A 55,695-nucleotide genomic window follows, 5' to 3' on the forward strand; every position below is an offset into this window, starting at 1 on the left:
CCGATGTCGACCGGCCTCAAGGCCATCGACGCGCTGATCCCGGTCGGCCGCGGTCAGCGCGAGCTGGTCATCGGCGACCGCCAGACCGGCAAGACCGCCATCATCCTCGACACGATGCTGAACCAGAAGTCGGTGCACGACAACGGCCCCGAAAAGGAAAAGCTCTACTGCGTCTACGTCGCCGTCGGCCAGAAGCGCTCGACCGTCGCGCAGTTCGTCAAGGTGCTGGAAGAGCGCGGCGCGCTCGAATATTCGATCATCGTCGCCGCCACCGCGTCCGATCCGGCGCCGATGCAGTTCCTGGCGCCGTTCACCGCCTGCACCATGGGCGAATATTTCCGCGACAACGGCATGCATGCGCTGATCAGCTATGACGATCTGTCGAAGCAGGCCGTCGCCTACCGCCAGATGTCGCTCCTGCTGCGCCGCCCGCCGGGCCGCGAAGCCTATCCGGGCGACGTCTTCTACCTGCATTCGCGCCTGCTCGAGCGCGCCGCCAAGCTCAATGACGACAACGGCAACGGTTCGCTGACGGCGCTGCCGATCATCGAGACGCAGGCCAACGACGTGTCGGCCTATATCCCGACCAACGTGATCTCGATCACCGACGGCCAGATCTTCCTCGAGACCAACCTGTTCTTCCAGGGCATCCGCCCGGCGGTGAACGTCGGCCTGTCGGTGTCGCGCGTCGGCTCCTCGGCGCAGATCAAGGCGATGAAGCAGGTCGCCGGCTCCATCAAGGGCGAGCTCGCGCAGTATCGCGAAATGGCAGCCTTCGCGCAGTTCGGCTCCGACCTCGACGCGGCAACGCAGCGTCTGCTGAACCGCGGTTCGCGCTTGACCGAGCTGCTCAAGCAGCCGCAATTCTCGCCGCTCAAGGTCGAGGAACAGGTCGCGGTGATCTTCGCCGGCGTCAACGGCTATCTCGACAAGCTGCCGCTGAATCAGGTCGGCAAGTTCGAACACGGCCTGCTCAGCCACATGCGCTCGGCCGGCAAGGATGTGCTCGACGCTATCCGCAAGGAGAAGGCGCTGTCGGACGATTTGCGCGCCAAGCTCAAGGCCGAGATCGACGCCTTCGCCAAGACCTTCGCCTAACAACAAGCCGGACGCACGGGATCAGGTTTGAAGCATGCCTTCATTAAAAGACCTTCGTAACCGTATCGCCTCGGTCAAGGCGACGCAGAAGATCACCAAGGCGATGCAGATGGTCGCCGCGGCGAAGCTGCGTCGCGCGCAGGAAGCGGCGGAAGCGGCGCGCCCCTATTCCGAGCGCATGGGCGCGGTTCTGGCCAACATCACCCAGGCAATCGGCGGCGGCGGCGATGCCCCGGCGTTGATGACGGGCACCGGCAGGGACGATGTGCATCTGCTCATCGTCTGCACGGCCGAGCGCGGCCTGTGCGGCGGCTTCAACTCGCAGATCGCGCGCCTCGCCCGCGACCACATCCGCCGGCTTCTCGCCGACGGCAAGCAGGTGAAGATCATCTGCGTCGGCAAGAAGGGTTTCGACATCCTGCGCCGCGACTACGCTTCGATGATCCTCGAACGCGTCGACCTGCGCGAGGTCAAGACGCTCGGCTTCGTCAATGCCGATGCGATCGCGCGCAAGATCATCCACCTCTTCAACGAGGGCGGCTTCGACATCTGCACGCTGTTCTATTCGCAGTTCAAATCGGTGATCAGCCAGATCCCGACGGCGCAGCAGATCATCCCGGCGGCACAGGCTTCGGCCGTCGCCGAAACGGGCAACGGCGCCACCGCTGTCTACGAATACGAGCCGGAGCCGGGCGAGATCCTCTCCGACCTCATCCCGCGCAACATCGCCGTGCAGATATTCCGCGCGCTTCTGGAAAACGCGGCCGGCGAGATGGGCGCCAAGATGAGCGCGATGGACAATGCGACGCGCAACGCCGGCGACATGATCAACAGACTGTCGATCACCTACAACCGCCAGCGGCAGGCGCAGATCACCAAGGAACTGATCGAGATCATTTCGGGCGCCGAGGCGCTCTAATCGCGCGCCGCGCGGGACACCCGGCGGACGGCGTGAACAACGGATAGACGAAAAGGGCAAAGACGATGGCGAAAGCAGCTACCCCGAAGACCGCCGCCAAGGCGGCAGAGGCCCCCAAAGCGGCGACGAAGGCCGCTCCGGCCAAGAAGGCGGCCGCTCCGGCCAAGGCAGCAGCCCCCGCCAAGGCGGCAGCGACCGCCAACGCGCCGGCCTTTGCGGCCAAGCGCGTCGGCGCCGCCGGCAAGGTCCGCCAGGTCATCGGCGCCGTCGTCGACGTGCAGTTCGAAGATCACCTGCCGGCCATTCTGAACGCGCTTGAAACCGACAATGTCGGCAACCGCCTGGTGCTTGAGGTCGCCCAGCATCTCGGCGAGAACACAGTGCGCTGCATCGCCATGGACTCGACCGAAGGCCTCGTCCGCGGCCAGGACGTCTTCGACACCGGCGCGCCGATCTCGGTCCCGGTCGGCCCGGGCATGCTCGGCCGCATCATCAACGTCATCGGCGAGCCGGTCGACGAGGAAGGCCCGGTCGACGGCGTCGAATTGCGCTCCATCCATCAGCCGGCTCCGGCCTATGTCGACCAGTCGACGGAGGCGCAGATCCTGGTCACCGGCATCAAGGTTCTCGACCTCTTGGCGCCTTACGCCCGCGGCGGCAAGATCGGCCTGTTCGGCGGCGCCGGCGTCGGCAAGACCGTGCTGATCCAGGAGCTGATCAACAACGTCGCCAAGGCGCATGGCGGCTTCTCGGTGTTCGCCGGCGTCGGAGAGCGCACCCGCGAAGGCAACGATCTCTATCACGAGTTCATCGAATCGGGCGTCAACAAGAAGGGCGGCGGCCAGGGCTCGAAGGCAGCACTCGTCTACGGCCAGATGAACGAGCCGCCGGGCGCGCGCGCCCGCGTCGGCCTGACCGGCCTCACCGTCGCCGAATATTTCCGCGACCAGGGCCAGGACGTGCTGTTCTTCGTCGACAACATCTTCCGCTTCACCCAGGCTGGCTCGGAAGTGTCGGCGCTGCTCGGCCGTATTCCTTCCGCCGTGGGTTACCAGCCGACGCTGGCCACCGACATGGGCGCGCTGCAGGAACGCATCACGACGACGACCAAGGGCTCGATCACCTCGGTGCAGGCCATCTACGTTCCGGCTGACGACTTGACCGACCCGGCGCCGGCCACCTCCTTCGCCCACTTGGACGCCACCACCGTGCTGAACCGCGCGATCTCGGAAAAGGGCATCTATCCGGCCGTCGATCCGCTGGATTCCACCTCGCGCATGCTCGACCCGATGGTCGTCGGCGAGGAGCACTACCAGGTCGCCCGCCAGGTGCAGTCGATCCTGCAGCGCTACAAGTCGCTGCAGGACATCATCGCCATCCTCGGCATGGACGAGCTGTCGGAAGAGGACAAGCAGACCGTGGCCCGCGCCCGCAAGATCGAGCGCTTCCTGTCGCAGCCCTTCTTCGTCGCCGAAGTGTTCACCGGTTCGCCGGGCAAGCTGGTCGACCTCGCCGACACCATCAAGGGCTTCAAGGGCCTCTGCGCCGGCGACTACGATCACCTGCCGGAAGCCGCCTTCTACATGGTCGGCGGCATCGATGAGGCGGTCGAGAAGGCACAGCGCCTCGCGGCTGAAGCGGCATAAAAAAGCGAATAGGGAGTAGTGAGTAGCGAGTAGAGAATAGCGGTGTGATCCGGGCGGTTGCGTCCCTTCACTACTGACTACTCACTATTCCCTACCTGCTAAGTTTTACATGGCTGAAGCTTTCAAGTTCGAACTGGTCTCGCCGGAGCGGCTGCTCGTTTCCGAGCAGGTGGAGTCCGTGGTCATTCCGGGCGCCGAAGGCGAGATGACCGTGATGGCGCAGCACGCGCCGGTCATGACCACGATCAAGCCTGGCGTCGTCACGATAAAGACCGCGGGCGGCAAGGAAGAGCGCTTCGTCGTGTTCGGCGGTTTCGCCGACATCCTGCCTTCCGGCTGCACGCTTCTTGCCGAATCGGCGACGCATGTGAACGACATCGATCGCGCCGATCTGGCTCGCCGCATCCAGGAGGCCAAGGAAGACGCGGCCGACGCCAAGGACGACGAGAGCCGCAGCAAGGCGGAGCAGTTCCTCAGCCAGCTCACCACGCTGGAAGGCGCTCTGCTGCCGGCCTGATTTCGGCTGCCGATAAGCGATTGGGAAAGCGGGGCCTGCCCCGCTTTTTTGTTGCCCGTTTTTCGTTTGCGAAACAGTCCCGAATGCGAACGGGGTCGACTATGCCCGCGCTGCAGGTAATGGGTAGGCCGGCAAACAAGTGTGAAGCCGTCCCGGCTCACCGTCCAGCCAATACCGGGCACAAACGCTATCCGGCCGTTCCACTCTCGTTGCCGATGCCGAGCGCGGCGAGAGCCAGCTTCGGGTTGCCGTGCTTGAAATGGACGAGATGCGTGGCGACAAATTCGATCAATTTCCGCCGTTCCAGATGACCCTTGGCAAAGCCGGCGAGATCGAACACCGCCGCCGTCATCTCCGCCGTCGGCGGATTGCGGCCGAACAGGTCGCCGAGGGCGGCATCGAGCGGATCGGTGAAATGGCTTTCCGGCAACGTCTTGCCGCGCGCGGCGCATGCGGCGATCCAGGCGGCGACAACCAGCGATAGATGTTCCGGCAGCAAGCCAGCCTCCAGCCGGGCGAGGGCGGAGGCGACGATGCGCTGCGGCAGCTTCTGGCTGCCGTCATTGGCGATCTGCGCGGTGCGGTGGGCGAGTGCCGTGTTGGAAAAGCGCGCGGCGAGCTCGGCCGTGTAGGCGCTTGTGTCGAGCCCGGCATCCTGCGGCAGCGTTGGGATGGCCTCCTGCCATAGCGCATCGACGAATTGCCGGATCGACGGATCGGCAAAGGCGCGATCGACGGTGGCGTGGCCGCTGAGCAGGCCGAGATAGGCGATGCCCGAATGCGCGCCGTTGAGCAGCCTCAGCTTCATGTCCTCGAAGGGGCCGACGTCCTCGACCATGGCGACGCCGAATTTCTCCCAGGCCGGCCGTCCGGCGGGAAAGCGGTCCTCGATCACCCATTGGCGGAACGGCTCGGTCATCACCGGCCACGCATCATCGATGCCGAGTTCGCCGGCGATACGGGCGCGATCGGTATCCGTCGTCGCCGGCACGATGCGGTCGACCATGGAAGACGGGAAGGCCACTTCGTCGGCGACATGGCCCGCTAACAGCTGGTCGCCAGAGCCTGTTTGGGCGTCGCGCAATTTCGCGAACTCGATCAACAGCCGATGCAGGGTGGCGCCGTTGGCCGGCAGGTTGTCGCAGCACAGCACAGTGAAAGGGGACGTGCCGGCGGCGCGTCGGCGCGCAAGCGATTCGGCGAGAAATCCATGCGCCGTCTTCGGCGATCCGGGGTTGGCGAGGTCGTGGACAATATCGGGATGCGCGCTGTCGAGCGTGCCGTCGGCCGCCCTGAGATAGGCCTTTTCGGTGATGGTGAGCGTGACGATGCGGATGCGCGGATCGGTCAGCGCGGCGAGCACCGCGCCAGGATCCTCCGGAGCGACGAGCAAGGACTGGATCGAGCCGATCACCTGCAGCCGTTCGCCGGCGCTGTCCCTGATGGCCAGCGTGTAGAGCCCGTCCTGCGGCTTGAGCGCATCGCGCGTGTCGGGACTGCGCAGCGAGACGCCGACGATGCCCCAATCGCTCTCGCCGTCCGCCAGGCAGGCATCGACATAGGCGGCCTGGTGGGCACGGTGAAAGGCGCCGACGCCAAGATGGACGATGCCGGACGCGACAGACTTGCGGTCGTAGCGAGGCACCAGAACTTCGGGCGGCAGCTCCGCAAAGGTGGCGTTGGACAGGCGGCCGCTCATGGAAGCCAGTCTCCGATCGGAAAACGACGGCAGCGACGTAACACCCGCTGTCACCATACACAATGGCCGCGTTCCTTTGGAAAGTCATCATACAACTACATAATATTTGTATGTTGACATTATCTCTGACCGATCTACCAATAGCGAAGCCTGGGAGGAGCCGCGTGGCCGCATTGACCGATCCGGACCTGCTTTTCGCGCCGGAAACGCGATCATTGGCGCGCGACCTTTACGCGGGTGTGAAGGACCTGCCGATCGTCAGTCCGCACGGCCACACCGACCCGCGCTGGTACGCGCTCAACGAACCGTTTCCCGATCCGGCGCAGCTCTTGATCGTGCCGGACCATTACATTTTCCGCATGCTGTTCAGCCAAGGCGTGCGGCTGGAGGAACTCGGCGTGCCGATGCTCGACGGTTCGCCGGTCGAGACCGACGGCCGGGCGATCTGGCGGCGCTTCGCCGAACATTACTACCTCTTCCGCGGCACGCCGACACGGCTCTGGCTCGACCATGTGTTCGAACATCTGTTCGGCATCGAGGAGCCGCTCACCGCGACCAGCGCCGACCGCATCTACGATACGATAGCCACGCTGCTGCAGCGCGACGACTATCGGCCGCGCGCGCTGTTCGAACGCTTCAACATCGAGGTGATCGCGACGACCGAAGGCGCGCTCGACGATCTCAAATGGCACCGGACGATCCGCGACAGCGGCTGGAACGGCCGTGTCGTCACCGCCTATCGGCCGGACGCCGTGGTCGATCCCGATTTCGAAGGGTTTGCTTCCAATCTCGATCGCCTCGGCGAGATCACCGGATGCAACACCGGAAGGTGGTCCGGCTATCTCGATGCGCATCGAAAGCGCCGTGCCTATTTCAAGGAATTCGGCGCGACCTCGTCCGATCACGGCCATCCGACGGCCGAGACCGCCAATCTTTCCGACGCGGCGGCCGAAGATCTGTTCAACCGCATCCGGAGCGGCTCCGAGGATGAGCGCGAGCGAAAACTGTTCCGAGCCCAGATGCTGACCGAGATGGCCAAGATGAGCCGCGACGACGCCCTGGCGATGCAGATCCATCCTGGATCATGGCGCAATCATTCGCCTTCTGTCTTCCAGAGATTCGGCCGCGACAAGGGCTTCGATATCCCGACCCGGACCGATTATGTGACGGCGCTGAAGCCGCTGCTCGACTGCGTCGGGCTGGAGCGCGACCTCACAATCATCCTGTTCACGCTCGACGAGACGAGCTATGCGCGCGAGCTTGCGCCGCTCGCCGGCGTCTATCCGGCGCTCAAGCTCGGGCCGGCCTGGTGGTTCCACGACAGCCCGGAAGGCATGCGCCGCTTCCGCGAGATGACCACCGAGACGGCCGGCTTCTACAACACCGTCGGCTTCAACGACGACACGCGCGCCTTTCCGTCGATCCCGGCGCGCCACGACGTCGCGCGGCGTGTCGACTGCGCCTTTCTGGCGCGGCTGGTCGCAGAGCATCGCCTTCGGGAGGAGGAGGCGCATGAGCTGGCGCAGGAGCTTGCCTACTCGCTTGCCAAGAAAGCGTACCGGCTCTGAGCCAGGGCATCCGTGATTTTTGAAGGGAGGAAAGAACATGTTGCGTATTTCGAGATTGCTGGCGGCGACATTCGCCATCGGGTCCTTGATGATCGGCACCGCGCGGGCCGAAACCGTCCTGCGCTCTTCGGACACCCATCCGGACGGCTATCCGACAGTCGAGGCGGTCAAATATATGGGCGAGCTGATCAAGCAGCGCACCAACGGGCGCTATTCGATCGAGGTCTATCATTCGGCGCAACTCGGCGAGGAAAAGGACACGATCGAGCAGACCCAAGCCGGCGTCGTCGACCTCGATCGCGTCTCCATGGGGCCGTTCAACGGCATTGTGCCGGAAACCGCCGTGCCGTCGTTGCCCTACATCTTCCGCTCGGTCGAGCATATGCGCCATGTCATGGACGGGCCGATCGGCGACGAGATCCTGAAGGCCTTCGAAGCGCATGACCTTGTCGGACTCGCTTTCTACGATTCAGGTGCGCGCTCCTTCTACAACACGAAGAAGGATGTCACCTCGATGGCCGACATGAAGGGCATGAAGTTCCGCGTCATCCAGTCGGACGTCTTTGTCGACATGGTGAACGCGCTTGGCGCCAACGCTACGCCGATGGCCTATGGCGAGGTCTATTCGGCGTTGCAGACCGGCGTCATCGACGGCGCCGAGAACAACTGGCCGAGCTTCGAATCCGCCAAGCACTACGAGGTCGCCAAGCACTACACGCTGGATCAGCACCAGATCGTGCCGGAGGTGCTGGTGATGTCGAAGGCAAGCTGGGACAAGCTCGCGCCGGAAGACCAGGCGATCGTGCGCCAGGCGGCCAAGGACAGCGTCGTCAAGATGCGCGAGCTGTGGGACGCGCAGGAAAAGAAGTCGCGCGACATCGTCGAGAAGGCCGGCGTCAAGATCAGCGAGATCGACAAGCAGCCGCTGATCGACGCGATGAAACCGGTCTACGACAAATATCTGTCGACGCCCGAGCTCAAGGACCTCGCCGCCCGTATCCAGGCGACGAAATGACCGGGATGGGCAATGGGCCCGGTGGCACGGAGGTTTCCGCGCTGCCATCCAGCCGGTCGGGTCCGAAAGGGTTCTGGCTGCGGGTGGAACGGACCCTTTCCGGGCTTGCGCGGTTGGCGTTATGGGTCAGCGGCACCGGGCTGACGCTGATGACCGTCATCATCTTCTGGCAGGTTTTCTCGCGCTACGTGCTGAACCGCTCGCCGAGCTGGACCGAATCCTCATCCGTGCTGCTGATGGGCTGGTTCATCTTTCTCGGCGCCGCCGTCGGCGTGCGCGAGCGGACGCATCTCGGCTTCGACGTGCTGCTCTATGTCTTGCCTGCCTCGGCCAAGGCGGTGCTGCGCAGCATTTCCGATCTCGTCGTGCTGGCCTTCGGCGCCGGCATGATCGTCTATGGCGTGCAACTGGCCAGGCTGACCTGGAACACGGTGATGCCATCGCTCGCCTTGCCTGGCGGCGTCAGCTTCCTGCCGGTCATCCTGGGGGGCGGGCTGGTCTGCCTGTTTTCACTCGAGCGGCTGGCGGGGCGCTTTGCCGGGCTGCCGGTCGATGCCGACATCTACGCAACCGGCGAGGAGCTTTGAACCATGGCGCTGATCGTGCTTTTCGGCACTTTCGTCTTCCTGCTGGTTATCGGCACGCCGATCGCATTCTGCCTCGGCGTCGCCAGCTTCGCGACGATCATCACGATCGGCCTGCCACCCGTCGTGGTGTTCCAGCGGCTCAATTCCGGCGTCAGCGTCTTTTCGCTGATGGCCATCCCGTTCTTCATCTTCGCCGGCGACCTTATGGTTCGCGGCGGCATCGCCGCCCGCCTGGTGGCATTGGCCGGGTCCCTGGTCGGCCATCTGCGCGGCGGTCTGGGCCAAGTCAACATTGCCGCGTCGACCATGTTCGGCGGTATTTCCGGTTCGGCGGTGGCCGATGCCTCAGCCGTCGGCGGGCTGATGATCCCGCAGATGAAGGCGCGCGGCTACGGCGTCGACTATGCCGTCAACATCACCTCAGTCGGCGCCATCATTGCGCTGCTGATCCCGCCGTCGCACAACATGATCATCTATTCGATCTCGGCCGGCGGCCGCATCTCGATCGCGGATCTGTTCACCGCTGGCGTTCTGCCGGGGCTGTTGCTGGCCTTGTCACTGATGGTCACCGCCTATCTGGTGGCAAGCCGGCGCGGCTATCCGACGGAACCGTTTGCCGGTTTCGGCCGGGCCTTGCAGCTGCTTGTCGCCGCCATTCCCGGGCTGATCCTGATCGGCATCATCTTTGGCGGCGTCCGCTCCGGCATCTTCACCGCCACCGAAAGCTCCTGCATTGCCATCGTCTATGCTTTCCTGGTGACGTTGATCATCTACCGGTCGATGAGCTGGAACGATTTCGTCACCGCGACCACGGCGGCGGTGCGCACGACAGCGATGGTGCTGATGATTATCGGCTGCGCCGCGGCCTTCGGCTGGCTGCTGGCCTATCTCCGGGTCCCGGCAGCGCTTGTCGCGTTTTTGCAGTCCGTGTCCGACAACAAGCTGGTCATACTGCTTCTGATCAATGTCGTCCTGCTCATCCTCGGCACATTCATGGACATGTCGCCGCTCATCATTATCACCACGCCCATCTTCCTGCCGGTGGTCATGGCCTATGGCGTCGATCCCGTGCATTTCGGCGTCATCCTGATCCTCAATCTCGGCATCGGCCTTTGCACGCCGCCGGTCGGCGCGGTGCTGTTCGTCAGTTGCGCCATCGGTCGCATTCCCATCTGGACGGCAATGCGCTCGATCTGGCCGTTCTATGGAGCGGCCTTCGCGGTGCTGATGCTTGTCACCTACATACCGGAAATCTCATTGTGGCTGCCGAGCCTGTTCCATTAGGAGGGCACCACGTGTCCCAAACAGTTGCCGACCTCAGGGTCGAACGCAAGCCGAAACTGTCGGAGACAGTGGTCGCGGCGATCCGCAAGCAGCTCTTGGCAGGCGAGGTTCCGCCAGGACAGAAGCTGCCAACCGAAGGCCAGCTGACGGAGACTTTCGGCGTCAGCCGCACGGTCATCCGCGAGGCGCTGGCCAAGCTTGCCGCCGATGGCATGGTCGAAGCGCGGCAAGGCGCCGGCGTCTTCGTCAGCGAGCACATCTCGACGACCTTCGGCGTTTTGGCCGCCGACATGGGAGCCAAGGATTCGGTCGCGCTCAACGTGCTCGAGGTCCGCCTCGCGATCGAGATCGAATCGGCGGGCCTAGCCGCCATCCGACGCAACGCCGCCCAGGAGGCCGCGATCCAGGAGGCCTTCTTCGAGTTCGAGCGGCTGCTGCTCGCCAGCCAGCCGACCGGCCCGGCCGACCTCGCCTTCCACCGCACGATCGCCAGCGCCACCAACAACCCGTTCTATGTCGAGATGCTCGATGTGCTGGGACGCCGCGCCATTCCCTGCGACGTGACCTCGCCCTGGTCGACAGAGCTCGTCCAGTCGGACGAGTACCAGCGCGGCCTGCAGCGCGAGCACCTCGTCATCCTCAATGCGATCTCGGCGGGCGATGCCGAGGCCGCGCGCGAGGCGATGCGCACGCATCTGACCCGCAGCCAGCAGCGCTACCGCGAGCGGCTGCAGGCCAGACAGGCCTATTATGCCAATTCGCTGAAAGCGGCATCGACCGAGTGACCGTCAGACAAGGCCTAGAAATGGACCAGACACACACCGAATTTTCCTCGCGTTTCGCCATCGATCCTATCGCCGCCGCGGCCATGGGGACCGACGAGCTGCGCCACCATTTCCACGTCGAGGGGCTTTTCCAGCCGGGCCTTGTCAGCCTGACCTACACGCATTACGACCGCATGATCGTCGGCGGCGCCATGCCTATCGACAAAATCTTGCCGCTCGAGGCGATCAAGCCGACCGGAACCAAGGCTTTCCTCGATCGCCGCGAACTGATCGCCGTCAACATCGGCGGCGCCGGCACCATCACGGCCGGCGGCCTGCCTTACGAATTGGCGGCGCGCGACATGGTCTATCTCGGCATGGGCACTGAGCAGTTGTCGTTCGCCTCGGCGGAGCCCGACAAGCCGGCAAAATTCTACCTGCTGAGCGCGCCGGCGCATCGGACCTATCCCAGCCAGTTGATCCGCATCGGCGACGCCAGGCGGCTCGACCTCGGCAGCCAGGCGACCAGCAACGAACGCTCGATCTTCCAGTTCATCCACGCCGACGGCGTCAAGACCTGCCAGCTCGTCGTCGGCATGACGCAATTGGCGCCCGGATCGGTGTGGAACACCATGCCCTGCCATGTGCATGACCGGCGCATGGAAGCCTATCTCTATTTCGATCTGCCGGAAGGGCAGCGCGTCTTCCACTTCATGGGCGAACCGGACGAGACGCGCCACATCGTCATGCGCAGCGAGGAGGCGGTGCTATCGCCGGGCTGGTCGATCCATTCGGGCGCCGGCACATCCAACTACGCCTTCATCTGGGCGATGGCCGGAGACAATGTCGACTATGCCGACGTCGACCAGGTGGCGATGGATCAATTGCGGTGAGCGATATTTCCGCCTTCAGCCTCGTGGGCAAGCGCATCCTGGTCACTGGCGCCAACACCGGCATCGGGCAAGGCATCGCCGTGTCGGTCGCGCGCGCCGGCGGCATGGTCGTCGGCGCAGGCCGCTCGGCGATGGACGAGACGGCCGGGAAGGTCGCGGCGGCGGGGGGCAGCTTCGAAGCGGTGAAAGTCGACCTCGGCGATCCGGCCGAGGCAGCTGCGATGCTCGACCGGATCTGGGGCGAGAGTGGCCCGCTGGACGGCCTCGTCAACAATGCCGGCATCATCCGGCGCGCCGACGCGGTCGACCTCAGCGAAGCCGACTGGGACGAGGTGATGGACGTCAATTTGAAGACGGTCTTTCGCCTCTGCCAGGGTTTCGCGAGGCGCGTGCTTGCCGAGCCGGGGCGGCGCGGCAAGATCGTCAACATAGGCTCGGTGCTGAGCTTCCAAGGCGGCATCCGCGTTGCCTCCTACACGGCCTCGAAGCACGGCGTGCTCGGCCTCACAAGGCTGCTTGCCTGCGAATGGGCGGCAAAAGGCATCAACGTCAACGGCATCGCGCCGGGCTATATCGAGACCAACAACACCGAAGCCTTGCGCGCCGATCCCGACCGCAGCGCCGCGATCCTCGGGCGCATCCCGGCCGGACGCTGGGGCCAGCCCACGGATATCGGTGACGTGGCGGTGTTCCTGCTCGCGCCGGCGTCGGACTACGTGCACGGCACAGTCATGCCTGTCGATGGCGGCTGGCTGGCGCGATGACAGTTTCCTGCCCATTTCGAACGGACGTTGAGTGATGACCGATATCTTTTCCCACGCGGGCGAAAAAGCCTGGGAGCCGACGCCGGACGGCAACCGACGGCGGGTGCTGGTGCACACCGATGAGTTGATGATGGTCGAGTTCGCCTTCGACAAGGGCGGCATCGGCGCGCTGCATTCGCATCCGCACGTGCAGGCAAGCTATGTCGCCGAGGGCCGCTTCGAGGTCACTATCGACGGCCGATCGGAGATCCTCGAAACAGGAGGCAGCTTCATCGTGCCGTCCCATCTCGTGCATGGCGTCAAGGCGATGGAGGCCGGGCGGCTGGTCGACAGCTTCGCGCCCTGCCGATCCGATTTCCTGGGCTAGATCGTGATGGCGTTTCGTTGAACCGCCCTCACGATCTAACGCTTTGTTGGAGCATGATCTTTCTCCGAAAACCGGTTCCCACTTTTCGGGATCATGCTCTAGAGCGTTTCACGGAAAAGCCGGACTGCACCGGAGCGGTTTCACGCCTTTTCCGGCCCCGGCGCGGCCGCCGCGTGGTCGCGGCAGCCTGCCGCGAGCAGGCGATGCGCGGCATCGAGTATGGCCTCGACCGGCGTGTCGGCGACATTGGCCGAACGGCCTCGCCTTGGCGCCGTGACGACCTCGACCCTGCTCGAAAGCGGTCGCCAGCGCTCCATATTGGCGCCGTTGTTGACGATCACCGCCGGCGTCATGACCGTGGCCAGAAGATGCGCCAGTCCGCCCTCCATGCCGATATAGGCGACCGCCATCTCACCCAGCGCCAGCAGGAGATCGTCGAAGCCTGCGACGTCCGGCGCGAGTTCCGGGCCGGCCACCTGGAGGCGACTTTCCCTGGCGACGAGAGCCTGCGGCGTCGGTCCGCTGCCGGGCGTCGCCAGATAGAGCACCCGGTAGCCGGCATCGATGAGATTGCCGGCGACGGCCACCACTTGATCTTCGTTCATGCACTTCCTGGCCTGGGCATTGCCGCCGAGCAGGACGAGCGGACGGCCGCAACCGTCCCGCAACCGGCGCGCCCGCGCGCGGGCGGCGTCCGGAACATCGAGCCTGTGATCGAAAGGCAGATGCCGGCCCGCCAGGCGCTCGATGAGCCGGTGATAGCGCCAGGCATTGTGTTCCGGCCGCAGCGTCAATCGCGTGCCCCAGCGCAGCGACAGAAGATGGCCGGCAAAATTCGCTTCGTGGCGGATGCCCCGGCCCGCGAGTTGCAGAGCCGTGAGCATCAGGCCCGGCACGCCGGTCCGCAGATCGACGACGATGGCCTTGCGGCCGCGCGGCGCGAATTCGGCGAGGATGGCGGAAAGCGGCGTCTTCGTCCTGAAGTCATCGACGAGATGCGCGACATGCTTGCGCAACACCTGCGAGAGCGATGAACCGCGCATGGCGCCGTAGACGATATGGCTTTGCGGAAAGGCCGTTCTTGCCGCACGCAGGGCCGGAATCCGCAGCAGGCCGTCGCCAAGCGCGTCGTTGCGGGCATAGAAGATCAGCACGGGCGCGGACGAATCCATCGTGACGGCGAATTCCATTGATGTGTGATGCCGCAGAAGCTGGATCGCAAGAATTCTTGCAAGAAAAATCAGCACCCCGGCTGAAATCCCGCAGGAACATGCCTGGTTTCTTGTATAAGGAAAAGCTTGGCTTTGTCATCTCGCCGGCGGGGACCGGGTTGGCGATGTCAGGCTCGATATGGCCCCGGGGGTTCCGGCTTCGAACAAGGCTATTTCGGCCAATGAACCGAGGGCGGCTGGGGCCAAGTCGTTCCACGCGATGGGGGTGGATATGCCAAAACTCGGGGCGGCCGTCGGTTTTCTGATGGCCCGGTCAAGCAGGGAGCTTGATCGCCTTGTGACGGCCGTCAAAATTCGCTGGCGGTCGAGGCCGAATGCGTGGGCCGCGCGGGCCAACAAGATATTCATAGCCGGGTGCGCGCGCAGCGGAACGACCCTGACGCAACGCATCATGAAAAGCTTCGAGGACACTTTCGTCTGGCCGCCCGAGGCGCGGCACACGAAATTCTATCTGCTGGACCGCCGGGAAAACAATCTGGTCGTCAAGCGCGATTCCCGGGCCTTCGCCCACCTTGCAAAATTGCCTGCCGACATCGGTCTCGTCTATTGCGTTCGACATCCTTTGGATGTGCTCACCAGCGTGCATCCGCAGACCATGGGGGAACGTCGATTTCACACCACGGCGGACCGCTGGGTGCTGGAATACGATGCGCTGCTGAGCCTGAGAAAGGCGCAGCCGGCGCGCGATATTCTCTACGTGCGCTACGAAGACACGATCGCCGGCCCGGACGCCGTGCAGCAGCGAATCGCAGATCGGTTCGGGCTCCGCCCGAGAGTGCCGGTGACCGGGGACGGGCAGCGCCCTATCCACGCGCGCTCGCTGCGCAAGTGGGAGCGCAACGAAGACTATCGCGCCTATCTTCAAGGTCAGCTGTCACCGGCCGTTCTTGGACCCATGCATGCCTTCTGTCGCGAATTCGGCTACGACATGCCTGCCTGGACCGGCGCTACCGGGTGAAGCATTTCAGCGCTGCTGCAGCGCCAGACATATGCCGAGCGCGCAATAGATGCCGCCGACCGCCTTGCCCTGCCATTTCAGCACTGCCGGTTTGCGGGGCGGCCCCAGGCATTGGCTTCCGTTTCAACGCTCGCCGTTGTATCGAAACGACAAGACCGAACGATGCCGGACCGGCCATCGCCAAGGCGCCTGCCGCGCGCGGCGGCGGCAGGATCAATCCTTGAAGGGGGCTGGCTTGGAAGAGCAAGCGACACGTGACACCCAGCGAAACCGGGCTGGAACGTGCAGGCTCCACAACAGGCTGGCTGGTCGTCGGAACGGAACCGGCGACCGGAAGCAGCCCGCCGCATGATCGCGCAACCCGTTCTCACCGCAAGGCGGCATGGGCTCATCGTGACGCCGGACATGTTGCCCGGCGGCGATGGGATGAACATCAACGGACCGTCGCTGATCGGCATGCCCGACTGGGCGCCGGGGCGGCTCGGCGCCTATTATCTCTATTTCGCTGACCACAATGGCTCCTATATCCGCCTCGCTCACGCGGATTCGATCGAGGGTCCGTGGCGCATCCATCCCGGCGGGGTGCTGTCGCTCGATCAATGCCCCTTCATCGAAGGCCACATCGCGTCTCCCGAGGTTCACGTCGATCGGCGCCAGCGTTGCTTCATCATGTATTTTCATGGACCGGCAAAAGGTAGGGAAGGCCAGATGAGCTTTGCCGCGACATCCGGTGACGGCCTTCATTTCAATCCGCTTTCCGAGCCGCTCGGGCCTTCCTATGCCCGGTTCTTCCACCACGACCAATGGTGGTACGGTCTTCTCGGGACAGGGGCCGTCACCGTCTTCCGCTCCAGGACCGGCATCTCCGATTTCGAACGGGGCCCGGCCGTTCTTCACGGCATGAAGCATCTTCCCGTCCCACGGCATCTGGCGCTGCAGAAATCCGGTCGCTGGCTGCGGGTCTACTACACGCGCAGGGGCGACGCGCCGGAACGGATCCTTCACGGCACGATCGATCTCGCCGAGGACTGGCGAAACTGGACGGTGCGGGGCGAGACCGAACTGTTGCGGCCGCAGATGGATTTCGAAGGGGCGGGCTTGCCGGTCCGTCACAGCCGGGAAGGCCCTGCCAAGGGCAGGGAGAACGCGTTGCGCGACCCCGCCATTTTCGAAGAGGACGGGCGAAGCTGGCTGCTCTACGCCGTCGCCGGAGAGAGCGGCATCGCCTTGGCCGAGATCTCGTCGAGGGACGTCCCTGCCAAAGCAGTCCGGACGCCGGCGACCACTCTGCGGCGTGGCGCAAGACGGCTGTTCTGGCGCTTGCGCAAGGCTGCGCCCTGGCTGCCCTCGGCAATGACGTCTCGCAAAAGAATCTTCATTGCCGGCTGCGCCCGCAGCGGAACCACGCTCAGCCGTCGCTTGATGGGGTGCTTCGACGATATCTATGTCCATGCGGACGAAGCGCCTTACCGCGCGCTGCTCGAACTGGATCGGCCCGAATTCAATCGGGTCGTCAAACGCACCTATGAGAGCCATAAGGACATCGAGCATCTGCCGGACTCGATCGGGTTGATCTATTGCGTGCGGCATCCTTTCGACGTGCTCACCAGCTCTCATCCGGAGACTGTGAACGAGCGGCGCTTTCATGTAACGACCGAGCGCTGGGAGGCGGAGTATGACGGATTGATGCGCCTTAGAAAGGCTCAGCCCGAAAGAGCCGTTTTCCATCTGCGCTATGAGGACTTGATCGCTGAACCCGATATCGTCCAGGGCAGGATCGCTCGGTCGTTCGGTCTTTCACCGGTCACCCTGTACAGCCGGGATGCGGATAATCCGATACGACCGACGTCGCTGAAAAAATGGGAACGCAATGAAGAATTCCGGACCTATCTGCATGGCCTGCCGGCGACGTTCCTCACCCGCGTGGAAAGCTTCTGCCGCGAATTCGGCTATGACATGCCGGCCGACGCCTTGAACACGGGAACGGCGCGGTGATGCCGGCACAGGCAGCGGGCCTGCGGGCCGAGGACCACAAGCGGCGCGTCCTGAAGGATGTGTTCGGCTTCGACGATTTTCGCCCGGGGCAGGCGAGCGTGATCGAGGCGTTGCTGGCCGGGCGCCATGTGCTGGCGGTCATGCCGACGGGCGCTGGCAAGTCGCTCTGCTATCAGGTTCCGGCGCTGGTCAAGGGCGGGCTCACCATCGTGGTGTCGCCGCTGGTGGCGTTGATGCAGGACCAGGTCGCCGCCTTGCGCCTTGCCGGGGTGGCCGCCGACACGATCAATTCCTCGCTCGACCGCGACGCCAATGTCGCGGCCTGGCGCCGCGTCGCGTCCGGGCAGACAAGGCTGCTCTATATGGCGCCGGAGCGGCTGATGACGGAGCGGATGCTCGAAGCCCTGTCCCGGCTCGATATCGGCCTGATCGCCATCGACGAGGCGCATTGCATCTCGCAGTGGGGCCCGGCCTTCCGGCGCGAATATGAGGACCTGTCGCGGCTGAGCGGGCTGTTTCCGCAAGCGCCCATCATCGCGTTGACGGCGACGGCGGACGAGGCTACCCGCGCCGACATCGAAGCCCGGCTGTTTGCCGGGCGGGCCGAGACCCTGGTGCTTGGCTTCGACCGGCCCAACATCAAGCTGGCGATAGAGCCCAAGCAGGACAGCAAGCGCCAGCTGCTGCGCTTCATCGAGCGCCACCAGGGCAAGAGCGGCATCATCTATTGCCTGTCGCGCCGCAAGACGGAGGAAATGGCGGCCTTCCTGGACAAGAACGGCGTGCGCGCGCTCGCCTACCATGCCGGCATGAGCAAGGACGCGCGGGAGGCGAACCAGAACGCGTTCATGAGCCTCTCCGGCGTCGTCATGGTGGCGACCATCGCCTTCGGCATGGGCATCGACAAGCCCGACGTCGCCTATGTCTTCCACACCGACCTGCCCGGCAGCCTGGAGGCGTATTACCAGGAGATCGGCCGTGCCGGACGCGACGGCCGGTCGGCGGAAGCGCACATGCTCTACGGTGCCGGCGACATCCGCACGCGGCGGATGTTCATCGACGACGAGGATACCTCGCCCGAGCACAAAAGACGGGCGCATCGCCGGCTCGACACGCTGATCGGCTATTGCGAGACGGCGCAGTGCCGGCGCCAGGTGCTGCTCGGCTATTTCGGCGAGGAGGCGCAGGCCTGCGGCAATTGCGACAACTGCCTCGACCAGGCGCCGCGCGCCGATGGCGGGACGGAGGCGCGGATCATCCTCGCGGCTGTCGCGCAGAGCGGCGAGCGCTTCGGCGCCGCCCATGTCATCGACATCCTGCTCGGCCATGAGACCGAAAAGGTGTTGGCCAGGGGCCATCAGAAGCTCACCAGCTTCAAGACCGGCATCATGCACAGGAAGCCGGTCTGGCTGTCGCTCATCCGGCAACTCGTCGCCGGCGGCTTCCTGGTGCCGGACCCCGACGGCCATGGCGGTCTCGCCATCTCGGAAGCTGGCCGCGCGCTCGGACGTGGCGAGGTTGCGTTCGAGTATCGTGTCGAGGGCCGGGACCGTCTCGCGCGCGGCAGGAAGCGGGCCGCGCAGGGTTCCGCCATGGGCGGCGAGGGCGTGGACACTTCCTTGCTGGCCGCGCTCAAGACATTGCGGCTGCGGCTCGCCAAGGAACGCCAGGTGCCGGCCTATGTGGTGTTTTCCGACCGCACCCTGATCGACATGGCCGAGCGCCGTCCGCGCGACCTCGACGATTTCGCCGAGGTGAATGGCGTGGGTGCAGCCAAGCTCAAGGAGTTCGGCGAGGCGTTCTTGAGTGCGATCGCGGCGCACCCGTCAGAAAGCTGACAAGACGTATATCTCAGCCTACTGCCGCCGGAGTCTACCGCTCAACCCACGCCTTGGACGGCCTGAACCATGGCATTTGCGGCTTCAACGGGCTGGAGGCCAGCTTCGCGCACCAGCGTGCGCCAGGTGAAGAAGCTCAGCGCCACGCGCAGCATCGCTCGCTGGCTGCCGCCAAGGCCTTCGCCGAGCACTGCCTGGCAGGTCGCGAAATACGGGACGATGCTCGCCTCGACAGCCTCCCGGGTTGGCGGGTGATGTTCGGCGTCGCGCAACACGCTGGCCACCACGCTTTCATTGCGCCCGTACCATTCGTAGATCGCCAGCAGCGCGATCCTCATCCGTTCGCCTGGGTCGGCCACAACTCGCCACGGCTCCGGGCTCGGCAGCGGATGCGTCTCCATGTGCGTGCTCGAGCAGGCCTGCAGCAGGCTGCGCTCGTCGGGGAAGTGGGCGTAGAGCGTGTGTCGCTGAACGCCGGCACGCTCGGCGACCAAGCTGAAGGTCGTTGCTGCGGGACCAACGCTACCGTGCAGGTCGATCGCAGCTTCGACGATGCGCCGCCGGGTTTCCGCCTGCTGCTCGGCACGGCGTTTAAGGGTGTATTTGCGGGTCATGTATTTAAATGCACACGTGTGTGCACCCATTGTTGACAGGGCTCTAATATTTCGCTACACACATATGTACTTCGATTTTGATCGAAGTCCAGCCCGGGATCAACCGGGAGAGGGAACGCAACCATTGTTTTGCAGGAGGTTCCATGGAAACGAAAATCGACGAAATCGCCGAGGGCATCTACCGCCTATCGACCTATGTATCGGACATCGCTCCGCCCGTCGGCTTCACCTTCAACCAGTTCCTGGTCATGGGCGATGAGCCGCTCATGTTCCACACCGGTCTGCGGAAGATGTTCGCGCTCAACCGCGACGCGCTTGCCCGCATCATCCCCCCGGAGCGTCTTCGCTGGATTGGATTTGGCCATTTCGAATCCGACGAATGCGGCGCCATGAACGAATGGCTCTCCGTTGCGCCGCAAGCAACGGCCGCGCACGGACAGACAGGCGTCTACGTGTCGCTCGACGATTTCGCGGATCGTGCGCCGCGGGTGCTGAAGGATGGCGAGGTGATCGACATCGGCGGCGGCAAGCGCGTGCGCTTCATCGATACACCGCACACGCCGCATGGTTGGGACGCCGGCGTCATGTACGAGGAATCGACCGGCACCCTGCTCTGCGGCGATCTGTTCACCCAACTCGGCAACGACCGCGCGCTGACCGACGGCGATGTTGTCGGCCCGGCGATCGCCGCCGAGGATCTGTTCAAATATTCGGCACTCAATCCCGGCATGGGCACGACCATCCGCGAGCTTGCCAAGCTCGCGCCACGCACTCTGGCGCTCATGCACGGCCCGTCATTTTCCGGCGACGGGGCTGCGGCCCTGCGGGCGCTTGCCGACGACTACGACCGCCGTGTCTCGGCTCAGATGGCCGAAGCCATGCAGAGGCTGGCAGCATGAGCGCGCTCGTAGATGGTACAAAGACGGACTGCCGGATCACCGGCGTTTGCGGCCGGCAGGGGCGCACCTGCCCGAACGCCGGCTTCGTATGCCGCATCCTGCTTCGGGCTCAGGATGTCAGTCCTGCGAAGGGCGCCACGCGAATGCGTAGCCTGAAATGAATGAGCGGCCTCCTTCGCCAAGGCTTCGGAGGCCATCTTCGCGAAGGATCGCCAATCAGCTGGCGAGGCAGCATTTCTTGAATTTCTTGCCGCTTCCGCAAGGGCACGGATCGTTGCGCCCGATGTCGCGCCAAGGGTTGGTGGCTGGTGTGACGCTGGAGAAGGCCCGGTCCAGCCATGAGGCTTGCCCACCCTCGTCCTCGTCAAGATCGAAATCGTCGTCGCCAAACTCTAAGCCGTCGTCATCGTCAAGGCCGCGGGTCCAATCCAGCGCCACAAGGACATCCTCGATATAACTCAGACTGGCGCGATCGAACCGGCCAATGTCGCCGGGTTGCTGCTCGGCTTCCCGCAGGTCGTTTTCGAAATCACTGCGTTCAAGCGCATCTTCCGGGATACGGCCCTCGTCCCAAGCGCTGTAGACAAGCGGAACGAGGTCTCGCAGGTCAAGCATCGCGATGGCTTGCAGCCAGCCGATCCACGCGTAATCCCAGTCGTCGGCAAGCCTCTCCCTGTAGAACCGCTCCACGAAATCCCTTGTCCGGTCGCGCTCGATGCGACCTTCCCAGGTCAAAAAGGTCACCGCGCCAAACGCCGCGTCGCGAATGAATTCGTCGGCGGAGCGGTCGGCAATGATGCCGAACAGCGCTTCGGCGTCGCCGTCGAATACGCCTACGATGATGCGCGACAAGGTTTCGGTTATGGCGTCGCCAAGCAGCCGGTCGGCTTCCTTCCCAGGACGGCGCAGCAGACGCAGCAAAGGTTGGCATGCCTGGGTGTCACGGGCGCCGCCGAGGATATACACGCCCCTGAAGAGCAGCATCTCTTCATCGTCCGACAAAGGCTGTCCGTTGGCGGCGCGTTCAAGGACGGCGCGCAGCGCAGGCGCTGATTCTTCTATCCTGATCGTGCAGACCGCAATTGCGAGATTCGGCACCTCGCGTTCGGTCGCCACGGCATGGAGATAGCGGTCTATCGGATACAGCTCGAAGTCGCTGCTGTCGTCGGAAAGCAGCTTTTCCAAATCTTCTTTTTTCATCGCGTCCAGTCGCGTCGATGGAGCCCTGGCTAGGCGGCGTGCTATCGATTCCCCAGGCACACACTTGTGTCAATCATGAGAGCGACGATGAGCGAATACCAATACTACGAATTCCAGGCGGTCGATCGTTCCCTTAGCAACACGGATCGCCAGGGGCTTCGCGAGTTGTCATCGCGGGCGCGGATCACCGCCACAAGCTTCACCAATTTCTACGAGTGGGGGGATTTCAAAGGCGATCCGGACGAGCTCATGGAGCGCTGGTTCGATCTTCATCTTTATTGGGCCAATTGGGGTTCCCGCCGCCTGATGATCAAGCTGCCGGCCCGGCTGGTTGATCGGGATCGCGTGGACGCCTTCCTTGGAGCGACCGACGACGTCATGCTCAGGGTCGCTGGCGAGAACATCATTATAAGCATCGCGCGCGACGAGTTGGAGTTCGAGTACCTGGACGACGACGACTCAGGTTGGCTCTCGGCCTTGGCGCCGTTGCGGGCCGACTTGCTCGCCGGCGATCTTCGGCCTTTCTATCTGCTTTGGTTGACGGCTGTCGAAGCGGACGCGATTGAACCCGATGAGCCGGAGCCGATGCCGGGAATCGGGCCGCTGACCGAGGCGCTCGAAGCGTTCGCCGAGTTCTTCGGCATCGACCGCGATCTCGTCCAGGCGGCGGCTGAGCGAAGCGCGACAACGGGTCCCGATGGCGCGGCACCGGGTATCACCCGGCGGGTGGTCGCGGCGATGAGCGACATCGAGAAAACCAGTCTGCTCATGCGGGTTTTCAATGGCGAGCCGAATATGTCCGCCGAGTTGCGGGCCACGATTCGGGCACGTCTGGAACCCGAAACGACAATCTCGCCTGCCCCTTTGCGCACAGCTGCGGATCTGCAGGCGCGGGCCGAAGAAATCCGCCTTGCCCGCAAGCGCGCCGAGGCGGAGCTGGCGGAAGCGCAGCGGCGATTGCAAGCGGAAGCGGCTGAGAAGGCCCGCGATATCCGGGTCCAGGTCCTTCGCCAGCGGGGTGAAAATGTCTGGGAAGAGGTCGAGATCGAGATCGGGCGGCGCAACCCCGCCGGCTACGACAAGGCGGCGGCGCTCCTTTCCGATCTATTGGCGCTTGCCGAAAAACAGGGCAGCACCGAGGATTTCCGTCTCCGGCTTCAGTCGCTCCGGGAGCGCCACGCAGGGAAGGGGCGCTTCCTCGAACGCCTGGGGGCGCTGGGATAGGTCTTGCAAGGGAGCCGGCTAACGCCAAAGGCAGACCTTGACCTCATTTCCAACATAGCAAGCGCCTTCGCGGTGAAGCGCTCCCCAATCTTGTCCGTCGCCGTGCGTGTCGCGAATATCCCCGTTCGCATAGCCTGCCCAAAGATCGCCGTCCTTGTAGACAACGGCCCAGTAATCCTTGGACATTTCGCCGGCCCCGCTATGCGTGTCGGGATAGTCGATACCCGCAAAGACCTGCCGGGGCCCCTGGATGTTGAAATCGCCGCCCTGCTCGATCTGATAGGAGCATTTTCCGGAGATGCGGGTCTGACCATGAACGACAAGCAGGCAGCGGCCCCATTTATAGCCACTTGGTAGACGATGCTGCGGTTGCGCATGCGACGGTGAGAGGGAAAACGCAATTGCAAGGGCAACCGCGATTGTTCGCGCGATCATCTTGTCCCCTGTTGTGAAGCCGCGATCGGACATTCTTAGATTTCGCCCCGAGCGCATGTCGAATGGTCCTGTGCGCAATGACCCCCGAGATCATATTACTATCGATCAAGGTCGGATTTTTGTCACGTGAAGGCTGCGAAATTTCATTCGCGAGGCCGATGTAGCGCGGAGAGGAAATGTAGGCAGCTCCCGGGCCGCCCTCCTTCGCTAAAGCTTCGGCGGGCATCCTGCTTCGCGCGGAAGATTGGGCTGGTCCTGCGAAGCGCACAGCGCGAAGCAGGATGGCGGAGAGGGAGGGATTCGAACCCCCGATACCCTTGCGAGTATGCCGCATTTCGAGTGCGGTGCATTCGACCACTCTGCCACCTCTCCGCGAGGTCATGGTCGGCCGTTGCCGGCGCGGCGCACTAAATAACGGCTGACCGTTAGAGTTACAAGGCCCTATTCGACCGATTTCCAGCTTCCGCGAAAAGCGGCGGAGAGGGGACGGGCCGATATTTGCCGGCAACGTCGCTCAATGTATCTCCAGGGGCGGCCCGCTTGCCTTGACTCCGGCGCAACCTTCGGTTAGGGACAGCCCGCATTCGGCGTGGAGGCTCTTCCGCGCCGCTTGTTTTTTGAACCCGCAGACTGACAAAAAGACGGCCGAGCCGCCTGACGCGGTTCATCGAGGCCGACCGAACAGCGAAAGGCAAAAAATGTTCGCAGTCATCAAAACGGGCGGCAAGCAATATCGCGTCGCCGCCAACGATCTCCTGAAGATCGAGAAACTCGAAGCCAAGGTCGGCGACATCGTCGAGATCGGTAATGTGCTCGCGCATGGCGAGGGCGAGAATGTCACGTTCGGCGCGCCGTTCGTCGATGGCGCTCTGGTCACGGCGGAAGTCGTCGAGCAAGGCAAGAACCGCACCGTCATCGCTTTTAAGAAGCGCCGCCGCCAGAATTCCCGCCGCAAGATCGGCCACCGCCAGCTTCTGACCACCGTCAGGATCGCCGAGATCCTGCTCGGCGGCGCCAAGCCGTCGAAGAAGGCCGCCGCCAAGGCAGAGGCAAAGGCCCCCGAAGCCAAGGCGGAGGTCGCCGCCGAGGCGAAGGCCGAAGCCGCGCCGAAGGAGCCGAAGGCCAAGAAGGAACCCAAGGCAGAGGCCGCTCCGAAGGAAGAGGCTAAGGCCGAGACCGTCGCCGCGCCGCTGTTCAAGGCGCCGAAGGGCGAGCCGGACGACCTGACCGTGATCAAGGGCATCGGCCCGGTCGCGGCGAAGGACCTCGCCGAGCAGGGCATCGTCACCTTCGCGCAGCTCGCCAAGCTCACCGACAAGGATGTCGCCAAGATCGACGAGCACATGCCGTTCAGCGCCGACCAGATCAAGGACTGGCGCGAGCAGGCCAAGGAACTGGCGAAGAAGTAATTCTTCCGGCGACGATCGTCGCCGGTACGGGACTTGAAACGGAACGCGAACGCGTTCATAAGACCATTCAAGCGCCTCAGGGGCGCATCGGAGTTAGTCAAATGGCACACAAGAAAGCTGGCGGTTCGTCGCGCAATGGTCGCGATTCGCACTCCAAGCGTCTCGGCGTGAAGAAGTTCGGCGGCGAAGCCGTCGTCGCCGGCAACATCATCATCCGCCAACGCGGCACGACCTGGCATCCGGGCACCAATGTTGGCATGGGCACGGACCACACCCTTTTTGCGCTCGACGCCGGCGCAGTCACCTTCAACAAAAAAGCCAACGGCCGAACCTACGTATCGGTGAACCCGATTACCAAAGCAGCGGAGTAGCCGGTTCCGCACCATAACACCGGCGCCCATCTCGGGAACCGGTGTCTGGCCAGGCCAGGAAAAGGATCAGGAGAGATGGGCTTGCCCTCTCTCCTTTTTCATTTTTCTTTGCCCTGGAGGACTAAATGGTTGCCGAAGCGGAAGATACCGAAGACGAAAGTTACGCGATCGATTGCCCGGTGCTGGCCACCGAGCGGCTGGTCATGCGCGCCCCGCGCGAGAGCGATCTCGAGCAACTCGTCACGCTTGCCGACAACCGGCATGTCGCCGAAATGCTGGCCCGCATGCCGCATCCCTACGGCGAAGCCGAGGGCCGCACCTTCCTTGCCATGGCGGCGTCGCGCCGCGCCGGCATCGTCTATGCGCTCACCCTTGCCGGCACCGGCACCTTCGTCGGCTGCGCGGGCTTGAACACCACCGATCGCGGACTGGAGCTCGGCTACTGGATTGGCGAACCCTACTGGAAGCGCGGTTATGCGACGGAGGCCGCGCATGCGCTGGTCGACCTCGCGTTCCAGAACACTTCGATCCAGGTGCTGCATGCCTCGACCCGGGTGATCAATCCGGCCTCGCGCCGGGTCATCCACAAATGCGGCTTCCAGTATGCCGGCCAGGGCATGCTGAACTCGATCGTCGCCGGCCAGGTGCCGGTCGAGCGCTACCGGCTCGACAGGAAGACGTGGACCAGTCTGCGCAACTGGGTCCACTTCTAGGCATATTGAAATTCAGGTGAGGCCGGCCTGCAAATGCCGGCTTCCTGCGCTTCCGGTGCTCACGTACTTTAAGTACGCTCCGCTCCGGTTCTCGGTAGCCATCATTTTCGGCTCGGCCTGACCTGAATAGCAACACGCCTAGGCGTCGGCGCTCGAAGGCGACTCAGCCCAGTTCGGCCCAGAGCGGCAAATGATCGGAGCCGACGGCTTCCCGGTCGGACCACAGGCGCTGCAGCGACTTGGCCAACGAGGCGCTGGTGAAGACATAGTCGATGCATTTGTGGCGGCTTTTGTCGCCGGGGCGGTCGGGGTCGACCCAGGTGACGAGGTCGGCGACGGCCAGGCGCTGGGCGACGTCGACGGCGAGATCGGCGGTCAGCGGCATGCCGAACTCATGGTCCGGCCGGCCGGCGAGTTCGATATATTCCGGCGAGCCCGGCAGCATGTTGAAGTCGCCCATGACGATGAAGGCTTCCGGATAGGGCAGGTCCGGCAGGCCGATCTCGGGAATGCCCGACAGGCCGCCGCCTTCCAGCGCATAGTTCAAGAGGCGCTGGCGCAGGAAACGGATCTGGCCCTGGCGCTCGACCGGGCTGCGGTGGTCGAGATGGGTGGAATAGAAACGGATGAAGCCGAGCGGCGTCTCGATCAGCGCCTCGAGCGCGCCGCGCTGGAAGTTCATGGTCTCGAGGCTGCGGCTGCGCGGCAAAAGGAGATTGCGCGACAGATGGATGGGCGTCTTCGACAGCACCATGTTGCCGAGCTGGAAGGACGTCGAGACGGCGCGGCCGTTCTCCAGGCGCGAGCCGATATTGACCTCGAAATTGCTGCCATAGGCGGCAAAATAATCGGGCAGCGCCTCGCCGATCTCGGCCACCATGTCGCGATCGCCGTTGCGCGGATTGTTGCGGGTCACCTCCTGCAGCGCGATCACGTCGGCACCGCGTACCGCATCGGCGATGCGGCCAAGGTCGTATTTGCCGTCGAGGCCGATGCCGAACTGGATGTTGTAGGTGACGACCTTCATTCGAGCATTTCCCCAACCCTGGCTCGCGAACAGTGCTACTGCGTCCTTTGCAAAAGAGCATCAGGCGCTTTAGTCGCAAAACAGCCTCGCCCTTCGTCCCGCCTTGGTTTAGAGCAATCCCGCAAGGCCACCAGCAGAAACTTGAAACGCAGATGAAATTCCTCGACCAGGCAAAGGTTTACATCCGCTCCGGCGATGGCGGCGCCGGATCGGTGTCGTTCCGGCGTGAAAAATTCATCGAGTTCGGCGGACCGGACGGTGGCGACGGCGGCCGCGGCGGCGATGTCTGGATGGAAGCGGTCGACGGGCTGAACACGCTGATCGACTATCGCTACCAGCAGCATTTCAAGGCCAAGACCGGCATGCACGGCATGGGCCGCAATATGACGGGCGCCAAGGGCGCCGACGTGACGCTGAAAGTGCCGGCGGGCACGCAGGTCTTTGCGGAGGACAATGAAACGCTGATCTGCGACCTGACGATCGTCGGCCAGCGCTTCCTGCTCGCCAAGGGCGGCAATGGCGGCTTCGGCAACCAGCATTTCAAGACCTCGACCAATCAGGCGCCACGGCGCGCCAATCCCGGCTTGCCCGGAGAGGAGCTGAGCATCTGGCTGCGGCTCAAGCTGATTGCCGACGCCGGCCTGGTGGGCATGCCCAATGCCGGCAAATCGACCTTCCTTGCCGCCGTCACCGCCGCCAAGCCGAAGATCGCCGACTATCCATTCACCACGCTCTATCCCGGCCTCGGCGTCGCCCGCATCGACGGCCGCGAATTCGTGCTGGCGGATATTCCCGGGTTGATCGAGGGCGCGCATGAAGGGGTCGGCATCGGCGACCGTTTCCTCGGCCATGTCGAGCGCACGCGCGTATTGCTTCACCTGGTCTCGGCGCAGGAGGAAAATCCCGGCAAGGCCTACAAGACCGTGCGTGCGGAGCTCGATGCCTATGGCCATGGGCTGACCGACAAGGTCGAGATCGTCGCGCTCAGCCAGATCGATATCCTCGACGCGGATCAGCGCAAGAAGAAGGCCGCCTCGCTGAAGCGCGCCGCCGGCCGCGCGCCGCTGCTTGTCTCGGCCGTCACCGGCGAAGGCGTCGAGGCGGTGCTGCGCGCGCTGATGGCGGTGGTCGCGGAAGCGCGCGATGCCGTTCCGGCTCCTGTCGACACGCGCTGGCGATAAGACCCATGAAATCGCTGAAATCATACCGGCGCATCACCGTGAAGATCGGGTCGGCGCTGCTCGTCGACCGCGCGAGGGGCCTGAAGCGCGACTGGTTGACCTCGCTTGCCGACGACATTGCGGCGCTTGCCAGTACCGGCGCGGAAGTGCTTGTCGTATCCTCAGGAGCCATTGCGCTTGGCCGCACCATTCTCGGCCTCGGTAAACGCGCGCTGAAGCTCGAGGAGAGTCAGGCCGCCGCCGCGGTCGGCCAGATCGCGCTTGCCGGCGCCTGGTCGGACGCGCTCGGCAAGGACGGGCTGAAGTCGGGCCAGATCCTCTTGACGCTTGGCGACACTGAAGAACGCCGCCGCTACCTCAACGCGCGCGCGACGATCTCGACCCTGCTCAAGATGAAGGCGGTGCCGGTCATCAACGAGAACGACACGGTGGCGACGTCGGAAATCCGCTACGGCGACAACGACCGGCTGGCGGCGCGAGTGGCGACGATGATGGGCGCCGATCTCTTGGTGCTGCTTTCCGATATCGACGGGCTCTACACGGCGCCGCCGGCTAAGGATCCGCAAGCAAAATTCATCCCCGTGGTCGACCGCATCACGCCGGACATCGAGGCGATGGCGGGCGTGGCCGCATCCGAGCTGTCGCGCGGCGGCATGCGCACGAAACTCGACGCCGGCAAGATCGCCAACGCCGCCGGCACCGCCATGATCATCACTTCGGGCACCAGGCTGTCGCCGCTGATGGCGATCGAGCGCGGCGAGCGCGCGACCTTCTTCAAGCCGAGCGCCAATCCGGTGAAGGGTTACAAGACCTGGATCGCCGGGCAGCTCGAGCCGGCAGGCCGGCTCACGGTCGATGCGGGCGCCATCGGCGCGCTCAAATCGGGTAAGTCGCTGCTGCCGGCGGGCGTTAAACTGGTCAGCGGCAATTTCTCGCGCGGCGACACGGTGGCGATCCTGTCGCCCGAGGGCCGCGAGATCGCGCGCGGCCTTGTTGCCTATGATGCCGCCGATGCCGTAAGGATCGCGGGCTTGAAGACGGCCGAGATCGAAAATGTGCTCGGCTACGAGGCGCGCTCGGCGATGATCCATCGCGACGACCTTGTGGTAAGCCTTGCCGGCGACCAAGTATTGGCCGACGACTAGAGCATCGGCCGACGACCAAGCGGAGGGATGAACCATGCTGAAGCTGCATGAAAAATCCGGCGAAGACACCGTGGCGCTGATGGCCGATATCGGCCGCCGCGCCCGCGCCGCCGCGCGACCGTTGGCCGTCGCTTCCACCAAGGCCAAGAACGATGCGCTCGTCGCCATGGCCGATGCCATCCTGCGCAACGAGCAGGTGATCCTCGACGCCAACGCCATCGACATGTCGAATGGCGGGGAGGCCGGGCTGTCGGGCTCCTTCATGGACCGCCTGAAGCTCACCCCCTCGCGCATCAAGGCGATGGCCGACGGCATAAGCGAGATCGCCGCGCTCAAGGATCCGGTCGGCGACGTCATCGCCGAATGGGATCGGCCGAATGGCCTTCATATCGAGCGCGTGCGCACGCCGCTCGGCGTCATCGGCGTCATTTACGAAAGCCGCCCCAACGTGACGGCGGACGCCGGCGCGCTTTGCCTCAAGGCGGGCAATCCGGTGATCCTGCGCGGCGGCTCGGATTCGAACAATTCGTCGTCGGCGATCCATGCCTGCATGGTCGAAGGGCTGAAGGCCGCCGGCCTGCCGCAGGATGCCATCCAGTTGGTGCCGACCACCGACCGCGCCGCCGTCGGCGAGATGCTCAAAGGCTTGAGCGGCAGTCTCGACGTCATCATCCCGCGCGGCGGCAAAAGCCTGGTCGGGCGCGTGCAGAACGAGGCGCGGGTGCCGGTCTTCGCGCATCTGGAAGGCATCTGCCATCTCTATATCGACCGCTCGGCCAAGCTCGACATGGCGGTGAAGATCGCCGTCAACGCCAAGATGCGGCGCACCGGCGTATGCGGCGCCGCCGAGACCTTGCTGGTCGACCGCGCGGTGGCCTCCACGCATCTGGTGCCGATCCTCGAAGCGCTGCGCGTCGCCGGCTGCGAAATCCACGCCGATGCCGAGGTGACGGAAGCCTTTGCCGACGCCAGCCCGGCGACCGATGCGGACTGGGTGACGGAATATCTCGACGCCATCATCGCGGTGAAGCTGGTCGACGATGTCGCCGGCGCAATCGAGCATATCGAGACCTTCTCGTCGCACCACACCGAGGCGATCGTCGCCGAGGATGCGCAGGTGGTCGAGAAATTCTTCAACGAGATCGACTCAGCGATCCTTTTGCACAACGCCTCGACGCAGTTCGCCGATGGTGGCGAGTTCGGCATGGGCGCCGAGATCGGCATCGCCACCGGCAAGATGCACGCGCGCGGGCCGGTCGGCGTCGAGCAGCTCACCTCATTCAAATACCGCGTGCGCGGGTCGGGACAGGTGAGGCCTTGACGTTGTTTGCTGCTAGAGCTTGAGCCTTTGCGCCAAGGCCCCCCCCTCTGGCCTGCCGGCCATCTCCCCCTCAAGGGGGGAGATTGGCAGCTTCGGTGCCGGCGCTCGGCTTGCAACGCCGGCGATTGGCGAAAGCATAGGCAACATCTGATCTCCCCCCTTGAGGGGGAGATGGCCGGCAGGCCAGAGAGGGGGGCCTAGCACCATGCTTTCGTCCCTTCAGCCCATCGTCCCCGCCCGCTACCTCCGCATGCCGCACGCCGCCAAGGGGCTGACCGTCGGTCTGTTCGGCGGTTCGTTCAACCCGCCGCATGCCGGTCACGCGCTGGTCGCCGAGATCGCGCTGAGAAGGCTCGCGCTCGACCAGCTGTGGTGGATGGTGACGCCCGGCAATCCGCTGAAGAGCGCGCGGGAACTGGCGCCGCTCGCCGAGCGCATCGAGCTGTCCGAAAAGATCGCCAGGAATCCGAGGATCAAGGTCACCGCCTTCGAGGCGGCGCAGCACGTGCGCTACACCGCCGACACGCTTGCGCTGGTCAAGGCGCGCAACCCGGGCGTCGATTTCGTCTGGATCATGGGCGCGGATAGCTTGCGCGACTTCCACCGCTGGCAGCGCTGGCGCGAGATCGTGCTGACCTTCCCGATCGCGGTCATCGATCGCCCGGGCGCCACGCTCTCCTTCCTGTCGTCGGTGGTCGCCAAGACCTTCGACTATGCCCGCGTCGACGAGGGCGACGCGCCGCTGCTTGCCCGCATGCCGGCGCCGGCCTGGACTTTCATCCACGGTCCGCGCTCCTTGCTGTCTTCCACCGCGATCCGCAAGGCGGCGAAGGGGTGAGCGCCCTCCTTCTCCTGCAAGGGGAGAAGGTAAGTCCGGCCATGTCGCTTTTGCGGCGGCTTTTTGCCTGTTCGTAGGCCAAGCTTGCGTGGACATGCTGAAGCAGAATCAATCCGCGAACGATCCCAGCCGCGCCGCGCAATCGGCGCCACTGATCGCCATTGCCAGCGTCATCGTGTCGATGGCGCTGATCGCGATCGGCAACGGGCTGATGTTCGCCTATATCCCGGTGCGGCTCGGCGCCGACGGTTTCGACCCGACCTGGGCAGGGCTGATCGTCACCGGGCTTTCGGCCGGCGGGCTTGCCGGCTGCATCCTGACCGGGCCGCTCGTCAAGCGAGTGGGCCACGCCCGCGCCTTCATGGTGCTTTCGGCGCTGATCGCGCTTTCCAATGCCGCGATCGGCGCTGGGCCGATCCCGTTGCTCTGGATCGCGGCCCGGGCGCTCTACGGCTTCGCCATTTGCGGGCTGTTCATCGTCGCCCAGAGCTGGCTGAACGACGCCTTGCCGAATTCGATCCGCGGCCGGATCATGGCGGTGTTCTACGTCGCCTATATTGGCGGATTGGGCGTTGGCTATGCGACGCTCGCCGCGATCGACATCCATACAGCCGCCGCCGCGCTGATCGGCATCACCTTCACCGCGCTTTCCATTCTGCCGGTCGGCATGACGCGGCTTGCCCAGCCGCCGGCGCCGCAGGCCGCGTCGGTGGCGCTTCGCCGCGCCTGGCGGATCTCGCCGGTCGGCGTCGCCGGCATGCTGGCGGTCGGCGGCCTGTCGATGATCGTTTCCGGTTTTGCGCCGATCCATGCCACCGCCAAGGGCTACAGCCAGGCCGACGTGGCGCTGCTGTTGTCGGCGATGCCGGTCGGCACGCTGATCCTGCAGATCCCGCTCGGCTGGATTTCCGACCGCACCGACCGTCGCTACGTGCTGGCGGGCGCGGCGGCGCTCGCGACCGTCGCCAGCGTGCTCGCCATTGTCTTCGACGGCGGCGCGCTGATGGCGCTGGTGGTGATCTATCTCATCTGGGATGGGGCGTCGGAATCGATCTACGCGCTCTCCAGCGCGCATGCCGCCGATCGCGCCGGCAAGGATGAGCTTCTGGCGCTGTCGAGCTCGATGCTGTTTGCCTGGTCGCTGGCCGGCTTTATCGTGCCGGGCATCGTGACGGCGCTTTCCGCCGTCTTCGGCACCGCGACTTTCATCTATGTCGGCATCGTCATCGCATCGGCTTTCTGCCTGTTCGTGCTGTGGCGCGTGATGGCCGGCCGGCCGACGCCCGCGGCCACAAGCGGCAGTTTCGCGCCGATGTCGGCGCAGACGCCCTTGCCGGTGGAGCTAGCCTTCGCGCCGGACGAACAGCAGCGACACGTCAAAGATTGACAAGCTGCGCATCTTCGCGACTTTTTGGCCCAAATTCGAGCAAGATCAGATGTCGAAGAGCTATAATCCCGCAGCGGTGTGGAAGCCTTTTGGCGCGTTCTCCATGGTGAAAATCCATGAGGGCGGGCAACTCGTTCACCTAAAAGGCCAAGTTTCGCTTGACCGTGAAGGGCAGATTGTCGGGAAGGGCGATATGCGGGCTCAGGTCCGGCAAACCCTCGAAAACATCAAGGCCGTGCTCGCGGCCATCGGTGGGGAGATGGCCGATATCGTATCGCTGACCCAGTATACGACCGACATAGAGCGGTTCATGGCGTCGGGGGACATCCGCAAGGAGTTCTTTTCAGAGCCCTATCCGTAACGACAACCGTCGAGATCGTGCGACTTTATCATCCGGACTTGCAGATCGAAATCACGGCAATAGCCGAGATACCTCGAAATCGGTTCAGAATGCCGGCAGATTGAAAATCGCTGTTGCGAGGCTACTGCTTGCGGGCCTCCGGCGCCGGCATTTCCGGCGGCGGCAGCGGGATCGAGATGCCTTCGCTGTCGAAAGCCTGCTTGGCGCGCTTGGTCATGTCGGTCTGGGTCGAGAAATAGTCGGCGGCCGAAGTCCAGTAGCGCAAGGTGAGCGAAACGGTGGTGTCGCCGAGATTTGCCACGAAGGCGATCGGCGCCGGTTCGCGCCGGATGCGCTTTTCGGCGCCGGCGATGGCAAGCAGCGTCTTTTGCGCGCGGTCAATGTCGTTCCAGGAGCCGATGCTCAAGCTCACATCGGTGCGGCGCACGCCGTTGCGGGTGAAATTGCGCACGGGCTGGTTCCACAGCGTCGAGTTGGGCGCCAGCACATAGACGCCGTCGACGGAGCGCAGCTTGGTGGCGAAGAGGCCGATCTCCTCGATGGTGCCGGCAATCGAGCCGACCTCGACATATTCGCCGATGCGGAAGGGCCGGAGCGCCAGAAGCATGATGCCGGCGGCGATGTTCTGCAGCGTGCCTTGCAGAGCCAGCCCGATGGCCAGGCCGATGGCGCCGATGGCGGCGATGATGGAGGCGGTCTGCACCCCGAACTGGCCGAGCACCATGATGGTGACCAGGATCAGGATGGCGTAGCGGACGATCTTGGAGAAGAAATGACGCAAGGTCGCGTCGAAGCCGTGGATATGGCCGAGGCCGGCCGAGATCGAGCGCTCGGCGACACCAGCGACGAAATAGCCGACAACCAGCAGGATTATGGCGCCGATGGCCGAGAAGGAATAGGAAACGATCAGCGTGCTCAGCTGCGCAAGCCCGGCCTGGATGGTGATGAGGGCGCTTTGCGGGTCGGTTGGCATGGATGAAGTCCCCATTGGTCAGTGAGCCGATAACCTGTGCAAAGCGCAAAGGGTTCCGATTTTTTCGGGACGACGGAACCTGCCAAGCGGAGCCGCGTTGGCGCGGGCAGGGCGCGCCCGTCTTGAAACTGCAATGGAACTCTGCCTATCTATGTGGTGTCACCTTTTGCATGGTGATTTGGTTGTTCTTGTTGGGAAAGGAAACACACTGAGAACAGCACTGCGGAAGAAGGCTGACATCATGCCTTCGCCGGCAGGGATCAGCGGAAACGACGCCGCGTCCCTCGCCATCGACACAGTCCTTGCCAGTCTGGAAGACTCCAAGGCCGAAAACATCGTCTCAATCGACATCCAGGGAAAATCGAGCCTCGGCGACTACATGGTCATCGCCTCGGGCCGATCGCACCGTCATGTCTCGGCTGTCGCCGATCACCTCCTCAAGGCGCTGAAGGATGCCGGCCTCGGCACGGCGCGCGTCGAGGGGCTGGCTGGCGCCGACTGGGTCCTGATCGATTCGGGCGACATCATCGTCCATGTCTTCCGCCCCGAAGTCCGCGAATTCTACAATCTGGAAAAGATGTGGCAGGCGCCGGATCTCGAGGAAGAGACCTTGCACTGAGCCTTGATCCGTGTGCCGTGAACCGTCACGGTATGCGTTAGGACAAGCTCGCCGGGGCGAGGATGAAGATCACCGTTCATGCCGTGGGCCGGATGAAGACCGGCCCCGAGAGAGAACTCGCCGACCGCTATTTCGAGCGCTTTTCGAAGAGCGGGCCCGCGGTCGGGCTGGAATTTGCCGGCATTGTCGAGGTTCCCGAGAGCCGCGGACAGAGCGCCGACGAGCGCCGCCGCGAGGAAGCCCAGAGGCTGCAGGCCCAGTTGCAGCCGGGCACTGTTCTCATCCTGCTCGACGAACGCGGCAAGTCGCTCTCCTCGGAGGACCTGGCCGCCCGCATCGGCCAGTTGCGCGACGGCGGCCGCAAGGCGCTCGTCGTCGCCATCGGCGGCGCCGACGGCCATGACAGATCCTTGCGCGAGCAGGCGGACCTGGTGCTGTCGTTCGGCGCGCTGACCTGGCCGCACCAGCTGGTGCGCGTGATGCTGGGCGAGCAGCTCTACCGGATCGCCACGATCCTTTCCGGTCATCCGTATCATCGATCGTGAATAATGGCATCGGCCGAAAAGCTGGGGATTGCCGGCCTGCGCCGCGATTTCCGCCTCAATCGCGCGGCAACCGGGTTATTGGGCGCTTCCAACATGGTTGATGGTTCGTTAACGAAGCGGCGGATACAGTCGAGGCCTGATGTCTGAAGGCTGGAATTCCAGAACGCGCGCTTGGCGCAGCCGCTGCGGTTTGACCCTTGTCGCCGCCGTGGTCACGCTCGGGCCGGTCCGGGCGGCCGAAAATTCGCTCGACCTTGCACCCGATCCGGATCAGAGCCGGGCCGAATACGAGCAGGTTTCCAAGGAGATTACCTTGTCGTCGGAGCGGCTGGGCAAGCTCGCCGCCGACATCGCCTCGGTGCGGAAGGACTATGCCTCGATCACCGCGGCGCTCATCCAGTCGGCGATGACGGAGCAGAAGCTCGGCCAGGACATCGAGGATATCGGCGCCAAGCTCGAAGGGCTGAAGGCCGAGCAAGGAAAACTGCGCGCCTCGCTCATGGCGCGGCGCGACGTGCTGGCCGAGGTGTTGGGCGCCCTGCAGCGCATGGGGCTCAATCCGCCGCCGGCGATCCTGGTCAAGCCCGAAGATGCGCTGTCGTCGGTGCGCAGCGCCATCCTGCTCGGCGCCGTCGTGCCGGAATTGCGCCAGCAGACCGACAGGCTGATGGCCGACCTCAAGGAGCAGACCCGCGTCACGGCCTCGATCGAGGCAGAACGGGCGAGACTCACCACCGCCGTCACCGACCAGACGGCCGAGAAGAAGCGGCTCACCATGCTGCTGGAGGCCAAGAAAAAGCTGCAGGCCGATACCCAAACGGCGATGGCGGCCGAACAGCAGCACTCGCAGCAGCTGGCGGCGAAGGCGAGCAGCCTCAAGGACCTGATCGCCTCGCTCGAAGCCGACAAGGCGCGCAAGGGGCAGGATCAGGTCAAGGCGGGCGAGCGGAAATCGACGGACAATGACACGACGGCCTCTACCACCGAGCTCGCCGCGCTGCCGGTGCCGGAGGCCAATCGCCTCACCGGATCGGCGCCGTTCTCGGCATTGCAAGGCCAGATCGCGCTGCCTGTCATCGGCAAGATCAAACTGCGTTTCGGCGCCGACGACGGCAATGGCGAGGCGATGCAGGGCGACATGGTTGCGACACAATCGGGAGCCATCGTCACCGCGCCGGCGGATGGAAACGTGCTTTATGCGGGGCCGTTTCGCTCCTATGGTCAACTCTTGATCCTCAATGCGGGCGACGGTTATCATGTCGTCCTGGCGGGGATGAGCAGAATCAGCGTCGCGACCGGACAGTCGGTGCTCGCAGGAGAGCCGATCGGCGCGATGGGAGAGGCCCGGGTGGCAAGCACCTCGGCCTCGCGAAATGGAAATGCGGCGCTGGAACTCTATGTCGAGTTCCGCAAGGATGGAAAACCCGTCGATCCGGCCCCATGGTGGGCGGACCGATTTTCTGGAAGGACGTGAAATGATGCGGAAACTGTCGCTTCTGTTTGCCGGCGCGCTGATGGGCGCATCGGCAATGAGCCTGGTCTACGGCGCACCGGGTTCGGCGGCGAACGCTGCGGGTTCGGAAACCTACAAGCAGCTGGCGATCTTCGGCGACATCTTCGAGCGCGTGCGCGCCAATTACGTGACGCCGCCGGACGACAAGTCGCTCGTCGAGAACGCCATCAACGGCATGCTGGCCTCGCTCGACCCGCACTCCTCGTACATGAACGCCGAGCAGGCGCAGGACATGCGCGTGCAGACCAAGGGTGAGTTCGGCGGCCTCGGCATCGAGGTCACCATGGAGAACGACCTCGTCAAGGTCATCACGCCGATCGACGACACGCCGGCCGCCAAGGCGGGTGTGCTGTCGGGCGACTACATCGCTAAGATCGACGGCGAAGAGGTGCGCGGCCTCACCCTCAACGACGCGGTCGAGAAGATGCGCGGACCGGTCAACACGCCGATCAAGCTCACGATCTTGCGCCAGGGCGCCGACAAGCCGATCGAAATCACGGTGGTGCGCGACGTCATCAAGGTCAAGGCGGTGAAGTACCGGGTCGAGAACGACATCGGCTACATGAAGATCACCTCCTTCACCGAGAAGACCTATGACGATCTCGAGAACGCCATCGAGAACATCAAGAAGCAGGTGCCGAACGACAAGCTGAAGGGCTATGTGCTCGACCTGCGCCTCAATCCGGGCGGTCTGCTCGACCAGGCGGTCAGCGTGTCGGATGCCTTCCTCAAGCGCGGCGAGATCGTGTCGACCCGCGGCCGCGATCCGAAGGACGTCACCCGCTTCGACGCCAAGCCGAAGCAGGTCGACGACATCAACGGCAAGCCGATGATCGTGCTGGTCAATGGCGGCTCGGCGAGCGCCTCGGAAATCGTCGCCGGCGCGCTGCAGGATCTGCGCCGCGTCACGGTGGTTGGCACGCAGTCCTTCGGCAAGGGCTCGGTCCAGACCATCATCCCGCTCGGCGAGAATGGCGCGCTGCGGCTCACCACGGCGCTCTATTACACGCCGTCGGGCAAGTCGATCCAGGGCAAGGGCATCACGCCCGACATCAAGGTCGACCAGCCGCTGCCGCCGGATCTGCAGGGCCGCGACCTGACCCGCGGCGAATCCGATCTCAAGGGCCACATCAAGGGCGCCGACGAGAGCTCCACCGGTTCGGGCTCGGCTGCCTATGTGCCGCCGGATCCGAAGGACGACCTGCAGCTGATCTATGCCGAGCAGCTTCTGCGCGGCGAAAAGACCGATCCGTCGTTCCCACCGAACCCGGACAAGGCCGTGCTGAACCAGTAATGCGGTCCGGCTCTGGCCGGCTGCGCGAAGCAATGCAATGCTGCCGGGGCCGCGAGGTTCCGGCAGTTTGATTCGGGGACCGCGGTTGGGGCGCCACGCGTCTGGGGTATCGCGCCAGCGATTGCGAAGTTTACGCGAGATGTCACGAAAAAGTGACCCTGGCGGGCTTCCGGGGAAACACGACTTGGCTGAGATCGGCAAGGACATCGAACGCCCGCTCGGACAGACGCTCCGGCCTCAGCGCAAGGCCTCGCGCGGCATCGGCTCCGGCACGCTCGTCGCTGTGCTGGCCGTGCTTGGCGTGATCGGGGTTTCCGGCGCTATCGCGCTGCGTGAAAAGCCGTTCCGCAAGCCGGAAGAAGTGGCTGTTTCGACGCCGAAGGTCACCGCTGCGCCTGCCCCTGCGGCGGCAGCGGCGCCCGCGCCGGCTCCGGTAGCCGCGACGACGCCACAAGCCAGCACGCCGATGAAGAGCGGCGGCCCGCAGATCATCCATGTCCAGACCGAAGAGGGCGACGGGCCGCCGAAGGCGGCGATCGTGATTCGCGATCCGTCGACGCTCGGCCAGAACCTCAAGGTCGCCCACATCCCGGACAGGGCGCTGATCGAGGCCAGCGACACCGGTCCGCTGCCGATGCGCTCCGCCGACGGCAGGCGGCCTTTCGACGTCTATGCGCGGCCTTGGTCGGGCGCGCGCGGGGCACGGGTGGCGATCGTCATCGGCGGACTCGCCGTCTCGCAGACCGGCACGCAAGCCGCGATCGCCAAGCTGCCGGCCGAGGTGACGCTGGCTTTCGCGCCGCAAGGCAACAGCATCGGCCGCTGGATGCAGGCGGCAAGGCAGAGCGGGCATGAAATCGTCATGCAGGTGCCGCTCGAGCCGTTCGATTATCCGAACGTCAATCCCGGCCGCAACACGCTGACGGTGTCGGCCAGCCCGGACGAGAACCTGAAGAGCCTGCACTGGGCGCTGTCGCGCACGACCAACTATACCGGGGTCATGAACTATATGGGCGCGCGCTTCTCGACCGACGCCTCGGCGATGGAACCGTTCATGGCCGAGCTCGGCAAGCGGGGGCTCGCCTATATCGACGACGGGTCGTCCGCCCGCAGCGTTGCGCCTGACCTTGCGCTCAAGGACGGCGTGCCGTTCGTTGCCGGCGACATGGCGATCGATGCCGTGCAGGACCGCGGCGAAATCCTCAAGAAGCTGGACAGCCTGGAAGCGACGGCGCGGGCCAAGGGCTCCGCCGTCGGCATCGGTTCGGCTTTCGATATCACAGTCGACACGGTGACGTCCTGGATTGCCGAAGCGAAGAAGCGCGGCATCGAGATCGTGCCGATCTCGGCGGTGGCGATCGATCCGCAAAAAGGCTAACCCTACCCGCCTCGCCGAAGTCAATCCTCAAAGACGGCTGGAACGCTGACCCATGGCCAAGAAGATCGATCCTGAAACGCTGCCTTACCGTCCGTGCGTCGGGCTGATGATCCTCAACGGAGCAGGCCTGGTCTGGGTCGGGCACCGCATCGCCGAACCGGACAGCGAGTTCGCCGGCACGACGCAACTCTGGCAGATGCCGCAAGGTGGCATCGACAAGGGCGAAGAGCCGATCGAGGCCGCGGGCCGCGAGCTCTATGAGGAAACCGGCATGCGCAGCGTATCGCTGCTGGCCGAGGCGCCGCGCTGGATCAATTACGACCTACCGGAGCATCTGGTCGGCGTCGCCTTCAAGGGCTGCTATCGCGGCCAGACGCAGAAATGGTTCGCCTATCGCTTCGAGGGCGACGAAAGCGAGATCGAGATCAATCCGCCGCCCGGCGGCCACACCGCCGAATTCGACGAATGGGCCTGGCGGCCGATGCGGGATCTGCCGGAGCTGATCGTGCCGTTCAAGCGCAAGGTCTACGAGCAGGTCATCGCAGCATTCCAGCATCTCGTCCGCTGAGCGGTCGTCCGCCCCGGTTGTCGCGCCGGCCCTGTGGCCGTATTGATTGCCGATGCAATGAGCGGGGGTCGCCATGAACGACGACACCGGACGCGGGTTTCCGGCACATGATGCAAGCAGCGGTTCGACGGTGAGCGAGGCGGCGGCCGGCGCGATCCTGACGATCGACCTCGGGGCCATCCGGGAAAACTACCGCCGGCTAAAGGTGCGACTCGACGGCGTTCGCTGCGCGGGCGTGCTCAAGGCCGACGGCTACGGGCTTGGCGCCGCGCAAGTGGCATCGGCGCTGGCGAAAGAGGGCTGCGACATCTTCTTCGTCGCGCTGCTCGGCGAGGGCATCGCGCTGCGCAAGGCGATCGGGCCCGGGCCCGACATCTTCGTGCTGAACGGGCTGCCTCCGGGTTCTGAACCGGAAGCCGCGGCGGCTCGGCTTTGGCCGGTCATCAACAGCGCCATGCAACTGAAGGCCTGGCGCGAGATCGCGCGAGGCATGGGCCAAAGCCTGCCTGCCGCGATCCAGGTCGACAGCGGCATGGCCCGGCTCGGCATGGCGCCGGCGGAAATCGAGGCGGTCGTGGGCGAGGCCGGCGCCTTCGACGGCGTCGACATCCGTTTCGTTATGAGCCATCTCGCCCGCGCCGACGAGCCGCAACAGGCGGCGAACGAGAAGCAGCGACGCGAATTCGAATTGCTGCGCAAGATGCTGCCCGCGGCGCCCGCCTCCCTGGCCAACTCGTCCGGCATCTTTCTCGGACCGGCCTACCACTACGACCTTGCCCGCCCGGGAGCCGCGCTCTACGGCGTCAACCCCACACCCAACGCACCCAACCCGATGCTGCCGGTGATAGGGCTGCAAGCCAAGGTGGCGCAGACGCGGCAGGTCGGCGCGGGCGCGGGCATCGGCTATGGCCACACCCAGCAAGCCGAGGGGCCGCTCAGGCTGGCGACCATTTCGCTGGGCTATGGCGACGGCTGGCACCGGCGCGCCGCTTCGGCCGCCTGGTTCGAGGGCGTGCGGTTGCCGTTCATCGGGCGCGTGTCGATGGACTCGATCGTCCTCGACATTTCGGCGCTTCCGGCCGGCCGGCTCAGGGAAGGCGAGCTCGTCGAGCTCATCGGTCCCTCGCAAAGCGTCGACGACGCGGCCGGCCACGCCGGCACCATCGGCTACGAGATATTGACCAGCCTGGGTGCGCGCTTTCACCGCCGCTATCTAGGAGCTTGAGACAGGCGCTTTGCTTGACAAGCCGGGGCTTCTCGGCAAGGTTCGGGGCATGAGCAACCTCGCTTATACCAAAACCTGCTTCAGGGTTTGCCCCATCGCGGGAGCGTAGCCCCGACGTGGCCGCCAATGCCGGCGGCCGCGTGAACCGGGGCGTTTCAATTCCAGACATTTTCATCGAGCCGGCGGCCTTTGCGGTCCGGCTCTGTTCGCCGCCTACGTGGCGGCTTGCGCGCATTCGCTTCGCCGATGCGCCAGCATATGAGGTATGCCATGCCCACAGCAACGCAATCGCGTTCCACCCTCCTTGTCAGCGCGGCGGATCACGACCGGCTGAGCAGTCTCGCCAGGGCCTTTCTCAACCGCACGCCCGATATGGCCGAGGACCTGCTTGCCGAGATGGACCGCGCCCGGGTCGCCACCGAGGCGGCAATGCCCGCCGACGTGGTGCGGATGGGCTCGACGGTGACGCTTCAGGATCCGGAAGGAAGCCTTCAGACGGTGACGCTGGTCTATCCGGCGGAGGCCGACATCGCCGAAAGACGCATATCGGTGCTGACGCCGCTTGGAACCGCGCTGATCGGCGCGCGCGCCGGCCGCACGGTCTCCTGGCGGAGCCGCGACAGCCGGGTTCTCTCGGCAACGATCGACGCCGTCGAACAGACGCGGAGGGCGCCATGACCAGGGCCGTCTACCGGCTGACGGCCAAGGACTTCGCGGTGATCGAGGCGATGCTGATGCGCCGCCGCGCGTTTGCCGATCCGATCGCGCCGATGCTCGAACGCAAGCTCGCCGAAAGCCGCGTCATTGCGACGGGAGCCGTCAAGTTCGACCTGGCCACGCTCAACAGCCGGGTGACTTTCCGCGTCCGCGGCGGTCCATCGCAGACGCGGACGCTGGTGCAGGCCGAAGCATCCGCTCCCGTCGGCTCCGGCCTGCCGGTCGCCACGTGGCGCGGCCTTTGCCTGCTTGGCATGAAAGCGGGTCAATCGGCGCTGGCTATGCGGCCCGACGGCCCTGCCGAGGAGATCCTTCTCGAGGATGTGGCCTATCAGCCGGAGGCCGCGCGGCGAGCGGCGCAGGATCTCGCCGCCGAGCGACCTCGCCACGGCCTCAAGCTGGTCCACAGCGCATCCGCCGGTGACTGGCCCCTTGGCGGGCGCGGCAAAATCCGGCAGACAGAAGGGGACGATCCGGGCCCTTCCGCGGCATGATCGGCCTTTGAGGGAGCATGGAATGAAAGTCATCGTGCTGGGCGGCGGCGTGATCGGAGTCACCACCGCCTACTTCCTCGCCGAGGCCGGTCATGAAGTGACCGTCTACGATCGCCAGCCGGGGCCGGCGCTCGAAACCAGCTTCGCCAATGCCGGCGAAGTATCGCCGGGCTATGCCTCGCCCTGGGCCGGGCCCGGCATCCCGGTCAAAGCCGTCAAATGGCTATTGATGAAATACGGACCGCTGGTGGTGCGGCCGGCGTTCGACCCGAATATGTGGACGTGGCTCCTCAAGATGCTGCGCAACTGCACGGCCGAGCGCTACGCGCTCAACAAGTCGCGCATGGTGCCGCTTGCCGAATACAGCCGCGACACGCTGAAAGCGCTGCGCGAGGCGACCGGCATCACTTACGACGAACGCAGCAAAGGCACGCTGCAGCTCTTTCGCAAACAGAAGCAGCTCGACGGCACCGGCGGCGACGTCGAGGTGCTGAAGAAATATGGCGTGCCCTATGAAATCCTCGATCGCGACGGCTGTACCGCGGCCGAGCCGGCCCTTGCGGCGGTGCGCGATAAATTCGTCGGCGGCCTCAGGCTTCCGGGTGACGAGACCGGCGACTGCAAGATGTTCACCGACAAGCTCGCAGAACTCTGCGTAGCGCGCGGCGTGACCTTCGAATACGGCTCGACCATCCGGCGCATCGTCAGGAACCGCAATCGCCTCACCAATGTGCTTACCGATCGCGGATGGAGATCCGCGGACGCCTTCGTGATGGCGATGGGCAGCTATTCGGCGCAGTTCATGCGCTCGCTGGGGCGCCCAATTCCGGTCTATCCGGTCAAGGGCTATTCGATCACCGTGCCGATCAGCAATGCCGAGGCAGCACCGGTGTCGACCGTCATGGACGAGACCTACAAGGTGGCGATCACCAGGCTCGGCGACCGCATCCGCGTCGGCGGCACGGCGGAGATTTCGGGCTATGATCTTCGCTTGCAGGAATCGCGCCGCCGCACGCTCGAACACTCGGTCGGCGATCTCTTTCCCGGCAGCGGCGACCTCAAGGCGGCGAGCTTCTGGTGCGGCTTGCGGCCGATGACGCCGGACGGACCGCCCTTGATCGGGCAAAGCGAGGTCGCCAACCTCTATCTCAACACCGGGCACGGCACGCTAGGCTGGACCATGGCCTGCGGTTCGGCCAAGGTGCTGGCCGACATCATGTCGAACCGGGTGCCGGAGATCAACGCGCGCGACCTCAGCCCGGAACGCTACCTCAAACCTATCTGACGGGCTTTGCAACTGCTTCGGCGGGGCTCGCGTCAGAATGCCTGCCGGACCCAGGTGTCGCTGAACAGCAGCCGGTAGGCCCAGCCGATGGTGACATTGGTGGCGACCGGGCGCGAATGGGCGAGGTAATCGTCATAGACCGGCTTCATGCGGCGGTAGAAAGCCGGATCGAGCACGACCATGCCGTTCTCCGAGTCATGGAAGAAACTGCGGTTGTTGAGGTTGACCGAGGAGATGGCAACCAGCCTTTCGTCGATCATCATGATCTTGGAATGCAGCACGACATCCGCCGCCTTGAACTCGCGGATGTCGATGCGGTCGCCATATTTCTCGACGAACAGCTTGTTGAGCGCGGTGAGGAACCGGCCGCCAATGTCGCCCTTGAGGTCGATACGGCCGACGACATCGATCTTCACGCCCCTGGCCAGCGCCCGGTCGATGGCCCGGGCGATATCCGGCGTCAGGTTGAGATAGGGATTGACGATCTCGATGCGATGCTCGGCGGTGTCGATCAGTTCGACGAAATAGGCCTCCAGCGCGTGCCCGTCCTCGTAGGGCACGGAAATGAAATGCCGCGCCACGCCGCGCGGGCTTCCACCGGGAACCGGAATGGAAAACGGCCGCGACAGGTTGGTGTCGGCGTCGCGCAGCCAGATTGTCGACAGATGCGCGGCCAGCGTCTCGACGGTCGCCGGGTCGGCGATCTCGATGTCGAAGTCGTTCCAGTTGGAATAGTAATTCAGCGAGAAGCCGTCGGTCTTGCCGTATTGCTCCAGGTCCGGATAGCGGGTCAGGTCGACGGGCTTGTGGAACAGGAAGCCGTCATGGATGTTGCGCCCGCCGATGATGACGCGCGAGCGACCGGGCTCTTCGGCCAGCGTCGCCAGCATCTTGATATGGTGAACCTTGTGCAACTGCGAGATCTGCTCGTCGAACGGCGCGCCGTGGTCCGCCTGCCAGCGATATTCCTGTAATTGGACGTTGGGGAACTCAGCCGCCAGCCGGTGCAGCAGCGCGTCGTCCTTTTCACGCTCCAGCACGTCGGTCACCAGGATGCGCACCTTGGTGCCAAGTGCTGCGTGATGGCGGATCAGCCGCTCCATGATGCGGCCGGAGAAATCCGCCTTGAACTCCAGCGACGACAGATAGATCAGCCGGAGTTTCGGCGCGCTTGAGAAATCGAGCGGCAGTTCGGGGTCGGCCTTGTCGATGGCGCTGTCGGGCAGCGTCCGGCCGAGCAGGGCCTCGACCTTGGCGTTGAAGCCGTCGCGCGATTTGCGCAGCAGGGTCGGCGACCCCAGCGCCAGCGCGCAGGTCTGCGATAGCCAGCGGCTGGCATAAAAGACGCGGTCGAGTTCCTCCATCCCCGCCGGGTCAGGCACCGGACAGCGGTCGTAGCGGCTGTCGAGCCCCGCGATCCAGGGATCGGCGGTCTCCTCGCGCAGCAAGGTCAGCGGCGCGCCGGCCGGCGCCAGGGTGGAGCCGACGCGTAGATCGCAGCGGGTCAGCGCCTGGTCCGGAAACAGGCTGACGGAGGTTTCGGCGACGTGCAGGCTTAGATGGAATGGAGAGGCCGCTGCGACGGTGATGGATCGCCCCGACGCGCGGATCGCGAGCGGGCCGTTGCAGGTGCCGCCGATGTCGACTTGCAGGTGCCCCGCCTGGCGCAGCACGATCTCGACCGAGCGCGCCTGCAGGCCAGAGAAGCTGAAGGTCTTGGGCGCCGAGGGCCGCGCGGCGGCATCGAGATAGAGCGTCTGGCGCGACATGCGCCAACGGCCGGTGAACCGGCCTTCGCCCGGCTTGCCTCGTGTCGGCGCCAGCTCGGTGTCGTCGAGCGGTTTGGCGAGCCGTTGCAGCGTCGGATAGGTCGTGTGGAAGCCACTGTTTTGGACATCGCGCCAGTCGCGGCCGAAACGGCCGGTGCCATTGGCGCGGTCGAGCGCATCGAGGCGGCTTTGGGCGAGCAGCGCCTGGAACTGCTTGTCATAGGCGCTGTTGCCGTCGCCTGCGAAGTAGTGGGCTCCGGCTATCTCGGCGCCGCTGCTGTCCGCCGAGACCGGCAGGCGGCCGCAGGCGCCGTCGCCCGGAAAGAAGGCGCAGGCCGAATGCCCAGGCATGCCGGCGCAACTGGCAAGCGCTGCCAGCGCCAGTCCAAGCAACGCCCTGGTTATGGCCGACCCGAGCCTCATCCAGTCGCCCCATTCATGGCCTTGAGCTGGGCCGGATCGCGCGGCGGCAGGAAGCCTTGCGGAAAGATCCTGCAGACCGGAAACGCGAAGGTGGCGATCAGCAATTCTGCCTCGTTTCGCATTTTGCGCGGCGCCGTCCGGTCGTCGCGGATATTCCTCGCGGAGGCGACGAGCGCGCCGTCGCAGTCGCAATGATTGTGCCGGGCAATGTAGCAGGCGTCGTGGACCTGGCAGGCGGCGTCGAGACGGTCGACCGGCTTTGCCGACAGATCGCCGGTGCGCGTGCCCGGGCCGCAATAATTGCCGATGACGAAAGGCGAGGGGCGCGCCATGACGTAGCGGATCGGCTTCGGCAGCTCCGCTTCCGGAACGTTGGTCCAGGGGTTGGCGCAGTCCGACAGAAAGATCAGCGGCAAAATGGCAAGTACGGCTCGCATTTCTCCGCCGGCGTTCCGAAGATTGTCCCCCTTGCGCCCGGTCATGACATGGCCAGGCGCGCTGGTGCCACAGTCGCTGAATTTGTGGCGGAGGCAAGGCGGCAACGACCAACTGGCTGTGATAGGATCGGCCGCGGCGAGGGGACTTTGGGATGCGTGTTTTTCTTGTTGCGGCGGCGGCCTCATATCTGACCTGCACCCCGGTGGCGTTTGCCGCGGACAAGACCGTTCACGACAAGGAGCACGGCTTTTCGCTGACCTATCCCGAGGAATGGACGAGCGAAACCACCTTTGGCAATACCATGCGGCTCAAGGTCAAATCCGGCGAAGAAGGCCTAACCTGCAGGGTGTCGCAAAATCTCTACGACCCGACCGCCCTGGACAATCCGCCCGATCCCAGGGCATTCATCGAGAAGGACTGGTCGGCGGAAAACTGGCAGACCATGATCGGCGTCGCTTATCAGTCGGCCGGCTTCAGCCAGGACCGGCTGGCGCATTTTCCGGACGGCTATCCGGTGCGGGTCGCCGACATGGATTTCCACTACGCCGACGACAATGTCAGCTTCTATGGCCATTCCCGCATCGCGCTGACGCTGCGCAGCTCGCATTACGGCTTCGTCGATTGCGGGGTCACGGGCGACAGCGCCGACGAGGCGGCGCGCAAATGGGCGCCGCTTGCGGACGAAGCTGGGAAAGTGGTGAGTTCGTTCGTGCTCGACGCGGATTAGACAAAAAGACCGCGCTCGCGTTCCACCACTTTGGTGATGAAATTGGCGACGAGCTGGACGCGGCGCAGCGGCCTCACCGATTCATGGTAGACCAGCCAGTAGGCGCGGCGGATGGGCGCGACGATGTCGACGGACACAAGCTCCGGCATCGAACGGGCGACGAAAGTGTGCAGGATGCCGATGCCGGCGCCGGAGCGCACCGCCTCGGCTTGGCCGAGCGCCGAGGAGATGGCGAAGCTGGTGCGCCATTCGGGGCTGAACTCGGCGGCATAGTCGAGCGACGGGCTGACGATGAGGTCCGGCACATAGCCGATCAGCGTGTGCCGGCCGAGTTCGGCCGGCACTTTCGGCAGACCGTTGGCTTCGGCATAGGCGCGGGAGGCGAAGAGGCCGAGCGTGTAGTCGACCAGCTTGCCCGCCACCAGCCGCCCTTCGCTCGGCCGCTCGACGGTGATCGCAATATCGGCCTCGCGCCTGGACAGCGAGAAGGAGCGCGGCACCGGCACCAGCTGGATGGTGAGCTCGCGGTGCAGTGCAGTCAGCTCGCCCAGCCGCTTTGCCAAGAAGGCGACGCCAAATCCGTCCGGCGCGCCGATGCGCACCGTGCCCGAAACATCGTCGCCCTCGCCGGCAATGGTCGAGCGCGCGGCGATCATGTCGCTCTCCATGCGCTCGGCTATGTCTAGGAAGCGCTCGCCGGCCGGCGTCAGCTCGCTGCCGGTGGTCAGGCGGCGGAAGAGTTTTGTGCGAAGCGCCTCTTCAAGCGCGGCGATGCGGCGCGAGACGGTGGCGTGGTTGAGCTCAAGGCGTTTCGCCGCACCGAGGATCTGGCCGGCGCGGGCGACTGCAAGGAAGATGCGGACGTCATCCCAGTTCATAGGAAATCCCCGACGACAGCGCACCTGTCATTTGCGACAATTAATGCACACTCCATTGTCGTTGTCTATTTTCCGCACAACGGTTGCGTTTTGGCTCGCGTTGCCATCGCCGCCGCAAAGGCGGACAATGCATCATCACCAAACAAGGGAGAGAAGGCATGATCGAATACGGTCATTTCATCGGCGGCAAGCGTGTCGCCGGCACCAGCGGCCGCAAGCAGGATGTGATGCAGCCGATGGACGGCACCGTGCGCGGCACGGTGGCGCTTGCCTCGCAGGCGGAACTGCGCGCCGCGGTCGAGAACGCCAAGGCGGCGCAGCCGAAATGGGCCGCCACCAACCCGCAGCGCCGCGTGCGCGTGCTGATGAAATTCCTCGAGCTGGTCGCCCGCGACTATGACGAATTGGCCGACATACTGGCGCGCGAGCACGGCAAGACGATCGCCGACGCGCGCGGCGATATCCAGCGCGGCCTCGAAGTGGTGGAGGTCTGCATCGGCGCCCCGCACATGATGAAGGGCGAGTTCACCGACGGCGCCGGTCCCGGCATCGACGTCTATTCGATGCGCCAGCCGCTCGGCGTCGTCGCCGGCATCACGCCGTTCAACTTCCCGGCCATGATCCCGCTGTGGAAGATCGCGCCGGCCATCGCCTGCGGCAACGCCTTCATCCTGAAGCCGTCGGAGCGCGATCCGGGCGTGCCGATCCGTATCGCCGAACTGTTCATCGAGGCCGGCCTGCCGGCCGGCATCCTCAACGTCGTCAACGGCGACAAGGAAGTGGTCGACGCCATCCTCGACGATCCGGACATCAAGGCGATCGGCTTTGTCGGCTCGACACCGATCGCGCACTACATCTATTCGCGCGGCACCGCGGCCGGCAAGCGCGTGCAGTGCTTCGGCGGCGCCAAGAACCACATGATCATCATGCCCGACGCCGACATGGACCAGACGGTCGATGCGCTGATCGGCGCCGGCTACGGCTCGGCCGGCGAGCGCTGCATGGCGATCTCGGTGGCGGTGCCTGTCGGCAACGACACCGCCAACCGGCTGATGGAGAAGTTGGTGCCGCGCGTGGAAAGCCTGAAGGTCGGCCCGTCGACCGATTCGGCGGCCGATTTCGGCCCGCTGGTGACGGCGCAGGCGCTAGAGCGCGTGAAGGGCTATGTCGATATCGGCGTCAAGGAAGGCGCCAAGCTCGTCGTCGACGGCCGCGGCTTCAAGATGCAGGGCTATGAGAACGGCTATTATATGGGCGGCTGCCTGTTCGACAATGTGACGGCCGACATGCGCATCTACAAGGAAGAGATCTTCGGGCCGGTGCTATCGGTGGTGCGCGCGCCGCGCTACGAGGACGCCATCAAACTCGCCAACGACCACGAGATGGGCAACGGCGTCGCCATCTTCACCCGCGACGGCGATGCCGCGCGCGACTTCGCATCCAGAGTCCAGGTCGGCATGGTCGGCGTCAACGTGCCGATCCCGGTTCCGATCGCCTATTACACCTTCGGCGGCTGGAAGGCATCGTCCTTCGGCGACCTCAACCAGCACGGTCCGGACGCGTTCCGCTTCTACACCAAGACCAAGACGGTCACCTCGCGCTGGCCGTCCGGCATCAAGGACGGTGCGGAATTCGTCATTCCGACGATGAACTAGCCGGGCGGTTTCCTGTTTGCACGTCCTCGCCACTTCGTGGCTGCGGGCGCGCGGCGAGGCATCAAGGACGGCGCGGAATTCGTCATCCCGACGATGAACTGAGCCCGGACAGGTCGTCCAAGCCAACATTGGGGAGGCGCGGTGCAAGCCGCGCCTTCTTTTTGTGGATGCAGGTGGAATGCTGCGGCTTTCGTCCACCAGCCTTGCACTGTCCAGATCACGCCGCCAAAGGCGAAGCGCAACTTCAGGTGCATGAATTCTGATGCATCGCGCCAGGAGAGCATCCGCACCTTCTAATAATTCCATCGCCGTGTGATGGAACCAACAGACCACCCTCCGTCTTAGGCTGTATTCCTGCCATGCGTGCAGGCAAATCAAACAGCGCCGGTGGCAGCCGGGGTTCGCGTCTGGCGCGAGGAGGTGTCAGATGACACGATTTCTTATGGCGACAATGCTGGCGGCGGCGGTGGTCACCGGTGGATCGGCGTCGGCGAACGCGGCGGCGCAATGCGCTCCGCGCGCCGACATCATCAAGGCGCTCGGCGACAAGTTCCACGAAAGCGAGGCCGGGCGCGGTCTGATCAATCCTAACGTCGTGCTCGAGATCTTCGTGTCGGATCAGGGCAGTTGGACCGTGCTTGCCTCCGACACCAAGGGGCAAAGCTGCATCCTTTCCGTGGGCGAGGGCTGGGACAGCCCTACGATCGCGGCAGCCATGCCAGGCGCATGAGAAATTCGCCGTAGAGTGTCCGCTCCCGGGTTGGTTGCGGGCGGCTCAGGCGCTGTCAGCGCCCCCCCCCCCCGCTTGTTTACGGAGCGGAGCTTCACCATATCGAATCCAGGGAGTCATGATCTCCCTGGGACAGACCGGAAACCAGAAGGAGTGACGTGATGAAAACGTCGAATCCGGCCTGGAGCCTTCCGGCACACTGAGGCGGCCGAATGTGCCTCCCTTGCCGGAATGCGAAGGCGAAGGAGGTGCCCAATGGCACGCGATTTTTCGTTTCGATGGGTCAAGCTTGCAGTCGTTGGCGCCCTGATGGCGCTATCGGCTATCCCGGCGCGGGCGCAAGTCATCTGCGGCGGCCGTGACTATCTGGTCGCGAGGCTGGCGGAAGCATTCGAGGAGAAGCGGCTGGGATATGGCGTGGCCGGTCAAGCCGCCATCTTCGAGGTGTACGTCTCGGCAAGCGGAACCTGGACCATCCTGATGACCGACGTCAAAGGCCAGAGTTGCATCCTGGCGGCGGGCGACGGATGGGAAGACACGCAGGCTACCGCGGTCGGGCAACCCGGCGGCTGAGGACGCCTCGGGCAGGCGCTGACCGCGCTCAGCGCGTGGCGGCCACCTCGGCATGACCGCGCAGCAGCGCCATCAGTTTCTTGGCGTCCTTGGCGGCGCCTTCCTCGTCGCCGTCGAGGATGGACCGGATCAGCGCCACGTGGTGCTCTGCTGATTCGGCCAGCCCGGTGTCGGCCTTGTAGCGATACCAGAAGCGGCGGCTGTGCGTCTGCAAGGGGGCGGCCACGCGCGCCGCGAAAGGGTTGTCGGCGGCGATTGCCAGCGCTTCGTCGAGCGCCTTGTCGGCCTGGATGAAGGCAAGCACGTTGCCGGAGATCACCGCCTTCTGCATGGCCAGGGCCGCCTCGTGGAACAGGTCGGCGGCCTCGCGGGTGACGAAGCGGGCGGCCGAGCGGGCGAGCACCACCTCGATGCCGCGCCGCGCATCCAGCACCCGCAGCCAGTCGCCGGCGTGAAGCGGCGCGACCGCGATGCCAGCGCGGGGTCTTATGTCGAGAAGGCCTTCCCAGGCGAGCCTCTGGATCGCCTCGCGCACGGGGGTGCGTCCGAGACCCAGCCGCTCGATCAGCGCGCCTTCGGTGACGAAGCTCGACGGCGCCAGCTCAAGCGTGACGATCATATGCTCCAGCGCGCGGTAGGCCTTGGTCGCCGCCGGCTCGAAGGTCGCGTTCGTGTCAGCGGATATCAGAGGGGAGATCAATGGCAGGCTCCTGATATATTTTTCATATATCATAATAGATTCAGCATTGACGAGCCAGCTTTTAATAGATATACGACTGATATATCAATCGGAGAAGCAAATCATGTGGACCGGAGTTTTCCCCGCCGTCACGACCAAATTCACAGCCGACGACCGACTCGACCATGCCGAGATGGAGCGCTGCTACGGACTGCAGATGGAGGCCGGCTGCGACGGCATCATCGTGTGCGGCTCGCTCGGCGAAGGGCCGATGCTGTCGCCGGACGAAAAGATCGAAGTGCTGAAGACGGCGCAGAAAGTCGCCGGCAAGAAGCCGGTGCTTTTGACCGTCAACGAGCCCGGCACGCGCGAGGCGGCTGTTATCGCCAAGCGCGCCGCCAAGGAAGGCGCCGATGGGCTGATGGTGGTGCCGAGTCCGATCTACCACACCGACCCGCAAGAGACGGTCGCCGCCCTTCGTGCAGTTGCGGAAGCCGGCGACCTGCCGGTGATGATCTATTCCAACCGGCTCGCTTATCGCGTCGACGTGACCGTCGAGCTGATGGAGGAGCTGGCGTCGGACAAGCGTTTCGTCGCCATCAAGGAATCGTCCGACGACATCCGCCGCTCGACCGAGATCATCAACCGGTTCGGCGACCGCTACGGCCTCTTCACCGGGGTCGACAATCTCGCCTTCGAGGCGCTGTCGGTCGGCGCCATCGGCTGGGTCGCCGGCCTCGTCACCGCCTTCCCGCGCGAGACGGTAGCGATCTACCAACTGATGAGAGAGGGCCGCCGCGAGGAAGCGCTGGCGATCTACCGCTGGTTCCGACCCTTGCTCGACCTCGATGTCTCTACCTATCTGGTCCAAAACATCAAGCTTGCCGAAGTGCTGGCGATCGGTACCAATGACCGTGTGCGCATGCCGCGTCAGCCGCTGTCGGGCGAACGCCGCAAGGCGGTCGAGAAGATTGTCCGGGATGCGCTGGCGGTGCGGCCGAAGCTGCCGTCGTTCCAGGACTCTCCTCGATCGACGGACAAGCTGGTGGCGGCCGAATAAGGGACAGCCTTCACGTGCAGAAAAATTCCGAGGAGGGGCGCCGCCCCTCATCCGCCCTTCGGGCACCTTCTCCCCGTGAACGGGGAGAAGGGGAAGACATCGCCATCATCGGTGGCGGCATCGTCGGTATCTGCGCCGCGACCCTGCTCTCAGAAGCGGGTCGCGGCGTTACCGTCTTCGATCGTACCGGCATCTGCGAGGAGACGAGCTCCGGCAACGCCGCCGCTTTCGCCTTCTCCGACGTGCTGCCGCTGGCGCATAAGGGCATGATCCGGCAATTGCCGAAATGGCTCGCCGACCCGCTCGGACCTTTGGCCATCCCGCCGGCCTATCTGCCCAAGCTGCTGCCCTGGCTGGTCCGCTTCTGGCGCGCGGGCGCCGCCAAACACTACGAAGCGAGCCTGGCGGCGCAGGTCGGTATGATGAAGCTCGCCGAAGCCGAATGGATGGGACTGCTCGACCGCTCCGGCACGCGGCCAATGCTGCGCGAGGATGGTTCGCTGGAATTCTATGAGAGCGAGGCGGAGTTCCGTGCCTCGCTGCCCGGCTGGGCCGAGCGCGGGCGTTTCGGCATCGGCTTTCGCCATGTCGAGGGCGAAGAAATGGCAGCGCTCCAGCCAGGACTTGCGCCGCGCTTCGTCAAGGGCACCTTCGTGCCAGGCTGGAAAACGGTCGCCGACCCCAAGCTGCTCGGCAAGGCGGTCTGGGCTTATGCGGAAAGGCTCGGCGCTCGTTTCGAGCATGCGCGTATCGAACGCGTGGAAGCGGACGCAAACGGCGCCACGATCGTCCTGGCCGACGGCACCAGGCGGAGGGCAAGGAAACTCCTGATCGCCGCGGGCGCCTGGTCGCATCTCCTGGCAAGGAATATCGGCGACCGCATCCCGCTCGAAACCGAGCGTGGCTACAACACGACGCTGCCGGTGTCCGCCTTCGACGTGAAGCGGCAGCTGATCTTTTCCGGACATGGCTTCGTCATCACGCCGCTCGAAACAGGCCTGCGCGTCGGCGGCGCGGTCGAGCTCGGTGGCATCGAGCGGCCGCCCAATTTCGCGCGTTCCAAGGCGATGCTGGAGAAGGCGAAGCGTTTCCTGCCTGGGCTCGACCCGTCGGGCGGCCGCGAGTGGATGGGTTATCGCCCGTCGCTGCCGGACTCCTTGCCGGTGATCGGCGCGGCGCGCGCGCCGAATGTCTTTTATGCCTTCGGGCACGGCCATCTCGGCCTGACCCAGTCGGCGGCGACCGGCCGCTTGATCCGCGATCTCGTTGTCGGGCAGACTCCGCCGCTCGATCTCACCCCATTCCGTCCAGAGCGTTTCTGAAAAGAGAATATGATGGCCAAGAAATCCTTCTTCTGCATCGACGGCCACACCTGCGGCAATCCGGTGCGCCTTGTCGCGGGCGGCGGGCCGCTGCTCGAGGGCTCGACGATGATGGAGCGGCGGGCGCATTTCCTCGCCGAATATGACTGGATCCGCACCGGGCTGATGTTCGAGCCGCGCGGCCATGACGTGATGTCGGGCTCGATCCTCTATCCGCCGACGCGCGAGGACTGCGACATCGCCATCCTGTTCATCGAGACCTCGGGTTGCCTGCCGATGTGCGGCCACGGCACCATCGGCACGGTGACGATGGCGATCGAGCATGGGCTGGTGAAGCCGAAGACGCCGGGCGTGCTGAGGCTCGACACGCCGGCCGGCCTTGTCATCGCCGAATACAAGCAGGTCGGCGAATATGTCGAGGAGGTGCGCATCACCAACGTGCCGTCGTTCCTCTATGCCGAAGGCCTGACCGTCGAATGCCCGGTGCTCGGCGAGATCAGCGTCGACGTCGCCTATGGCGGCAATTTCTACGCCATCGTCGAGCCGCAGCAGAATTACCGGGACATGGCCGACTATTCGGCGGGCGACCTCATCGCCTGGAGCCCGGTGGTGCGGCAGCGCCTCAACGAGAAATACTCCTTCGTGCATCCGGAGAATCCCGGCATCAACCGGCTGTCGCACATGCTGTGGACCGGCAAGCCGAAGCATGCCGAGGCCGACGCCCGCAACGCCGTGTTCTATGGCGACAAGGCGATCGACCGCAGCCCTTGCGGCACCGGCACCTCGGCACGCATGGCGCAGCTCCATGCCAAGGGCAGGCTCAAGCCCGGCGATGGCTTTGTCCACGAATCCATCATCGGCTCGCTGTTCAAGGGCAGGGTCGAAAAAGAGGTCAGCGTCGCCGGCAAGCCGGCGATCATCCCCTCGATCGGCGGCTGGGCCCGCATGACCGGGCTGAACACCCTCTTCATCGACGACCGCGATCCGTTCGCGCACGGCTTCGTCGTCACCTGATACGATCAGCCGGCATGCGCTTTGGCTTCGCTTTCCGCTTTCGCCGACACCTGATCGCGGAACCAGTCGGCGAATTGACTTCGGCCGCTGAGGCCGAGCCGACATCGTCAGAAAATAGCGCTTGTCGTCATCGATCGCCGCCCGAGGGGGGCCGAAAAGCACACTCTCAATGGAGAGGGAGGCTCTGCTTGCCGAGACGTCGCTTCAAGGCTTTTCTATTTCGGCGAGACGCCTTCCGTCGAAGGCGTCTCGCCGTCACATGGCCGTCACAGATGGCGCAAACCTCACCCAACGGAAGGCGCGGCGGTTGAAAAAGCAGCGCCTCGGTTCTTGCAAGAATTCTTCTCATCAACTTATTTTGACGCCGATTTCTTCGACATGAGGCCCATCATAAGGTTGAATCGTCAAAGACATTGCGTTGTGCCAATGCTACGGTCCGCGATAGTCCAGGGGTCGGGCGCGAAAAAAACGGGCAATCGGACGGCGTGCTTCCAAACCACGCGGAGCGATTGAAAAATCACGTTGCAATCCGGGCTCGAAACTTTAC

55 protein-coding genes, 1 tRNA gene and 1 pseudogene (1 of these 57 cut by a window edge) are annotated in these 55,695 nt (G+C 64.6%); 44 read left to right on the forward strand and 13 right to left on the reverse strand.

Features of this window, described 5'->3' with window-relative positions; all coding sequences use genetic code 11:
* The 4 genes from atpA to FJ417_RS06735 form a co-directional block, all read left to right on the forward strand.
* On the forward strand, nt 1-1,098 hold the 3' portion of the coding sequence (atpA, locus tag FJ417_RS06720) for a F0F1 ATP synthase subunit alpha (RefSeq protein WP_140646477.1). The gene continues 432 nt to the left of window position 1, outside the view; 1,098 of the gene's 1,530 nt are visible here — the last part of the coding sequence; its start codon lies off the left edge, out of view; the stop codon is at nt 1,096-1,098.
* Between the two features lie 34 nt (nt 1,099-1,132).
* Complete coding sequence (locus FJ417_RS06725; RefSeq protein ID WP_140704404.1) at nt 1,133-2,017, forward strand: F0F1 ATP synthase subunit gamma; 885 nt, start codon at nt 1,133-1,135, stop codon at nt 2,015-2,017.
* A gap of 65 nt (nt 2,018-2,082) precedes the next feature.
* On the forward strand, nt 2,083-3,663 hold the full coding sequence (atpD, locus tag FJ417_RS06730; protein WP_140658982.1) for a F0F1 ATP synthase subunit beta: 1,581 nt from the start codon (nt 2,083-2,085) through the stop codon (nt 3,661-3,663).
* 109 nt (nt 3,664-3,772) lie between these two features.
* Complete coding sequence (locus FJ417_RS06735) at nt 3,773-4,180, forward strand: F0F1 ATP synthase subunit epsilon (protein WP_095769727.1); 408 nt, start codon at nt 3,773-3,775, stop codon at nt 4,178-4,180.
* A 187-nt stretch (nt 4,181-4,367) separates the two neighbouring features.
* On the opposite strand, the gene FJ417_RS06740 is transcribed toward FJ417_RS06735, so the two are convergent.
* Nucleotides 4,368-5,879 carry a mannitol dehydrogenase family protein gene (locus tag FJ417_RS06740; protein ID WP_140782927.1) on the reverse strand — a complete coding sequence of 504 codons (1,512 nt, stop codon included), beginning with the start codon at nt 5,877-5,879 and terminating at the stop codon, nt 4,368-4,370.
* A gap of 164 nt (nt 5,880-6,043) precedes the next feature.
* On the opposite strand from FJ417_RS06740, the gene uxaC reads away from it, so the two are divergent.
* The 8 genes from uxaC to FJ417_RS06780 are packed head-to-tail and all read left to right on the forward strand — an operon-like array spanning nt 6,044 to nt 13,121.
* Complete coding sequence (gene uxaC, locus FJ417_RS06745; protein WP_140782928.1) at nt 6,044-7,447, forward strand: glucuronate isomerase; 1,404 nt, start codon at nt 6,044-6,046, stop codon at nt 7,445-7,447.
* A gap of 37 nt (nt 7,448-7,484) precedes the next feature.
* A complete protein-coding gene (locus FJ417_RS06750) occupies nt 7,485-8,462 on the forward strand; it encodes a TRAP transporter substrate-binding protein (protein WP_140782929.1) in 978 nt (325 codons plus the stop codon).
* 5 nt (nt 8,463-8,467) lie between these two features.
* Nucleotides 8,468-9,049, forward strand: a complete 582-nt coding sequence (locus FJ417_RS06755; protein WP_140704411.1) for a TRAP transporter small permease — start codon at nt 8,468-8,470, stop codon at nt 9,047-9,049.
* A gap of 3 nt (nt 9,050-9,052) precedes the next feature.
* Nucleotides 9,053-10,333, forward strand: coding sequence for a TRAP transporter large permease (locus FJ417_RS06760; RefSeq protein WP_140782930.1), 1,281 nt, complete (start codon nt 9,053-9,055; stop codon nt 10,331-10,333).
* A gap of 11 nt (nt 10,334-10,344) precedes the next feature.
* Nucleotides 10,345-11,118: a FadR/GntR family transcriptional regulator gene (locus tag FJ417_RS06765; RefSeq protein ID WP_140646491.1), complete on the forward strand. Its 774-nt coding sequence runs from the start codon at nt 10,345-10,347 to the stop codon at nt 11,116-11,118.
* 20 nt (nt 11,119-11,138) lie between these two features.
* Nucleotides 11,139-11,990: a 5-dehydro-4-deoxy-D-glucuronate isomerase gene (gene kduI / locus FJ417_RS06770; protein WP_140782931.1), complete on the forward strand. Its 852-nt coding sequence runs from the start codon at nt 11,139-11,141 to the stop codon at nt 11,988-11,990.
* Entirely contained in the window at nt 11,987-12,754 is a 768-nt protein-coding gene (gene kduD / locus FJ417_RS06775; RefSeq protein WP_140782932.1) for a 2-dehydro-3-deoxy-D-gluconate 5-dehydrogenase KduD, read from the forward strand. The genes kduI and kduD overlap by 4 nt, the downstream gene beginning before the upstream one ends.
* Nucleotides 12,755-12,788: 34 nt before the next feature.
* Nucleotides 12,789-13,121, forward strand: a complete 333-nt coding sequence (locus FJ417_RS06780; protein WP_181183164.1) for a cupin domain-containing protein — start codon at nt 12,789-12,791, stop codon at nt 13,119-13,121.
* Between the two features lie 140 nt (nt 13,122-13,261).
* Here the strand turns inward: FJ417_RS06780 and FJ417_RS06785 are convergent, their stop codons facing one another.
* Nucleotides 13,262-14,311 carry a glycosyltransferase family 9 protein gene (locus tag FJ417_RS06785; RefSeq protein ID WP_140782934.1) on the reverse strand — a complete coding sequence of 350 codons (1,050 nt, stop codon included), beginning with the start codon at nt 14,309-14,311 and terminating at the stop codon, nt 13,262-13,264.
* Between the two features lie 253 nt (nt 14,312-14,564).
* On the opposite strand from FJ417_RS06785, the gene FJ417_RS06790 reads away from it, so the two are divergent.
* Nucleotides 14,565-15,311, forward strand: coding sequence for a sulfotransferase (locus tag FJ417_RS06790; protein WP_181183166.1), 747 nt, complete (start codon nt 14,565-14,567; stop codon nt 15,309-15,311).
* Nucleotides 15,312-15,317: 6 nt separating this feature from the next.
* Here the strand turns inward: FJ417_RS06790 and FJ417_RS33915 are convergent.
* A pseudogene (locus tag FJ417_RS33915) lies at nt 15,318-15,407 on the reverse strand (LysE family translocator); the annotation flags it as partial.
* A 252-nt stretch (nt 15,408-15,659) separates the two neighbouring features.
* Here FJ417_RS33915 and FJ417_RS33475 point away from each other — a divergent pair.
* Both FJ417_RS33475 and recQ read left to right on the forward strand, forming a co-directional pair.
* Complete coding sequence (locus FJ417_RS33475; protein WP_246687408.1) at nt 15,660-17,306, forward strand: sulfotransferase; 1,647 nt, start codon at nt 15,660-15,662, stop codon at nt 17,304-17,306.
* Nucleotides 17,306-19,144 (forward strand): DNA helicase RecQ, encoded by a 1,839-nt coding sequence (gene recQ, locus FJ417_RS06805; protein ID WP_140782935.1) that lies wholly within the window; start codon nt 17,306-17,308, stop codon nt 19,142-19,144. Before FJ417_RS33475 ends, recQ begins: the two co-directional genes overlap by 1 nt.
* 41 nt (nt 19,145-19,185) lie before the next feature.
* On the opposite strand, the gene FJ417_RS06810 is transcribed toward recQ, so the two are convergent.
* Nucleotides 19,186-19,758, reverse strand: a complete 573-nt coding sequence (locus tag FJ417_RS06810; RefSeq protein ID WP_140782936.1) for a TetR/AcrR family transcriptional regulator — start codon at nt 19,756-19,758, stop codon at nt 19,186-19,188.
* Nucleotides 19,759-19,901: 143 nt separating this feature from the next.
* Between FJ417_RS06810 and FJ417_RS06815 the strand changes: the two genes are divergently transcribed.
* Nucleotides 19,902-20,657, forward strand: coding sequence for an MBL fold metallo-hydrolase (locus tag FJ417_RS06815; RefSeq protein WP_140782937.1), 756 nt, complete (start codon nt 19,902-19,904; stop codon nt 20,655-20,657).
* 216 nt (nt 20,658-20,873) lie between these two features.
* On the opposite strand, the gene FJ417_RS33035 is transcribed toward FJ417_RS06815, so the two are convergent.
* Nucleotides 20,874-21,857, reverse strand: coding sequence for a DUF1186 domain-containing protein (locus tag FJ417_RS33035; RefSeq protein ID WP_181183167.1), 984 nt, complete (start codon nt 21,855-21,857; stop codon nt 20,874-20,876).
* Between the two features lie 87 nt (nt 21,858-21,944).
* Between FJ417_RS33035 and FJ417_RS06825 the strand changes: the two genes are divergently transcribed.
* Nucleotides 21,945-23,081 (forward strand): hypothetical protein, encoded by a 1,137-nt coding sequence (locus tag FJ417_RS06825; protein WP_140782938.1) that lies wholly within the window; start codon nt 21,945-21,947, stop codon nt 23,079-23,081.
* 18 nt (nt 23,082-23,099) lie between these two features.
* Here FJ417_RS06825 and FJ417_RS06830 read toward each other — a convergent pair whose 3' ends face one another.
* A complete protein-coding gene (locus FJ417_RS06830) occupies nt 23,100-23,549 on the reverse strand; it encodes a hypothetical protein (protein ID WP_140782939.1) in 450 nt (149 codons plus the stop codon).
* Between the two features lie 249 nt (nt 23,550-23,798).
* A tRNA-Ser gene (locus FJ417_RS06835) sits at nt 23,799-23,888 on the reverse strand.
* 326 nt (nt 23,889-24,214) lie between these two features.
* Here FJ417_RS06835 and FJ417_RS06840 point away from each other — a divergent pair.
* The 3 genes from FJ417_RS06840 (at nt 24,215) to FJ417_RS06850 (ending at nt 26,009) form a co-directional block, all read left to right on the forward strand.
* Nucleotides 24,215-24,925, forward strand: coding sequence for a 50S ribosomal protein L21 (locus FJ417_RS06840; RefSeq protein ID WP_140782940.1), 711 nt, complete (start codon nt 24,215-24,217; stop codon nt 24,923-24,925).
* 101 nt (nt 24,926-25,026) lie between these two features.
* The gene (gene rpmA, locus FJ417_RS06845) at nt 25,027-25,296 is read left to right on the forward strand and encodes a 50S ribosomal protein L27 (protein WP_140646513.1); all 270 of its coding nucleotides are present in this window, start codon (nt 25,027-25,029) and stop codon (nt 25,294-25,296) included.
* Nucleotides 25,297-25,421: 125 nt separating this feature from the next.
* Nucleotides 25,422-26,009, forward strand: coding sequence for a GNAT family protein (locus FJ417_RS06850; protein ID WP_140646514.1), 588 nt, complete (start codon nt 25,422-25,424; stop codon nt 26,007-26,009).
* A gap of 163 nt (nt 26,010-26,172) precedes the next feature.
* On the opposite strand, the gene FJ417_RS06855 is transcribed toward FJ417_RS06850, so the two are convergent.
* On the reverse strand, nt 26,173-27,036 hold the full coding sequence (locus tag FJ417_RS06855) for an endonuclease/exonuclease/phosphatase family protein (protein WP_140782941.1): 864 nt from the start codon (nt 27,034-27,036) through the stop codon (nt 26,173-26,175).
* Nucleotides 27,037-27,188: 152 nt separating this feature from the next.
* Here FJ417_RS06855 and obgE point away from each other — a divergent pair, with 152 nt between their 5' ends.
* From obgE to FJ417_RS06890, 6 genes are all read left to right on the forward strand, one after another.
* Nucleotides 27,189-28,217: a GTPase ObgE gene (obgE, locus tag FJ417_RS06860; protein ID WP_140659737.1), complete on the forward strand. Its 1,029-nt coding sequence runs from the start codon at nt 27,189-27,191 to the stop codon at nt 28,215-28,217.
* A gap of 5 nt (nt 28,218-28,222) precedes the next feature.
* Nucleotides 28,223-29,362, forward strand: a complete 1,140-nt coding sequence (gene proB, locus FJ417_RS06865) for a glutamate 5-kinase (protein ID WP_140782942.1) — start codon at nt 28,223-28,225, stop codon at nt 29,360-29,362.
* A 34-nt stretch (nt 29,363-29,396) separates the two neighbouring features.
* Nucleotides 29,397-30,683 carry a glutamate-5-semialdehyde dehydrogenase gene (locus FJ417_RS06870; protein WP_140782943.1) on the forward strand — a complete coding sequence of 429 codons (1,287 nt, stop codon included), beginning with the start codon at nt 29,397-29,399 and terminating at the stop codon, nt 30,681-30,683.
* A gap of 250 nt (nt 30,684-30,933) precedes the next feature.
* Complete coding sequence (locus FJ417_RS06880; RefSeq protein WP_140646569.1) at nt 30,934-31,521, forward strand: nicotinate-nucleotide adenylyltransferase; 588 nt, start codon at nt 30,934-30,936, stop codon at nt 31,519-31,521.
* A gap of 94 nt (nt 31,522-31,615) precedes the next feature.
* Nucleotides 31,616-32,908 carry an MFS transporter gene (locus FJ417_RS06885; RefSeq protein ID WP_140646520.1) on the forward strand — a complete coding sequence of 431 codons (1,293 nt, stop codon included), beginning with the start codon at nt 31,616-31,618 and terminating at the stop codon, nt 32,906-32,908.
* A 49-nt stretch (nt 32,909-32,957) separates the two neighbouring features.
* Nucleotides 32,958-33,269 (forward strand): RidA family protein, encoded by a 312-nt coding sequence (locus tag FJ417_RS06890; RefSeq protein ID WP_210240639.1) that lies wholly within the window; start codon nt 32,958-32,960, stop codon nt 33,267-33,269.
* Between the two features lie 121 nt (nt 33,270-33,390).
* Here the strand turns inward: FJ417_RS06890 and FJ417_RS06895 are convergent, their stop codons facing one another.
* Nucleotides 33,391-34,242 (reverse strand): mechanosensitive ion channel domain-containing protein, encoded by an 852-nt coding sequence (locus FJ417_RS06895; protein ID WP_140659733.1) that lies wholly within the window; start codon nt 34,240-34,242, stop codon nt 33,391-33,393.
* A gap of 241 nt (nt 34,243-34,483) precedes the next feature.
* Between FJ417_RS06895 and rsfS the strand changes: the two genes are divergently transcribed.
* From rsfS to FJ417_RS06945, 11 genes are all read left to right on the forward strand, one after another.
* Complete coding sequence (rsfS, locus tag FJ417_RS06900; protein ID WP_140646523.1) at nt 34,484-34,861, forward strand: ribosome silencing factor; 378 nt, start codon at nt 34,484-34,486, stop codon at nt 34,859-34,861.
* 62 nt (nt 34,862-34,923) lie between these two features.
* The gene (rlmH, locus tag FJ417_RS06905; RefSeq protein ID WP_140659732.1) at nt 34,924-35,406 is read left to right on the forward strand and encodes a 23S rRNA (pseudouridine(1915)-N(3))-methyltransferase RlmH; all 483 of its coding nucleotides are present in this window, start codon (nt 34,924-34,926) and stop codon (nt 35,404-35,406) included.
* 3 nt (nt 35,407-35,409) lie between these two features.
* A complete protein-coding gene (locus tag FJ417_RS33040) occupies nt 35,410-35,553 on the forward strand; it encodes a hypothetical protein (protein WP_181182253.1) in 144 nt (47 codons plus the stop codon).
* Entirely contained in the window at nt 35,546-36,880 is a 1,335-nt protein-coding gene (locus tag FJ417_RS06910) for a murein hydrolase activator EnvC (RefSeq protein WP_140782945.1), read from the forward strand. The genes FJ417_RS33040 and FJ417_RS06910 overlap by 8 nt, the downstream gene beginning before the upstream one ends.
* 1 nt (nt 36,881) lies before the next feature.
* On the forward strand, nt 36,882-38,213 hold the full coding sequence (locus FJ417_RS06915; protein ID WP_181166921.1) for a S41 family peptidase: 1,332 nt from the start codon (nt 36,882-36,884) through the stop codon (nt 38,211-38,213).
* A 184-nt stretch (nt 38,214-38,397) separates the two neighbouring features.
* Nucleotides 38,398-39,591, forward strand: a complete 1,194-nt coding sequence (locus tag FJ417_RS06920) for a divergent polysaccharide deacetylase family protein (RefSeq protein ID WP_140782946.1) — start codon at nt 38,398-38,400, stop codon at nt 39,589-39,591.
* Nucleotides 39,592-39,643: 52 nt separating this feature from the next.
* Complete coding sequence (locus FJ417_RS06925) at nt 39,644-40,159, forward strand: RNA pyrophosphohydrolase (RefSeq protein ID WP_140782947.1); 516 nt, start codon at nt 39,644-39,646, stop codon at nt 40,157-40,159.
* A gap of 73 nt (nt 40,160-40,232) precedes the next feature.
* Complete coding sequence (gene alr / locus FJ417_RS06930) at nt 40,233-41,384, forward strand: alanine racemase (RefSeq protein WP_140782948.1); 1,152 nt, start codon at nt 40,233-40,235, stop codon at nt 41,382-41,384.
* Between the two features lie 270 nt (nt 41,385-41,654).
* Nucleotides 41,655-42,062 (forward strand): nucleoside diphosphate kinase regulator, encoded by a 408-nt coding sequence (gene rnk, locus FJ417_RS06935; RefSeq protein WP_246687409.1) that lies wholly within the window; start codon nt 41,655-41,657, stop codon nt 42,060-42,062.
* Entirely contained in the window at nt 42,059-42,595 is a 537-nt protein-coding gene (locus FJ417_RS06940) for a nucleoside-diphosphate kinase (RefSeq protein ID WP_140782949.1), read from the forward strand. Before rnk ends, FJ417_RS06940 begins: the two co-directional genes overlap by 4 nt.
* The gene (locus FJ417_RS06945) at nt 42,522-43,880 is read left to right on the forward strand and encodes a D-amino acid dehydrogenase (RefSeq protein WP_348639922.1); all 1,359 of its coding nucleotides are present in this window, start codon (nt 42,522-42,524) and stop codon (nt 43,878-43,880) included. The genes FJ417_RS06940 and FJ417_RS06945 overlap by 74 nt, the downstream gene beginning before the upstream one ends.
* Before the next feature lie 32 nt (nt 43,881-43,912).
* On the opposite strand, the gene FJ417_RS06950 is transcribed toward FJ417_RS06945, so the two are convergent.
* A complete protein-coding gene (locus FJ417_RS06950) occupies nt 43,913-46,072 on the reverse strand; it encodes a phosphatidylserine/phosphatidylglycerophosphate/cardiolipin synthase family protein (RefSeq protein ID WP_140782951.1) in 2,160 nt (719 codons plus the stop codon).
* Nucleotides 46,069-46,509: a hypothetical protein gene (locus FJ417_RS06955; RefSeq protein WP_140659723.1), complete on the reverse strand. Its 441-nt coding sequence runs from the start codon at nt 46,507-46,509 to the stop codon at nt 46,069-46,071. The genes FJ417_RS06950 and FJ417_RS06955 overlap by 4 nt, the downstream gene beginning before the upstream one ends.
* A gap of 152 nt (nt 46,510-46,661) precedes the next feature.
* Between FJ417_RS06955 and FJ417_RS06960 the strand changes: the two genes are divergently transcribed.
* Complete coding sequence (locus FJ417_RS06960) at nt 46,662-47,237, forward strand: hypothetical protein (protein WP_140659722.1); 576 nt, start codon at nt 46,662-46,664, stop codon at nt 47,235-47,237.
* Here FJ417_RS06960 and FJ417_RS06965 read toward each other — a convergent pair.
* Nucleotides 47,234-48,115, reverse strand: coding sequence for a LysR family transcriptional regulator (locus FJ417_RS06965; RefSeq protein WP_140704484.1), 882 nt, complete (start codon nt 48,113-48,115; stop codon nt 47,234-47,236). The genes FJ417_RS06960 and FJ417_RS06965 overlap by 4 nt on opposite strands.
* Nucleotides 48,116-48,273: 158 nt before the next feature.
* On the opposite strand from FJ417_RS06965, the gene FJ417_RS06970 reads away from it, so the two are divergent.
* From FJ417_RS06970 to FJ417_RS06980, 3 genes are all read left to right on the forward strand, one after another.
* The gene (locus FJ417_RS06970) at nt 48,274-49,770 is read left to right on the forward strand and encodes a CoA-acylating methylmalonate-semialdehyde dehydrogenase (RefSeq protein ID WP_140659720.1); all 1,497 of its coding nucleotides are present in this window, start codon (nt 48,274-48,276) and stop codon (nt 49,768-49,770) included.
* 427 nt (nt 49,771-50,197) lie between these two features.
* Complete coding sequence (locus tag FJ417_RS06975) at nt 50,198-50,500, forward strand: hypothetical protein (protein ID WP_140646536.1); 303 nt, start codon at nt 50,198-50,200, stop codon at nt 50,498-50,500.
* 255 nt (nt 50,501-50,755) lie between these two features.
* Nucleotides 50,756-51,073, forward strand: coding sequence for a hypothetical protein (locus FJ417_RS06980; protein ID WP_140782952.1), 318 nt, complete (start codon nt 50,756-50,758; stop codon nt 51,071-51,073).
* A 28-nt stretch (nt 51,074-51,101) separates the two neighbouring features.
* Here FJ417_RS06980 and FJ417_RS06985 read toward each other — a convergent pair whose 3' ends face one another.
* Complete coding sequence (locus tag FJ417_RS06985) at nt 51,102-51,806, reverse strand: GntR family transcriptional regulator (protein ID WP_226892092.1); 705 nt, start codon at nt 51,804-51,806, stop codon at nt 51,102-51,104.
* A 70-nt stretch (nt 51,807-51,876) separates the two neighbouring features.
* On the opposite strand from FJ417_RS06985, the gene FJ417_RS06990 reads away from it, so the two are divergent.
* The 3 genes from FJ417_RS06990 to FJ417_RS07000 are packed head-to-tail and all read left to right on the forward strand — an operon-like array spanning nt 51,877 to nt 55,148.
* On the forward strand, nt 51,877-52,812 hold the full coding sequence (locus tag FJ417_RS06990; protein WP_140782953.1) for a dihydrodipicolinate synthase family protein: 936 nt from the start codon (nt 51,877-51,879) through the stop codon (nt 52,810-52,812).
* 14 nt (nt 52,813-52,826) lie between these two features.
* A complete protein-coding gene (locus FJ417_RS06995) occupies nt 52,827-54,134 on the forward strand; it encodes an FAD-binding oxidoreductase (RefSeq protein ID WP_140782954.1) in 1,308 nt (435 codons plus the stop codon).
* 12 nt (nt 54,135-54,146) lie between these two features.
* Nucleotides 54,147-55,148 (forward strand): 4-hydroxyproline epimerase, encoded by a 1,002-nt coding sequence (locus tag FJ417_RS07000; protein WP_140782955.1) that lies wholly within the window; start codon nt 54,147-54,149, stop codon nt 55,146-55,148.
* Nucleotides 55,149-55,695 lie beyond the last annotated feature (547 nt).

The organism is Mesorhizobium sp. B3-1-7 (assembly GCF_006439385.1).
Classification (GTDB): domain Bacteria; phylum Pseudomonadota; class Alphaproteobacteria; order Rhizobiales; family Rhizobiaceae; genus Mesorhizobium.

Excerpts from the sequence above, each read along its gene's own strand:
- FJ417_RS06855 (WP_140782941.1), bottom strand. The coding sequence starts at position 27,036 with ATGAAGGTCGTCACCTACAACATCCAGTTCGGCATCGGCCTCGACGGC.
- FJ417_RS06895 (WP_140659733.1), bottom strand. The coding sequence starts at position 34,242 with ATGCCAACCGACCCGCAAAGCGCCCTCATCACCATCCAGGCCGGGCTT.
- proB (WP_140782942.1), top strand. The coding sequence starts at position 28,223 with ATGAAATCGCTGAAATCATACCGGCGCATCACCGTGAAGATCGGGTCG.
- FJ417_RS06965 (WP_140704484.1), bottom strand. The coding sequence starts at position 48,115 with ATGAACTGGGATGACGTCCGCATCTTCCTTGCAGTCGCCCGCGCCGGC.
- FJ417_RS06725 (WP_140704404.1), top strand. The coding sequence starts at position 1,133 with ATGCCTTCATTAAAAGACCTTCGTAACCGTATCGCCTCGGTCAAGGCG.
- rnk (WP_246687409.1), top strand. The coding sequence starts at position 41,655 with ATGCCCACAGCAACGCAATCGCGTTCCACCCTCCTTGTCAGCGCGGCG.
- FJ417_RS06780 (WP_181183164.1), top strand. The coding sequence starts at position 12,789 with ATGACCGATATCTTTTCCCACGCGGGCGAAAAAGCCTGGGAGCCGACG.
- FJ417_RS06785 (WP_140782934.1), bottom strand. The coding sequence starts at position 14,311 with ATGGAATTCGCCGTCACGATGGATTCGTCCGCGCCCGTGCTGATCTTC.
- atpD (WP_140658982.1), top strand. The coding sequence starts at position 2,083 with ATGGCGAAAGCAGCTACCCCGAAGACCGCCGCCAAGGCGGCAGAGGCC.
- FJ417_RS06910 (WP_140782945.1), top strand. The coding sequence starts at position 35,546 with ATGTCTGAAGGCTGGAATTCCAGAACGCGCGCTTGGCGCAGCCGCTGC.
- FJ417_RS06750 (WP_140782929.1), top strand. The coding sequence starts at position 7,485 with ATGTTGCGTATTTCGAGATTGCTGGCGGCGACATTCGCCATCGGGTCC.
- FJ417_RS06925 (WP_140782947.1), top strand. The coding sequence starts at position 39,644 with ATGGCCAAGAAGATCGATCCTGAAACGCTGCCTTACCGTCCGTGCGTC.
- FJ417_RS06760 (WP_140782930.1), top strand. The coding sequence starts at position 9,053 with ATGGCGCTGATCGTGCTTTTCGGCACTTTCGTCTTCCTGCTGGTTATC.
- FJ417_RS06825 (WP_140782938.1), top strand. The coding sequence starts at position 21,945 with ATGAGCGAATACCAATACTACGAATTCCAGGCGGTCGATCGTTCCCTT.
- FJ417_RS06850 (WP_140646514.1), top strand. The coding sequence starts at position 25,422 with ATGGTTGCCGAAGCGGAAGATACCGAAGACGAAAGTTACGCGATCGAT.
- FJ417_RS06870 (WP_140782943.1), top strand. The coding sequence starts at position 29,397 with ATGCTGAAGCTGCATGAAAAATCCGGCGAAGACACCGTGGCGCTGATG.
- FJ417_RS33040 (WP_181182253.1), top strand. The coding sequence starts at position 35,410 with ATGGCATCGGCCGAAAAGCTGGGGATTGCCGGCCTGCGCCGCGATTTC.
- FJ417_RS06815 (WP_140782937.1), top strand. The coding sequence starts at position 19,902 with ATGGAAACGAAAATCGACGAAATCGCCGAGGGCATCTACCGCCTATCG.
- FJ417_RS06985 (WP_226892092.1), bottom strand. The coding sequence starts at position 51,806 with ATGATATATGAAAAATATATCAGGAGCCTGCCATTGATCTCCCCTCTG.
- FJ417_RS06890 (WP_210240639.1), top strand. The coding sequence starts at position 32,958 with ATGTCGAAGAGCTATAATCCCGCAGCGGTGTGGAAGCCTTTTGGCGCG.
- FJ417_RS06990 (WP_140782953.1), top strand. The coding sequence starts at position 51,877 with ATGTGGACCGGAGTTTTCCCCGCCGTCACGACCAAATTCACAGCCGAC.
- FJ417_RS06755 (WP_140704411.1), top strand. The coding sequence starts at position 8,468 with ATGGGCAATGGGCCCGGTGGCACGGAGGTTTCCGCGCTGCCATCCAGC.
- FJ417_RS06960 (WP_140659722.1), top strand. The coding sequence starts at position 46,662 with ATGCGTGTTTTTCTTGTTGCGGCGGCGGCCTCATATCTGACCTGCACC.
- kduI (WP_140782931.1), top strand. The coding sequence starts at position 11,139 with ATGGACCAGACACACACCGAATTTTCCTCGCGTTTCGCCATCGATCCT.
- obgE (WP_140659737.1), top strand. The coding sequence starts at position 27,189 with ATGAAATTCCTCGACCAGGCAAAGGTTTACATCCGCTCCGGCGATGGC.
- FJ417_RS33475 (WP_246687408.1), top strand. The coding sequence starts at position 15,660 with ATGATCGCGCAACCCGTTCTCACCGCAAGGCGGCATGGGCTCATCGTG.
- FJ417_RS07000 (WP_140782955.1), top strand. The coding sequence starts at position 54,147 with ATGGCCAAGAAATCCTTCTTCTGCATCGACGGCCACACCTGCGGCAAT.
- FJ417_RS06955 (WP_140659723.1), bottom strand. The coding sequence starts at position 46,509 with ATGCGAGCCGTACTTGCCATTTTGCCGCTGATCTTTCTGTCGGACTGC.
- FJ417_RS06885 (WP_140646520.1), top strand. The coding sequence starts at position 31,616 with ATGCTGAAGCAGAATCAATCCGCGAACGATCCCAGCCGCGCCGCGCAA.
- FJ417_RS06830 (WP_140782939.1), bottom strand. The coding sequence starts at position 23,549 with ATGTCCGATCGCGGCTTCACAACAGGGGACAAGATGATCGCGCGAACA.
- FJ417_RS33035 (WP_181183167.1), bottom strand. The coding sequence starts at position 21,857 with ATGAAAAAAGAAGATTTGGAAAAGCTGCTTTCCGACGACAGCAGCGAC.
- recQ (WP_140782935.1), top strand. The coding sequence starts at position 17,306 with ATGCCGGCACAGGCAGCGGGCCTGCGGGCCGAGGACCACAAGCGGCGC.
- FJ417_RS06840 (WP_140782940.1), top strand. The coding sequence starts at position 24,215 with ATGTTCGCAGTCATCAAAACGGGCGGCAAGCAATATCGCGTCGCCGCC.
- FJ417_RS06975 (WP_140646536.1), top strand. The coding sequence starts at position 50,198 with ATGACACGATTTCTTATGGCGACAATGCTGGCGGCGGCGGTGGTCACC.
- FJ417_RS06980 (WP_140782952.1), top strand. The coding sequence starts at position 50,756 with ATGGCACGCGATTTTTCGTTTCGATGGGTCAAGCTTGCAGTCGTTGGC.
- FJ417_RS06950 (WP_140782951.1), bottom strand. The coding sequence starts at position 46,072 with ATGAGGCTCGGGTCGGCCATAACCAGGGCGTTGCTTGGACTGGCGCTG.
- FJ417_RS06915 (WP_181166921.1), top strand. The coding sequence starts at position 36,882 with ATGATGCGGAAACTGTCGCTTCTGTTTGCCGGCGCGCTGATGGGCGCA.
- rsfS (WP_140646523.1), top strand. The coding sequence starts at position 34,484 with ATGCCTTCGCCGGCAGGGATCAGCGGAAACGACGCCGCGTCCCTCGCC.
- FJ417_RS06810 (WP_140782936.1), bottom strand. The coding sequence starts at position 19,758 with ATGACCCGCAAATACACCCTTAAACGCCGTGCCGAGCAGCAGGCGGAA.
- FJ417_RS06880 (WP_140646569.1), top strand. The coding sequence starts at position 30,934 with ATGCCGCACGCCGCCAAGGGGCTGACCGTCGGTCTGTTCGGCGGTTCG.
- FJ417_RS06740 (WP_140782927.1), bottom strand. The coding sequence starts at position 5,879 with ATGAGCGGCCGCCTGTCCAACGCCACCTTTGCGGAGCTGCCGCCCGAA.
- FJ417_RS06735 (WP_095769727.1), top strand. The coding sequence starts at position 3,773 with ATGGCTGAAGCTTTCAAGTTCGAACTGGTCTCGCCGGAGCGGCTGCTC.
- FJ417_RS06970 (WP_140659720.1), top strand. The coding sequence starts at position 48,274 with ATGATCGAATACGGTCATTTCATCGGCGGCAAGCGTGTCGCCGGCACC.
- rlmH (WP_140659732.1), top strand. The coding sequence starts at position 34,924 with ATGAAGATCACCGTTCATGCCGTGGGCCGGATGAAGACCGGCCCCGAG.
- FJ417_RS06940 (WP_140782949.1), top strand. The coding sequence starts at position 42,059 with ATGACCAGGGCCGTCTACCGGCTGACGGCCAAGGACTTCGCGGTGATC.
- alr (WP_140782948.1), top strand. The coding sequence starts at position 40,233 with ATGAACGACGACACCGGACGCGGGTTTCCGGCACATGATGCAAGCAGC.
- rpmA (WP_140646513.1), top strand. The coding sequence starts at position 25,027 with ATGGCACACAAGAAAGCTGGCGGTTCGTCGCGCAATGGTCGCGATTCG.
- FJ417_RS06790 (WP_181183166.1), top strand. The coding sequence starts at position 14,565 with ATGCCAAAACTCGGGGCGGCCGTCGGTTTTCTGATGGCCCGGTCAAGC.